Genomic DNA, 40,873 nt, shown 5'->3' on the forward strand with positions numbered 1-40,873 from the left:
TACATGATACAAAACCCTTAACTATACCATAAAATAATTTTGCAAGAGGTCTATTCGCCTCCAAATCTACCAGCCATTGAACAAAGCAAAAATCAAAATCATGTACAAGAATGTTTGCATACTCTGACTGGATATTCAACTGGTTTGAGTAGTGTAAATTCTGTTGCGATGAATGCTGATGGTCAAATATTAGCCAGTGGTCATGATGATAAAACTATTAAATTATGGGATTTAAACACCTACAAATTCATATCTACTTTAACCGGACATTCTCAAGCTGTGAAATCACTTGCTTTCAGTCCCCAGGGAAATATTTTGGCAACAGCAAGCGATGATAAAACTATTAAATTATGGAATCTGACGACATTGGAAGAAATTTGTACCCTTTTGGGACACTCCAGCGCTGTCAAATCAGTTGCGTTTAGTCTTGAGGGGATTTTAGCTAGTGGTAGTTGGGATAAAACAATTAAACTTTGGAATGTCACAACAGGTGCAGAAATTTTCACTCTAGCTGGACATCAGTTACAGGTAAGTGCTGTTGCATTTAGTCCTCAAAATCAACTACTTGCTAGTACTAGTTTTGACAGAACAATTCGTCTGTGGGATTTGTCTTCGCTTCACACCCAAACCCAGAAAAAATTTGAAAACTGCCCATACTACAGCCTTTGTGGTCATGCATGGGCAGTTTTGACAGTCGCCTTCAGTCCCGACGGTAAAATCTTGCCAACTGGTAGCGATGATCACACTATCAAATTGTGGGATGTAAATACTGGTCAGGTAATTCACACACTATTAGGCCATTAAAGCTCTGTTCTAGCAGTACTAGGCGCTACCTGTGAAAGCAACATCGGGAAATTTCCCTTGTGCTTCTGACATCGGGCGGTTTCTACCTTCCTCTTGCCAGTAGTTGATAACTTCGGTAGCTTTATTGAGTAACTCTACCCGATCTACCTCAGTAATCCAGTGTTTTGACTCTAGCTCTTTTTTTAGTTCTTCCCAAGCGTCATTTCTGGGCCAGAAAAAGTACTTTGTCAAAGGACTAGTACCTTTACCTACCACCTGATCCACCGCTAGGGCGACGTTTTCGTCTAACCACAAAATTTTTAAAATGAACTTTGACAATCGCACCTCCGCGAAATTTCTGGGCAATACTGATTAACAACAGCGATCGCTTATTTTATCGCAATCCCTGCCAGGTGGACAAATTGATTGAGGGGATCAGGGACAACTAATCAGTTAACAGTTACCAGTTTAATTTGATAACTGATTCATCCCCAACTACTAACAACTAACCACTAACAACTAACTATGAACATAATTGTGATTTTTGATATTGATGGTGTTGTGCGCGATGTGAGTGGTTCCTATCGTCGTGCGATCGCGGATACTGTTGAAAATTTCACTCAAGGTAAGTATCGCCCTACACCAATAGACATTGACAAATTAAAGTCTGAAGGAATTTGGAATAATGATTGGGAAGCATCCCAAGAGTTAATATACCGATATTTTGAAGCCCAAGGACAGCTCCGCGCACAATTGGAATTGGACTACAAAAATATCGTTACTTTTTTTCAATCTCGTTACCGAGGTACTGAACCTGAAAATTTCACTGGCTATATTTGTGATGAACCTTTATTGTTAAGTTCTAGCTATCTTGAACAACTGACTTTAGCTGGTATTGCTTGGGGATTTTTCAGTGGTGCGACTCGTGGTTCTGCTAACTATGTTTTGCAAGGTCGCCTGGGTTTGCGATCTCCGGTATTAATTGCTATGGAAGATGCACCAGGAAAACCAGATCCAACGGGACTTTTCGCTACTGTTCGCTTATTGGAAGAGAAGATTGACAATTCGTCTTTAATAGTGTACGTCGGAGATACAGTCGCTGACATGTATACAGTAGAGAAAGCGCGTAGACAGGACGCAGGTTCTCGTCAGACATCACTTCAACCCGAAAAAACTTGGATTGGTGTGGGTGTACTACCACCACATGTCCAGGAAACAACAGCACGGCGTGACGCTTATGCTGACACTCTGCGGCAAGCAGGAGCAGCTATAGTTTTGAATAATGTGCAAGAACTCACGCCAGCAAAGATTTTAGAATTAACTGATGTGGGGTCTGGGGAACAATAAGTTCCTCGCCTTGACACTCTCCGGTCTGAAGACTCGGAGATTCTTGGTTCAGCGAGACCACTTAGACTAGGTTCCTTGCGATGAGGCGGGTTTTTTGAACATTTGGGATGCTCTCCCTCCTCTCATTCTACTTAATTGCTGGTGTTGGGTTGCACAAAACGCTTAATGTCACCACAGGCAATATAAGACTTGCCATCAGGAGCTATTTTGATTTCATCAACGACGTAAAGCATTCCTTCCTCACGAATTGAGCGAGGAAAACGCATATTCCAATCAGGTTCATATCCGTCAGACACTACTCTAGCGCGCAGCTTGCTGCCATCTTTAACACACTGAACTAGAATGCCATTATTTACACTGTCAGTGGTAAGTAGGTCGGCAGCGCTGGCGGGGCCTTTGGCAGCTTTGCCAGTATTAGTAGGCTTTGATTGTCGGCGAGCAACAAAGATATCTGCTTCACCAGGTTTAGCAAAACGGTTAATTTTGCCACATACGCGATAGAAAGAGCCATCTGTTGAAAGTTCCACTTCTTCAACGACATAATGCGCTCCCTCAGCACGAATTGCTCTAGGAAACTGAACATTTTTAGTTGCATCGTAACCATCGGACATGACTTTGACTCGCAATTTACCCCCTTCACGAACACAGTATAATTCAACACCTGAGCCAACATTATTTACTGTTGGCATCGCGTATATTTCATCGCCCGCAGTCACACCACGACCCACCAGATCACTGCGAGTGCGAGTCATTGCCTGATAAGTTTGATCTCGCAGTTCTTTACGTCCAGCATTGCCTAAAGCTTTTTGGGCAATCCGTCCTGCAAAATATTCCAGCTGATCTATCTCTTCAGCAATTTCAAAATTCTCGTTCAAGCCTTTGTTTCGCAGATCTTGGACTAGTGCGCGTAGGGTTTGTTCGGCTTCTTGGTGTTTCCCATGCTCTGCTAGATCGAGGGCAATTTCTTTGGCCTTAGCAATAGTCAGACGGCTCAAATCAATGATGATATGGCTGGAAGAAGCAAAAGCTGATTCTTCAACTGTGCCAACTTTGGCGACAATATCTGTTGTACCAGACATGCTTTGAATGATGTCATTTTGTACTACATCAGCACTGTAATGCAGTTTCATCACAGGTAATTGACCTATTTGAGCAGCAGGAATCTCCAGACTTAAACCCAAAAGTTTGTCTTCACCCTCGTAAAGTTCCCCTAAACTAATCACAGGTTGACCAATGTTATTTTGGTCAAATTTAGCAAGACTTAAGACATCAACGAGATTAACTCCATCAGCCAACTCAAGCGTTACTTTCAAGTTTTGACCTACGACTGCTCTGAGACTATCTAGCTCAATACTGAAGACTTCGGCTGCTTCATCAATGCTTTGAATAAAGTAGAAGTTGCCACTAGCGGCTCTGGCCATACCAATCAGCAGATCCTCATTGAAACCCTGAGCAAAACCTAATGTAGTTGTGATAATACCTTCCTCAGCTTTTTGCCCTGCTGTTGCTGTGAGTATTTTAGGATCTTGAATACCCATGTTAGCGTGACCATCGGTCAGCAGCAGCACACGGTTGATTTTTTGCGGATTAAGTTGCTGTTTCACATATTCGCAACCTTTGAGCCATCCCCCAGATAAATTGGTAATACCTCCTGCTTTCACCTTATTTATAGAATTTTTCAATGCAGATTTGTTGGCTACAGGCTGGGGTGGGACAACGGTATCTACTGTATCATCGTAAACAACTACTGAAAGAATATCGTTTGCCTCAAGTTGCTCTACTACAGATTCAGCAGCTTTGAGCGCATGAAACAAGGGAGCGCCTGCCATAGAGCCAGAACGATCTATTACAAGAGATAGGTTAAGATCACGTCGCCCAGACTCAGGTATGTCAGCACGAAAACGGAGTAACACATTAGTCTTTAATGAAGAGCCAGCGGGTAATATCGCTTGGTCAAATGCGTAACTTGTTTTGATCATTTGCAGACCCTCAAAATTATTTTTAATCACTGGTGAGTTTTTTTATACGCTCACCATCAGTGTTGCTTTTAGTTTGCCCAGTGGTCATAAAGATCTAATTCTTTATCCTTTGTCATTGACGAGATTTTCAAAGATTTTGATATTTCTTAACGTACGTATTACTCCACGACTTAGCTGTGTCCTTAAAGAAGTCGGGAATCTGATGTATTTGGAGTTGCAGAATTGTTTTATTGATGAGCGATCGCCCAGTCGAAAAGCGACTATAGCACTTCTGACTCGATTGCAATACAGTCGGAACCCCACCCCTTAATCCCCTAAGCGCAAGCGCTTAGGGGATTAAGGGGTGGGGTACTGGGGTACGTATTGGACACAACCGAGAACTGCTATACACGTCTACGCACTCTTCAAATTCGCATCGCTCACAAAAATTGTTTGTTTTCATCCATAGAGAACATCAAAGCGTTTGTTCAAAACGTTTCAACGTTGCTTATTGACGTTCTCTCATCCATAGAGAACATCAAAGCGTTTGTTCAAAACGTTTCAACGTTGTTTATTAACGTTCTTTCATCCATAGAGAACATTAAAGCGTTTGTTCAAAACGTTTCAACGTTGTTTATTAACGAGAACCCATTCACAACAAACAAGAAAGAGCGCATCTGTACCGCCTCGGAATAAATTCCAAGTCTCATAGCGCAAGTCCTCTTCAGAGGACTCAAAGAAAAGAAAAGTTTGTTCCAGTCCACTTGAGTGGACTTTCGCTATGAGCCTGGAACTTTAGTTCTAGGCGGGATACAGTTTCAACATGAAAAATTTTGACTTGTGTGTACACCGTAGCCGTAAACGGAGAGGGTTAGGGTGGGGTAAAAATATTTTTGCAAGAGGTCTAATGGAAAACCACTAAATATAGTCAACTGCGGGCGATTTGCGTTATACAAATAATAATGAGGACTCTTCGTAAAAGACGTAACGCCCTGCGCCAATCCCTGGCGGTATTTCGCTATAGTGGACGAGCGATCGCTTTGGTATGGAATACTAATCACTCTCTGACAATTATTCTGGCAACTTTAACTCTGGTGGCTGGTTTGTTACCAGCAGCTGTAGCTTACATCGGTAAGTTAATTGTTGATGCGGTAGTTTTTGCGTCTCAAAATAATACACAAACTAATGATATTGTCAATCACTCTCATCCTCTGATTTATGTGGGAATAGAAGCGATCGCTGTAGCTTTACTTGCTTTTAGCCAGAGGGGATTAACAATTTGTCAATCGTTGTTGCGGGTGTTACTCGGTCAACGGGTGAATGAATTAATCTTGGAAAAAGCCCTCACTCTGGAACTGACACAATTTGAAGACTCGGAATTTTATGATAAACTCACAAACGCTCGCCGAGAAGCTTCCATTCGTCCACTTTCGCTAGTCAACCGTACCTTTGGCTTGGTACAAAGCGCCCTTTCACTGTTAACTTATGGCGTTCTGTTAATCAAATTTTCAATTTGGGCAGTGGTTGTACTAATCTTAGCAGCCATGCCTGCATTCGTTGCCGAAACTAGATTTGCGGGGGAAGCCTTTCGCTTGTTTCGTTGGCGCGCACCGGAAACTCGCCAGCAGCATTATTTAGAAACCTTGGCTGCTAGAGAAGATTTCGCCAAGGAAGTCAAACTCTACCAATTGGGAGAGATGTTGCTGGAACGTTACCGCAATATCTTCTATCAACTCTACGATGAAGACCGCAACTTAACAATCCGGCGAGGAATGTGGGGATACTTGCTAAGTTTGCTAAGTACCGCCGCTTTTTATGTCGCCTACGCTTGGATTGTACTGGAAACCGTTGCGGGGAGAATTTCTCTAGGTGATATGACGATGTATCTCACCGTATTTCGCCAAGGACAGATGACTTTTTCTGGTGCTTTAACTTCCATCGGGGGAATGTACGAAGACAATTTATATCTTTCTAATCTTTATGAATTTCTAGAGGAGGAAGTACCACAACCAAGAGGGAAAGCAACCAGAGGTGTAAAACCTGGAGATGGTATCCGCTTTGAAAATGTTACGTTTACCTATCCAGAAAGTACCCAACCTGCATTGACAAATATTTCTTTTCACCTGAAACCAGGAAATAAATTAGCGATTGTCGGTGAAAACGGTTCTGGTAAAACTACTTTAATTAAACTACTGACTCGACTCTACAACCCCAGTTCCGGCAGGATTTTACTAGATGGCTTAGACTTGCAACAGTGGGATGTGGAGGTGTTGCGACAACGCATCGGTGTAATTTTCCAGAACTTTGTCCGCTACCAATTTACGGTAGGAGAGAACATCGGTGTGGGTGACGTGGAACGGATGGAAGATAGGGAATTGTGGGAAATTGCTGCTGAAAAAGGTATGGCGCTACCTTTTATTGAAAAATTACCTACAGGTTTCACTACGCAATTGGGTAAGTGGTTCAAAGGCGGACAGGAACTTTCTGGAGGACAATGGCAGAAAATTGCCCTCGCCCGTGCTTTTATGCGAACTAACGCAGATATAGTAGTCTTGGATGAGCCGACATCAGCGATGGATGCTCAAGCTGAGTATGAGATTTTCAATCATTTTCGCGCTTTAACTAAAAATCAGATGGTGTTTTTAATCTCTCACCGTTTTTCGACAGTGCGGATGGCTGACAAAATTTTGGTAATAGAAGCTGGGGAAGTGGTAGAAGAGGGAAATCATGATGAGTTATTGCAGAATGGGGGGAGGTACGCGAGGCTGTTTTATTTGCAAGCAGCAGGGTATCAGTAGGGACGCAAAGACACCGAAGGGAAGGGGGACACGTCACACTTTATAAACCCTTCCTTTCCAAGCGCCGCCTCTTCCTTGCCAATAACGCAGTGCTGAGTCTATAGTCATTAAATTATAGAGAAAGGCAATGATCGGTAAACAAAAAGTTAACCAAACAGGACATCTATAAAAACGAATCATTGGTAAATAAGCCAAACTCATTAGCAACCATGCTGATAAACCTGTGAGTGCAACTAACCAATTTCCTGTCAAAGCACCGATAATGAAACCCAAAGGTGGAATTATGTAAACCAAGATCATTGCAAATAGGGTTCCAATTAACAACAATGGCGAGTAGTTGAGTTGAGTAAAGGCTGTACGAGCAACCATATCCCAAATTGGAGACAGTGATAAATAGGGACGTAGACTGTGAGTTGAAGAACTTAGTCCTAGCCAGATTTTTGAGGAGGAGTGTGAGGAAGAAATTGTGTTTTGTTGTGATTTTGTGCGATCGCCACTATCCTGAGATTGGGTAAAGCCTGATTTGACGGCATGAGCAAGAGCGCAATCGTCAATTAATGCTTGGCGAATTACTTGCATACCACCGATGCGTTTGAGTGTTGCTTTGCGTACGAGGATACAACCTCCCGCAGCAGCAGCTGTTGTTTTTTTAGGATTATTTACCCAGCTAAAGGGGTAAAGTTTTTGAAAGAAAAACACAAAAGCCGGAATCATAAGTTTTTCCCAAAAGTTTTCACATCTGAGTTGTACCATCAGGGAAACAAGTTCTAAATCTTCCTGTTCAGCTTTGGTAATTAGTTGGTGAAGATTGGCTACGTCATGTTCAATATCTGCATCAGTTAGCAGCAAGTAATCTGGTTCGAGTGTTGCGATCGCTTTGTTAATACCTTGTTCCATTGCCCAAAGTTTACCACTCCAACCAGGAGATAATGGTTCGGCAGTAATAACGTGTAATTGTTGATTTTTGTTTAAAGCTTGGGCAGTTTGTTGAGCAACTTCAGCAGTTCCGTCTGTACTTTGGTCATCTACCAAAAAGATATTAAATGAGCCAGGGTAGTTTTGACAAAGGAGCGATCGCAATGTTTTTGGCAACAAATCAGCCTCGTTACGCGCTGGGATAACTGCACAAACCGATGGTAATTTTTCTAACTGAGTTTCTGTGACATTTAATTGCTGATCTGTACGCCAAAATTGCCCCCACAAGGTTAACAATCCGATCCAAATTAATAAAGATAGAAGTACTAAAGGTAATAGGATTTCTGTCATAAATAAGTCGGTACAAATTTAGGTAATTAGTTGAGGTCGTGATTTGTAAAAAGTAAAAAGTAAAAAGAGAATCCCCATATCTAAAGAAAGGGTATTTAACAAGGACGCATTGTTTCTTGCGCTATGCGTCTCGTAGGCGAAGCCTTCTCGTTAGCTCCTAGCGTTCCCGAAGGGTAGAGTAACAAATTTTTATCTTCTTTTCCATGAACAAATTCGCTTTCTTGAGACCGATTTAATTCTTTTACTTTTGCCTTTTAACTTTTTACTTTTGCCTTGTTTGGTCATTGATGATTACTTATTTTCCCCCTTCCCTAGTCCCCAATCCCTGATCCCTAATTCCCGCTCCCCTTTTCTTAATAATGTGAGTGATTTTTATCAAATTCTATTTGACCGTATTCAAGTTTGATGATTCGATCTGCTAAATGAAAATAGCGATCATCGTGGCTAATTACTAGAACTGTTTTGCCTTGTTCTCTGAGTTTTGGTAGCAGTTCTGTGTAAAATATTTCTTTGAATGCTGGGTCTTGGTCGGCTGCCCATTCGTCAAATAAATAAATTGGTCTGTTTTCTATATATGCTGTCAGCAAGGCTAATCTTTTACGCTGTCCTTGTGAGAGAGAAGTGGTGGAAAGTTTTCCATTTTTAACTTTAACTTTATGCTCTAACTGTAAAAGCTTGAGGTAATCTTGAACTTTATAATCTAAATCGGAATTTTCTAATCCCCACAGTTCATCAAATAAATAAAAATCAGCGAACACTACAGAAAAAAACTGACGATACCATTCGCGATTTTGTTCACTAATTAACTCTCCATCGAGTCTGATTTCTCCAGTTTCAGGTATATAAAGTCCAGTAATGAGTTTAGCTAAAGTCGATTTACCGCTACCGTTTCCCCCGACTATAAATACAAGTTCTTTAGGATAAAGTGTCAAATCGATTGGGCCTAAAATAAAGCTATTATCTTCTTCTGCTGTGTGGTAAGTATGAGTTACATGCTTGAGTTGTAAGCTGTGCCAGGAAGTCTTGACAATGGCTGGTGCTGTTGAAGTTTCGGCTCGACTAGCAAGAGATAACCCTAAAGATTCTATTTTTTGTAATGCAATGCTGGCTTTGCTTAATTCAGGCAATTTACTAATAATATTGTCCATTGGCAGCATCAAATAGGTGAGGGTCAAGATGTAGCCAGAAAGAGTTTGGGGGTTAAGAGTAAGTATATTAGGCAAGGCAAAGATCACAAAACCCATAGCAAAAAAGAAGACAAGTTGACCCCAGCTAGTAGTGATGGCAAAAAATGTCAGACCACCAACATTGTGAAGACGGTAAGTAGTTGCAGTGGATTTGAGTTTTTTATCTAGGAAGACTTGCCGCCGCTTATAGTGTAGTTTTAGTTCCTTAATTCCTTCAGTGATAGTACGGAAATCTTTAAACAGTACATCTTGATCATCACGCGCGAGGGCTAGCAGTTTTTCTCCCCTATTTAGTAGCCACTGACAACTGGCAATTGCCACTACTGCAAGTCCTGCAACCATTACAAGTACTATCCAGGATAACCAGGTGATGTAAACTACACAACCTAAGATGATCGCCAGATTCATAAATAGGAAAGGCATTTGATAGACGCCATCAGCAACCGCCTGCACGTCCTCAGTCAGGGTTGCTAGTAGTCGGGGGCTTCCTAGCCGTTCTAAATGACTCAACTCAGAAGAGAGAATTTGACGACTCAAGCGCATCCGTAACTGCAAAACTGCATTTTGAGATAGGCGAATCAACATCACTTGAGAGACGATGCTGGTAACAAGTGCAACTACAGCCAGTCCGATAAAAGCCCAGATTATACTTATAAAAGACGAACTGAGGTTACGACTCGCAGTATGACTAATTAAGGCAATAAGACCAGCACTGCTACCACCACTGAGGAATCCAGTCGCGATCGCGATCGCCACCATACCCCAAGAAGAACGCAGCAGAAAATAAATTAAATTCATGATAAATTTTACACGCTTATTCAATTAGCGCTTCTAGGGGAATTTTTTTATTTTGTTTTTTGATTTTATACCATTTCACTTTGCTACCGACAAGAGGACTTTTCAAACATCCTCTAAATGAATTGTAAAAATTGATAGATAAAATCCCCAACAACTCATGCGAAGTCGGGGATCTTAATTGTTTATGAATGATTTGGGAATGCTATATGAATTTGCTTTTTAGCTGCTTATAAACCTTATAAAATTTTAATTGCTGCCAATGGCATATTGTTGAGCAAAATCTCGATGAATTTGATATTGTATAATTTTTTGTTGAGCAATCCCATAATTAGAACTGGTGTATGGTACCGTCTTCAAAATAGCGATCGCTTCGTTCCAATTTTCCACAACTATCCGCCACTCGTCTTCAGATTGTGCTAATTTTGCCAGCTTCGCTGTACGTTTAGCTTGGTTAACTGCTTTGAGATAATTATCTTTCGGTTGGGCTTCATTAGCAGTGAGTTTTGATGGATTTTGAACAGATATATTTGCGTTTACGCTTTGTCTAAATTCTGGCAATTTAGCAAATGAGTATAACCATAAACCCACCAAGGGTATCAAAACAAATGTGAATATTTGTCTTGATGTTTTACTATATTTTTTATTAAGACTGAAGAAACCCGATTTCTTTTTTACAACTTCTTCAGTTTTGGGTATTTCAGTAACATCAACTTGTGATTGCGGACTATTACTTGGAACTGTATCCGCAACCGAGACATTTAAGTTTTCAGTTTCCACACTAACACTGTTACCAAAAACCAAACGACACTTAAATAAATACTCGACCTGATAAAAAGCAGCAGCACTAATCATCCAAATAATCGCGAAAACAGCTTTGATTTTGCTGTAATGCTGACCGGATTCAGCAATAACTTGACTATAGTTCAACTGAAATAAAGGCAAAAGAGGAGTACAAATTACAATAGCTGTCAGTGTCGATAAAATAAGTACCAACCAGCTATATAAACTTTCTCTCCAACTGACTAATCCAGGGAAAAATCCTTGAATTATATTGGCTTTTTCTCCTGGGATGCTGGGAAGAAAGCGACTGAAAAAAAAGTGATGTAGAAAAGCGATCGCTGGGATGGGTAATATCAGTGTAAAGATCGTCAACAGTGTTGCTGACTCAGGTCTTTGTGACCATTTAGCTAAGTTGAACCATAAGTCCTGATCGCGCTTGATCATAGTGACAAACCCAGTCATCACTACCGATAATATCAAGGCGTTCAGCCATGCATTTGGGTGAGGGAACCATTTGAGCGATTTAAATTTTTTCATATTTGGAACAAAAGTTTAGGGAAGGAAAAATAATTTTTCGGAGCAGTTAAAGATATATAGACGTTATATAGGGTGTTACTTTAACATCTTTATTGTCAAAATGTTCACCTGTGTGGTAGAGAATAATGTATTTTTCTTAGTGAAGTTGCTCCCGAATTTACCCCTCTGACGGGTGTAGGTTTTTTACACTTTGCCCAGAAAATACTGGTTTTAGGGTGTAGGGGTATAAGGGTGTAGGGGTGTAAGAATTTATGAAACGATGATTATTCCGTTAGTTTTACAGTCACCACTCATTGCTTTATTAAAAACCTACGTTTGTCAGAATTTACCCCTCCCTTTCGCACTACGGTGTACACACAAATCTTGGTGCAGTGTATTTATCCCGCCTCGGAATAAATTCCGAGTCTAATAGCGAAAGTCCTCTTCATAGGACTCATAGAGAAATTCGATTTAGTCCACTTGAGTGGACTTAAGCTATTAGCCTGGAACTTTAGTTCCAGGCGGGATATTGGTTCAGCTTGAAGATTTTCGACTCGTAGCCTTCGCCAAAATGTCCAGCTTCCCGAAGCGATCGCGAATTTGTTGATCTGCGGTTGTGATGCTTGCAGAGTTGCTAACATCAAGCTTGATAAACTCAACATCAAGTCCTTCTGATTGTAGTTTATCCGCAGCTTCGGTTCCCTTTTGGGGATCGCGGGCTGCTAGCAAAACCAGAATTCCTTTTTGGGCAAGTTGACGACTGATTTCAAACCCTAATCCTTTGTTTGCACCAGTTACTAAGGCGATCGTCAGATCATGGATATTGTCAGTATTCATTAGATATCAGTACATTCAGGGAACAACCGTCAGTTTACCTGGTTTTGGCTTTCACTGAACCGTCTTGATCGTTACCAAAACTCACATAAGCAGTCTATTGTTTATGGTGAGGAAAAATGTCAACCTGAATAGAAATAGCATTATGACAATAGAATCTGCTGTCGGTGGAGTCGGTATAGAACACAATTTAAAGCAATTTCTTTTAGTACTGTCGGTTTCTTTAACTGTGGCGACTTTACCGCAAGTTTTTAGCTGGTTTCGCCATATTCCCTACACATTACTTTTGGTAATTGCTGGATTGGGATTAGCACTGGTGGATGTGAGATTAGTCAATCTGTCTCCAGACTTAATTTTGGCAATTTTTCTGCCACCTTTATTATTTGAAGCCGCTTGGAACTTGAAATGGTCTAACTTAAAGCGAGACTTCATTCCTATCTGTCTCTATGCAGTCATAGGAGTACTGATTTCTATTGCAGGTGTAACGCTGGGTTTGAATCTCTTAGCAGGAATCCCGTTAACAACAGCATTGTTAGTGGGAGCAAGTTTATCTGCTACCGATCCTGTTTCGGTTACAGCTTTGTTTAGAGAATTAGGAGTAGATAAACGCCTGACAACGTTGATGGAAGGCGAAAGCTTATTTAATGATGGTATGGCAGTTGTTGCCTTTAGCTTTTTAGTTGCATTACCTTTGGGAACAGTAGAACTGAGAATTCAGCCTTTGGTGGTGCAACTATTAAGTGTTGTTGGGATTGGTTTAGCTGTGGGTGGTTTGATTGGTTTTGGGATTTCCTATCTCACCCAAAGATTTGATTTACCACTCGTAGAACAGTCTTTAACTCTTGTCTCTGCTTACGGAACTTACATTATTGCCGAAGAATTAGGCGGATCGGGTGTAATTGCAGTTGTCACCATTGGCTTAATTTTGGGTAACTTTGGTTCCCGCATTGGTATGAACCCACGAACACGGGTGATTGTCAGTGAATTTTGGGATTTTTTAGCTTTTTTTGTCAATTCTATTGTGTTTCTGTTGATTGGAGATCAAGTCCAATTTGCCGACTTAGCAGAAAATCTGACAATGATTGGTGTGACGATCGCCGGAATGGTTTTAGCAAGAGCGATCGCAGTTTACGGTTTAGGTTTCGTTAGTAATCGTCTTGCTAATTCCAATATTCCCTTACCAGAACAAACTGTACTCTGGTGGGGAGGTCTACGCGGTTCTGTCTCGATTGCTTTGGCGTTGAGTGTACCGAATATGCTGGCGGAACGAGAAGACTTGATTAACACCGTATTTGGAGTAGTTTTATTTACTTTGTTAGTCCAGGGATTAACTACTAAGCCTTTGCTAGAAAAACTCAAACTCCTGGGCGATCAGCCTTTGCGACAGGAATATTTAGAATTCATTGCTCGTCAGAGTGCGATCAAACGTGTATTAGAATACTTGAGACAAGTAGAAGAACGTCCAGGACTTGAGCCGGAATTTTACCGCTATCAGGAAACTTTAATCAAAGGCGAACTTCAGCGTTTAGAGGAAAAAATTGATAAATTACACAATGAGTATCCCAATCTGCGAGACTTCACTGCTGAACAATTCCGAATGGAGTTACTAGCTGTAGAAGCAGATACCTACGCGGAGTTTGTGCGATCGGGTAGATTAAATCAAGAATTAGCCTCTTTGCTTGAGGATGTTCTAGAAGAAGGACATTAGAAGAAGTGGGAAAATAGAAGGGAAGTATAAAAATACTTCCCGTGGGTGGATAAAAGTTGAGCTAGTTTTATCTACGGTAATTAAATTGTGATTAACGTCGATAATTACCTCGTCCGCATCTACAGCTAATAAATATGCCAGAATTTGCCGGAGAATTACCCACCCGTGAACCTGCATGGAATGCGATCGCATCTGTTGAAAATATCCAACATCAGCAGCAAAGTATAGATTTTGACTGTGGTATTGGTCGCCTGTCTCTCTATATAGTTGCTTCTAACCTCATTCGTGTACGCTTTTCACCCACAGGAGAATTTAGACCGAGGCGTTCTTGGGCTGTAGTACCCAAAGATGAGGAATGGGCTGTTGTATCTTTTGATATCCAAGAAACAGCCGAAGAGGTAATTATAGAAACTGAAAAAATTCGCTTATCCGTCCAGCGTCATCCTTGTCGAGTCCAGTTTTTTGACAAAGCAGGTCGTCCTTTTGGCCAAGATATAGGCTTAGGGATCGGTTGGCGACAAATGGGAACAGGTAAGTCTCAAGTTGCTTGCTGGAAAAAGATTGAAGCAGAAGAAAATTATTATGGTTTTGGGGAACGTACAGGATTATTCAATCAAAAAGGTAAGCGTCTCACCAATTGGGCAACCGATAGCTTAGATTATAATGTCCAAACCGATGCAATGTACCAAGCCATTCCGTTTTTTATGGCGTTGCGTCCGGAGATAGGCTATGGTTTGTTTTTTAACACGACTTTTTGGAGTCGCTTTGATGTTGGTGTTGACCAACCGGATATTTTGCGCTTAGAAACCCTGGGTGGAGAACTGGACTATTACATTATTTACAGTCCCGATCCCGCAGAAATCGTTGATACTTACACTCAATTAACAGGGCGAATGCAACTACCGCCACAATGGGCGCTCGGTTATCATCAATGTCGTTGGAGTTACGACTCAGAAACAGAAGTTCGCCAATTAGTACAGCAATTGCGTCAGCGTCGGATTCCTTGCGATGTTATTCATTTAGATATTGACTACATGTTTGGCTACCGAGTATTTACGTGGAATCCCAGACGATTTCCAGACCCGAAGAAATTACTCAGTGAGTTAGCTGAAGATGGCGTCAAAGTAGTTACTATTATTGATCCGGGAGTGAAATTTGAGCCACAAGCAGATTACGCCGTCTATGATCAAGGGCTAGAAAAGGATTACTTTATTCGCAGGGCTGACGGTAAAGTCTTTCACGGTTACGTTTGGCCGGGTCGGGCTGTTTTCCCAGACTTTTTGCGTCCAGAGGTGCGTCAGTGGTGGGGAGATTTGCACCGTAACTTAACTGATATTGGCGTGGCTGGAATTTGGAATGATATGAATGAACCAGCTATGAACGATCGCCCCTTTGGAGATGAGGGGGGACAAAAAATATTTTTCCCGATGGATGCACCGAGTGGTTCACCAAGCGATGCTCCAAAGGAGCCGCTACGCGAACGCGCCACTTACACAGAAACTCATAACTTGTACGGCTTAATGATGGCTCGTGCGTGTCGAGAAGCAGTGGAAAAATTGAGAGAGCGATCGCGTACTTTTGTCTTAACCCGTTCTGGTTACGCAGGTGTACAAAAATGGTCGGCGGTATGGACAGGAGATAATCACTCACTCTGGGAATATTTGGAAATGTCCCTACCGATGCTCTGTAATTTGGGCTTATCTGGTGTAGCATTTGTCGGGGCTGACATTGGGGGATTTGCGGGCGATGCCACGCCAGAATTGTTTTTGCGATGGATGCAAGCAGGAATCTTGTATCCGTTTATGCGCGCTCACTCAATGATTAACACTAAGCGCCATGAACCCTGGGAATTTGGCGCGCAAGTAGAAGAAATCTGTCGTCAATATATTGAATTGCGTTACAGATTACTACCTTATATATACACTTTGTTCTGGGAAGCAGCGACCACAGGTGCGCCTGTTCTGCGACCTCTGCTATATCATTATTTTGACGATCCGAAAACCTACGAATTATACGACCAAGTACTTTTAGGTTCATCCCTGATGGCAGCACCCGTCTACCGACCAGGGGTAGAAAAACGCCTGGTTTACCTACCAGCAGGAACTTGGTACGACTGGTGGACAGGGGAAGCTTACGCAGGCTCAACCTATATTCTTGCTGATGCACCAATCGAAAAAATGCCTATGTACATCCGTGCTGGCTCAATAATTCCCCTTGGCCCGGTAATGCAATATGTAGGCGAGTCACCCCTCAATCAACTCCGGTTGCGAGTTACCCCAGGTACAGGCGAGTGGACGCTGTATGAAGACGACGGACATTCTTTCGCATATCGTGATGGTGCTTGTTCAACTACAACCTATCAGGTGTATGTCGAAGACACACAAACAGTAGTAGAAATTCAAGCTAGACAAGGACAATGGACTCCTCACCCACGTAATGTCATTGTTGAAGTTGTAGGTAAAGCAGAGCAAGAATTTGCAGATGATGGTTCTGCACGTCGTCTAACTTTTTCTTAACGTTGTCCATTTATACACGAAATCTTAATGTCAAACGTAAACGGAAAAATCATTGTTATTACGGGAGCCAGCAGTGGGATTGGTGAAGCTACAGCCCGTATGCTTGCGAATCAAGGCGCACGAGTGGTTTTGGGATCACGCCGCACTGATCGCCTTGAAGCAATTGTCAACGACATTCGCACTACAGGTGGGACAGCCGAATACCAGGCTGTTGATGTGACACAACGGAGTCATCTCGAAGCGCTCATTCAATTTGCCCAGAGCAAGTTTGGTCGCGTAGATGTGCTTATTAACAATGCTGGTATCATGCCGCTATCAGCACTCGAACAACTGAAAGTTGAAGAGTGGGAGCAAATGATCGATGTCAATATCAAAGGTGTCCTCTATGGCATCGCAGCAGCACTCCCCATCATGAAAGCACAAAAAACAGGTCAAATTATTAATATTTCCTCGATTGGTGGACACACGGTGTCTCCAACTGCGGCGGTTTACTGTGCCACCAAATTCGCTGTTAGAGCGATCTCAGAAGGCTTGAGACAAGAGGTTGGAGGTGACATTCGAGTGACTGTGATTTCTCCGGGAGTCACGGAATCTGAGTTGGCTGAAAGCATCAGTGATGAAAACGCTAAACAAGGAATGCAAGAGTTCAGAAAGATAGCTATTCCTGCTGAAGCGATCGCTCGATCAATTGCATTTGCGATCGAGCAACCTGACGATGTAGATGTTAGCGAAATTATCGTCAGACCCACAGCCAGCCCTTACTAATGCAACGGAATAGGTAGGTTATGGGCGTGTTGATCATTGACAGAATAAGACCTTTTTATTATTGTGTAGCAATGTTAGCCTCTTTTATGGTAATTGGCTTTAAAAAGTAAAAAGATAAAAGTAAAAAGTAAATCCCCATAAATAAATTAAGGGGATTTAAAACGGACGCGTTTTTTATCGCGCTGCGCGTCTCTCAAAAAGTATTTTTACTTTTTTTTCATAAATAAATTTAGGGGCTTTAAACCCTTTTTTATTTCTTCTTTATGAGTGCCTTTTAACTTTTAACTTTTAACTTGTTCGGTAATTGTTCAACGTTTTGTAATGGCGATCGCCCTGGTGTGAAGTAATTACTCAGCCACACTAAACTACCTAAAAACACAGCAATTAACCCAATTAAAGTCCGGGTTAACAATTTGACCTGAGAACGCAAAAATTTAACTTCTCGACTCTGCTCATCCAATTCTGAAACAGAACTAACTGGAGGGAGTTTTTGCTCAATAATTGTTGCGGTGTTTTGTACAAATTGATTTCTAAAAGTAACCTGTTGGTGTAGCCAATTAGTAATCAATTGCGGACAATTTTTTTTCACCCAATGCCAAGCAAATATTCTAAATGCTGGCTTGGACATCCTAGCGATAAATTTTAATACTTTCTTGACAGGTCGAGAGCGAAACTTTTTATTTATCAGGTGAAAAGAACCTACATCATAAAGACGATCAAATATCAGCTTTACGGTAGCTTCTTCTTTAGTAGTTAAATATTCCAGAATCAGAAAAACTTCTTGCATAAGTTCTTCTTCTTTGGTACTCTCTGCCAAAACATTTGTAAAATTATTTGATATTTTTACTTGATTAGTCATTAGTCATTAATCATTAGTAATTAGTAAGGGTTTAAATTGTGTTTATGTTTCGTGACTTGTATCAATAAGCTATTTTTTTACTGATTGTACTGATTGTAAAGATAAAATCATCTTAAAGGTTATCGTTTGCAAAAAGAATTATCTCTAGAGAGATTTACAGCAGATTGCTTAGTCAATGGGCATTGAGCATGAATCAGTTAACAGTCTAATTTGATAACTGATAACTGATTTTTCCCCAATCCTCACCAGGGTAAACGACTACCATCCCACGAAAAAAACTGGCCGCTATCCTCAGTTTGTAGCTTTTCTATCACAGCAAGCAATTGGTTAACAGTATGTTCTACCGAAAATAGTTTTTCTGGTGGTACATTCTTTTGAAAAGGTTTAGAAAGACGGGTATTAGTTGTACCGGGGTGCAATGTTACAACTATGGTTTTTGGGCTAGTTCTGCCATATTCTATTGCGACGTTTCGCATCAACATATTCAGCGCAGCTTTAGAAGCGCGATAGCCGTACCACCCGCCGAGTTGATTGTCTCCAATACTTCCAACTTTGGCAGAAATACTAGCAAAAATACTGCGATCGCTATGACGAAACAAAGGTAACAAATGCTTGGCAAGCAACACCGCACCAATACTGTTAACTTGAAAATAGTGCAGCAAATTTTCTGAGTTAATTTGCTTCAAGCTTTTTTCTGGTTGCAGTGTTCCTTGATGCAGAATCCCAACACAGTTAACAACCAAATGTAGTTTATCTATCTCCCCACGCAGGAATTGTACACCTTCGGCAATTTGCGCCTCATCTGTAATATCCATCGCCAAACAAGTTAATCTCTGAGGATATACATCTGATAACGTGATTAATTCAGCAGCCGATTCTTTTTGCCGATAAGTTGCATAAACCTTATTAATACCCTGCAATTGCAGTAATTTTTTCACAAATCCTAAACCGATTCCTTGACCAGCACCTACAATCAAGGCATTACATGAGTCGGTATGAGTAAACATAAGTTTTAGCTTAATCAAAAAGTAGAGCGCATCTGTACCGCCTCGGAATAAATTCCGAGTCTCATAGCGCAAGTCCTCTTCAGAGGACTTGCGCTATGAGCCTGGAACTTTAGTTCTAGGCGGGATACAGTTTCAACTTATCTATTATTCGGGCAATTTGTAGCGTCCCACAATGCGCTTGGCGAACTCTGGAACGTGTGCTGCTAATTTTCCTGGGTGATTCCGTTTTACATAAAGATAATTGCGGGTAAAGTGGGAATCTATCGAGAAACGGGCATATTCTAAACCTTTGGGGCCGATTTTTTCAATTACTACTCCCATAAGTTTTGCTGCCCACATTGGTAAAGTTACAGCTTTATCATAAGCTGGTATACTTTGTTGCACCGCAGCTGTGCGATCGCCCTGGGACATAACAGGCTGAGTTTCTAGTTGATCTTTTACCAATTCCAGCATTTCCTTACCGCGTTCATTTCTGACTACAATCCATTGCCAACCAAATGGTGCGCCCATATACCCAACTACTAAATCAGCGAGGGAATTTACGTAGTCAAAGCAACTCATACAGGAAGAGGCAAACACATCCTTGAGTTGATTTGTTTTTAAGCCAAAGAAGGGTACAGTTTCAGTTGATCCATCTTCGTGCTTAAAGTGAACTCGAAAATCTTGCATAAACTCGTAATGCACTACTGTATCGGGCGATCTACTTGTGGTTTCTAAGAATTTTTGTAGTCCGGCACGAGTCACATTATCTACACACGGTGTACCCAATACGTACAATTTTTCTAGACCCAATTTCTTTTCAACCGCCCGCAAAGCTTGGATTTGGCAACCAACACCAATCACCAACAGCCGCTTCATCCCTGATTTTTCTACTTGTTCCAACACCGAGAGATTTGGTGAAAGAGTAGGTTTATTTACCCGCGCTGCTAGTATTTCTTCTGGAGTTCGGGCAATTACAGGCATTGGTCCAAAGCGGTCTTCTTTGGTATTCTGCACACAGACCACGCCTTCGACCATGCCCCGATTCAGCATTTCAATGGCGATCGTACTTACAATTCCTGTCCATTGAGCGCCAGGAATAGGCTGTTGTTTCCGCGCTGCCATCATGTCTTGATGAACACCAAAATAGAGTTCATCAGAGTTGTCTAAATTGCGAGAACGCTTGTGTGTCTGTGCTTCGAGTTCATCTATTTGCTGATTAATAAAAGCACAAGCTTCCTTGACATAGTGAACATAGTATGTGTCGCACAGTCCACATTCACTGCACAGTTCCTTGGCGGGGCGACGGCTACCGGGTTTAAGGGCTTTGGCTTTTTTGTGTTTGGGAAAATCTACTGACGTCATTAAAATTTCGTCTTTAAAACTCAGATTATTTATTTCACAGTAACAGAAGCAGAAAGCCTATCGGTTTTTAGCGTTAACTTCCCCAATCCTTTAATGAAGAAAAAATAAATAAACCTTGAGCAATTTCTTGGTAGTCCTGATGACGCGCTATCATCGGTAATTGGCATGTTAAAAATGTGTACCCTAAACATCCATGACCGCTTCTTACTCTGCATCCCAGCCAAACGCCAGCAACAATGCGAACACATTTATTACTGACCATCGACTTGTGGATCGCAGCAAGCTGACTCAAATGTTTCAGCATTATGTCGAAACGAAGGAGAAGTATCCCCATGCGGTGTTGCTGTATCGAGTGGGAGACTTTTTTGAGTGCTATTTTGAAGATGCTGTGATTCTGGCGCAGGAATTAGAACTTTATCTCACCAGTAAACCAGTAGGAGAAGTGGGGAGGGTATCAATGAGTGGTGTCCCGCACCACGCTTGGGAACGCCACGCTACTCTGTTGGTAGAAAAAGGGTATGCAGTCGTAATTTGTGACCAAGTCGAAGATGCTTCAGAAGCTGTTGGTAGATTGGTACGGCGAGAAGTAACGCGGATTCTCACTCCTGGGACTTTGTTAGAAGAAGGAATGCTCAAAGCCAGTCGCAATAATTACCTGGCAGCTGTGGTAATTGCTGGAGAACATTGGGGTTTGGCTTATGCAGATATTTCTACAGGGGAATTCTTAACTACCCAAGGTAGCATTAGTGAACATTTGACCCAAGAATTAATGCGCTTGCAGCCTGCGGAAGTATTAGTTCCTACGAATGCACCTGATTTAGGAAGTTTACTCCGACCGGGAGAAAAGTCTGACCATTTACCAGAATGTTTACCACCGACGTTTTGTTATGCACTGCGATCGCAACGACCTTTTTCAGCAGGCGAAGCGAGATCTAGATTATTGCAGAAATTTAAAGTGCGATCGCTCGAAGGTTTGGGTTGTGAACATCTCCCCCTCGCAGTCCGGGCGGCTGGTGGTCTTTTAGAATACTTGGAAGATACACAAAAAGAAAGTTCTGTACCCCTGCAAACACTAAGAACTTACACACTTACTGATTTTTTGATTGTAGACCATCAAACTCGGCGTAACCTGGAAATTACGCAAACTGTCCGCGATGGCAGTTTTCACGGTTCTTTACTTTGGTCTTTGGATAGAACTTCTACGGCGATGGGTAGTAGGGCTTTACGACGTTGGCTATTACAACCGCTAGTTGATATCAAAGGTATCCAAGCGCGGCAAGATACAATTCAAGAATTGGTAGAAAATACACCCCTACGCCAAGATTTACGGCAGTTGTTACGGCAAATTTATGATTTGGAACGTTTGACAGGAAGGGCTGGTTCTGGTACTGCAAATGCCAAAGATTTGGTGGCTTTGGCTGATTCTGTGTCAAAGTTGCCGGAATTAGCGCTGTTAGTGATGGATGCTTCGTCTCTGTTTTTGAAAGCCTTGCAGAAACTTCCCCCTGGTTTGGAGGAGTTAGGGCAAAAAATCCGTAGTTATATTGTGGAGTCACCACCGATACATATTAAAGAAGGTGGATTGATTCGTCAGGGAGTTAATCCCCACTTGGATGAAAGACGAGGTTTGGTAGAAGAAGACCAAAAATGGATTGCAAATTTAGAAGTTGATGAACGAGCGAGGACGGGTATTCAGACACTGAAGGTTGGATTTAATAAAACTTTTGGTTATTACATCAGTATTTCCCGTGCTAAGGCTGACCAAGTACCGTCAAATTATATACGTAAGCAGACTTTGACAAATGAAGAACGCTACATTACCCCAGAGTTGAAGGAACGGGAAGCGCGGATTTTGACGGCGCGGGATGATTTGAACCAGACGGAGTATGAAATTTTTGTGGCGTTACGGGAGGAAGTTGCAGCGCAAGCGGAGGTGATTCGTAATCTTTCGCGGGCTGTGGCGGCGGTGGATGTATTATGCGGTTTGGCGGAGTTGTCTGTATATCAAGGTTACTGTCGTCCTCAGATGGTGGAGGGACGAGAAATTTATGTTGTCGATGGGCGTCATCCGGTGGTGGAACAGTCTTTACCGGCGGGGTTTTTTGTGCCGAATTCGACGAGCTTGGGAGGAGAGTCATTAGTCACTAGTTATTTGTCATTAGCAACTGACCAAGAACCAATAACAAATGACCAAGAACAAAGGACAAAGGACAATCCAGATTTGATTATTCTTACCGGACCAAATGCAAGTGGTAAGAGTTGTTACTTAAGACAGGTGGGGTTAATTCAGTTGATGGCACAAATTGGCAGTTTTGTCCCTGCTAGGTATGCGAAGTTGAGTGTGTGCGATCGCATTTTTACTCGTGTGGGTGCGGTGGATGATTTGGCGACGGGTCAATCTACATTTATGGTGGAGATGAATGAGACGGCAAATATTCTCAATCATGCTACGTCGCGATCGCTGGTGTTGCTAGATGAGATAGGGCGAGGGACGGCTACTTTTGACGGGCTTTCGATTGCTTGGGCTGTAGCGGAATATTTAGCGGCTGAGATTGAGGCGCGGACGATTTTTGCGACGCACTATCATGAGTTGAATGAATTATCAAGTATTTTACCAAATGTAGCTAATTATCAAGTGACAGTGAAGGAGTTACCAGACCAAATTATCTTTTTGCATCAGGTTCAACCGGGGGGTGCGGATAAGTCCTACGGTATTGAAGCGGGAAGATTGGCGGGTTTACCTGGGGTGGTAATTCAACGTGCAAAACAAGTAATGAGTCAAATTGAGAAGCACAGTAAGATTGCGATCGGATTGCAGAGTTTGGAGTAAAGCTATCAAGGTAAAAAGATAATCCCCATAAATAAATTTAGGGGATTTAATAAGGACATATAATTTCTCGTGGCACTTTCCGCTTGAAATAAATAATGGTGCTTTAACCATTTTTTCTTGTTCTTCTTTTGCCTTTTAACTTTTTACTTTTGCCTTGTTTGGTCAAAGCAGGAGAAAACAACCTTTCTTTGCCTTCCCTGTAGCAGCTTATGTCTTCCCTGTAACAACTTCCGCCTTCCTTGCAGCAACTTCTGCTTTCCCTGTAGCAACTTCCGCCTTCACGTTTGCGTGTTTCGCGCAGCCTGTAGCAGCTTCTGCCTTCCCTGTAGCAACTTCCGCCTTCACGTTTGCGTGTTTCGCGCAGTCTGTAGCAGTTTCTGCCTTCACGTTATTAGAAACAGATTTAAATTTTAAACATTTAGGATGCTCCCTTGGATTTTTCGTCATTATAGAAATCTTGCTATTGCTGGAGTTTTTTTAGTTTGTTCAACATTTCTTGGTAAGACTTGTTCTTACCTTGTTTCTGATAAAGTTCAGCAGCTTTATGATAATTCTCAATAGTTTCCTGCTTGCTTCCTAACTTAGAGTAAGCATAACCTCGCCATCTATAATGACTGGGTTCGTCAGGTTCGAGCCGAATCGCTTGAGTGAAATCCTCAACTGCTTCGTGGTAATATCCAAGATCAGAATAGGCATATCCCCTTTGTTTATAAGTACAAGCACAGTTTGGACTTATGGGATTGATACGAATTGCTTCAGTATAATCAGCTATGGCCGCCTTGTTATCCCCAAGGTCAGAATAGGCATTACCTCTTTTGTAGTAAGCATCTGCGTATTTTGGATTAATATTGATCGCCGCAGTAAAATCTGCAACTGCTTCCTTATACTGTTTATTATTAGACTTTTCTCGTCCCATATTGTAAAAATCCTGAGCGCTCAATTGGGCTGTAGGATACATAGTGGAACTAACAGTTGTTGTAGATGATTTTGCTGGATTAAGTTGTGAAGGAACCGAAGGATGATTGAACTTCCCCAAAAAAGGTGAAGCCAGAACGACAGCAAGAAGAGTTGCTCCAATAAGAAATATGGGTTTTCTTAAAATTGGGATAAAGTTAGGATAGATGCGAGGTTCATTAACTGTTGGCTTATCAACCTCACATAAATTAATATTATTTTTGATCACAGAATTATTTTTGATCACAGGAATAGAATCGCCGGATACCCCTGCAAGCTGAATGGCATTACGAGCAATATTAAAAGCAAAATCAACAGGTGTTCCAGAATCATATTGCGGATCGTAAGCTGCTAGCGCGTCATAAAATCCCACAGCAAATTCAACTGCTGCTTGATCGCCAATCGGAGCATTCATACCAATTACATAATTTATATGTTTAGCGATCGCCTCAGCTTGATTTTCGCTATAGCAAGCATTTAGTAGTACACATTCCACTTGTTTAGGAAATTGTCCGAATAGTCCAGCCAGTGCTTCTCCTGTAACTAGCTGTATTTGGCCAGTTTCATTTTCAAATGCTAATCCCACCTCTTTTAAACCATGTCCAGAAAAATGGATAATATGAGGTCGAAAATCTAAAATTGCTCGACGAATATCTCGTGGACGTACTGCCCACTCCTGTTGCAAAATAAATTTGTCACGTTTGTGCGATCGCTGTAATCCTTCTTTAATATCGCGTACTTCCTCATCCAAACGTAGGCGTGATGTTTGTTTCGGGTTCGCTGCTAGAACTAAGATCCTTTTAACCAGAGTGTTGCTACTCATTTTCTGGTTCGTGCATTGTTAGTGGGTGGAATTACGCACTAACTACAAATAATCTATCAATTTTTCCGGAATTTCTCCTGTGGCTAAGTGAATTGAGAGTGCGATCGCCTATCATCTAAATTATGAACAAAAAGAAACTTTTTAGTTTCAAAAGTCAAGAGCTAATTACTACAAACAATTTAATTTTCTTTAGTTTGCTGCGGACGAATTATCCGGTATTGTGTCACCAGCAGGCAAACCCCGAATTCGATTCATCTGTATAAGAGCATACCGGGCTGTTGCTTGGACTTCGGGATCACAATCTTGTACTGCATGACATAAAATTTGACTAATTTGAGCCATCATGTCATAAACACGAGTGAGGTCACGAATAGCATTTTGCCGTACTTGGGGGCTTTGATCTTGTAGAGAGATTGCCAAAGCGCTATTCATCGGTTTAAGTGTGCTGATGCCAATTTCTGCTAACGCAGCCAAAATGAGACTACGCTGTTGTGAATCTGCATCAATCATTAAATCTACCAACGGTTGAATAGCACGAGAGTCTCCTTGTTGACCTAAACTCCAAATCGCTTGGCGTCGCTTGATGGGATCGGGACTGCTTAAATCTTGAATTAATTCTTCAACAATATTTACTTTGGCTAGACGAGAAGTACTTTCTGTCGGTGATGGTGGTAGTAATTTTGTTGATTGTGAGGTAGTAGATACTTGTACAGTGGTATTTAATTCTTGTGAAGATGGTGTCTGTTGTTGGAAATCTGTCTGAGTCGAGCTTTCCAACAATAGGGTATCTTTTTTATTAGGCGTAACTTTTTTGCTCTCACCCAAGGATTTGATTAAAAATAATAATGCACCAGTACTTCCCAAAATAGCGATCGCCACTACTAACCACCAGACAAAATCGCGCTCTTTTGATTGCTTGTTGTTTGTGGTAGATTTTGGATTGAGACTGACAAAAATATTTTTATAAGTTGTGGTCAAATCTGACACTTTGAGCGATGGAGAAGTGGACAGGTACTTCCCGGTAAAAATGGGGGGATTTCTTAATGCAGTCCCTCCATCACAAAATACCCCATCTCCGCATCGCTCAAGGTTTTGTGTCGCTGTGCTTGGGGAAGCATAACCCAAACTCAGGTAAGTAAAACAGATAGTCAGCGTAATTGAATAACGGCATAGCCTCATATACTAAGTTTCAGTCAGAATATACGTGGAATTTATCGATACCACGATAACTTCAGACAGAACCAAATGTTAAGTGTTACCAATGAATTTAATTTTGTCCAACTGACCTGAAAAAGGGGTGTAGGGGTGTAAGAATAATCATATTTTTTTCACTCTGATGTACGCAGTTCAGTCAGGGCTATTTATCCTTTTGTTTGTCGTTCTAAATACTGGCGTACCCCTTCGCTCATTTGCAATAGATTTGGCTGAATTTTTTTGCCAAGAAAATCTTCAACAATATCTGCAACTTTGCTAGCAATAAACCAAGGTACACCTGTGATTTGCTTGGAATCAATCGTGAGTTCGCCACGACTTTTAATAATTGTGCGATCGCCATCTGCAAGAAAGTGGTTTATTCCTGCACAGTGAACTGCTTCGGTATAAACGTGAGTTTTAATCCGCCACTCCAGTAAAAACTCAGCTTCGTTCCAAGTATTGTATTCTGTCCAAGAGAGCATATCTTCACTGAGTATAGCCCTTGCTGCCAGTGGAATTTCTCCTCCTCCATGCCATTCGTTGATACTGTAAACTCGTCTATCCTCCTCACGACGGGATTTCACCTCAATTTGACGTATGTTTGGCATATAGGGAATCAGTTCAACTAGCTTATCTCGGTAGGTAGCGTAGACTAGGGGACGAGGGAAAGAAATCCGCGTATCAGCAGAGATCAGCATTGTGCAATTTCTTTGGGATTTGAGGTTATTGATCTGAAAACGCAGTTTTTGAAATTAACTGGAACTTTAATCTTACAGATTTTTTCTCTGTTACGAATTAGCAATTATATTTTTATCTAATCACCAATATATAGCGTACATATTCAACCTAATAACTCTTGTCGTAAGCGAGTCAGTCGTTCTGAGTAATTTCTGATCACTTCGATCGCAAATACCGGAGTTTCCTGAACAGCGAACAGAAACCTTGCTTGGTCTAAATAAGCTAGTTTGCACTCTGTTTTGGCGATCGCTGTGTAAGTTCTGTTTTTGATACCAATCAGTACTCCTGTACCAAACACATTTCCTGCTTCTATAGTCTCTACAATCCGACCGTTGACTCTTAACTCCACTTCTCCTTCCACCACACCATACATGCAATCTCCTAATTGTCCTTCCTCGAAGATTACTTGACCAGGTGAAAAGATTACTGGACCCGGTTGTTTTTGAAAAATAGTAATAGTTTGTATAGGTTCTAACATAGCTTCTTCACCCCACTTCAAAACAAATTGAAATTATAGTGTGCTTTATTTTATAGATTTTCGGAACAAAATCTCACACTCTAATAATAAGTTTGATACATTGTCTACCATGCATTAGGTAGACATTAACAATCAAAAATGCTAAACATTAAAACCATCTCAGGGATGATTTTTTCTCTCTGTTTTTAGTAGTGATGCTTTATACTTAGCAACTTTAACTCTGATATCTGATTGATAAAAACTAAATTATATGACACCAATTTGAAAAAAAGAATGCGACAGATAGACTTACAGAACTCTCATGCACAAAGAGTTTCCCAATCCAAAATCTAAAATCTAAAATCCAAAATCCAAAATCTAAAATGGTATGACCTTATTTTCTATTGAACATTTGCGAGTTGCCTATCCTCACCGTAGTCATGAAAATACTCATTGGGCGGTTGATGATGTATCTTTCAGGCTGCAACCGGGTGAAAAAATGGGATTGGTAGGAGAGTCTGGATGTGGTAAATCAACTTTAGGAAGAGCTGCAATGCGGTTGTTACCACCATCTACTCAGATTGAGGGACAGGTGACATTTCAAGGTCAATCAGTGTTTGATTTAACACCACTGCAAATGCGGAAGTTTCGAGGTGAGGCGGTAGGATTGATCTTTCAAGACCCAATGACGCGCCTTGACCCATTGATGACCATTGGCAATCATTGTATAGAAACACTAAAAGCGCACTCACCCAAATTGTCAGCAAAAGTAGCGAAAGAAAAAGCGATCGCCACTTTAGAAAAGGTCAATATACCCGCTACTCGCTGGAATCAGTATCCCCATGAGTTTAGTGGTGGAATGCGACAACGGGTTGCAATTGCTTTAGCTTTGTTGTTGCAACCAAAGCTAATAGTTGCTGATGAACCCACCACCAGCTTAGATGTCACAGTCTCTGCCCAGATTTTACAAGAACTAACTCGGCTGTGTGCAGAAGAAAATATGGCATTACTCTTAATTTCCCATGATTTAGCAATAGTGGCAGAGTATTGCGATCGCATTGGCGTTATGTATAACGGTAAAATGGTAGAAATGGGTGCAACTGAATCTGTATTTCGACATCCAGAACACGAATATACGCGATCGCTCCTCCAAGCGGCTTTGCATATTCAAAGTGTAGAAGAGACTGATTGGGGACAAGGGGGAATTTCTCTTTTATCTTTTCCTGATTCCCAATCCCCAATTACCGATTCCCAATCCCCTATTTTGCGTGTCCAAGACCTCAAACAGCATTACACTATCGAGCCTAATTTTGTTGAGCGCATATTTAAAGGGCAAGGTCAAACCATCAAAGCTGTTGATGGCATTAACTTAGAATTATATCCAGGGGAGATTTTAGGATTAGTCGGGGAGTCTGGTTGTGGTAAAAGTACATTATCGCGGACAATTTTGCAACTAGTTCGTCCCAGTGCGGGTAAAGTCGAGTTTCTTGGTAAAGATATCACTAACTTATCTCGACGAGAAATCCGCCAGCAACGACGACAAATGCAAATGGTATTTCAAGATCCCCATGCTTGTCTCAATCCGGCGATGACTGTAGGACAAAGTATAGCTGATCCACTATTAATTCATCAGATCGCAACTCCTGAAGAAGCAAAACAGCTGGTTTTGGGGATGCTGGAAAAAGTCGGGTTACAACCACCAGAGGTTTATTATCAGCGTTATCCCTCAGATTTATCAGGAGGACAGCAGCAACGAGTCGCAATTGCTCGCGCTTTGATCACTCATCCGAAACTTTTGATTTGTGATGAACCCGTGAGCATGTTAGATGCTAGTGTACAGTCACAAGTATTAGATTTGATGCTGGAGTTGAAAGAAGAATTTGATTTAACGTATTTGTTTATTACTCATGATTTGTGGTTAGCGAGATTCTTGTGCGATCGCATTGCTGTCATGAACGGTGGCAAAATAGTTGAAATCGGCCCCACTAAAGAAATTTTTGCCAACCCCCAACATCCCTATACACAAACTCTCCTTGCTGCTGCACCTTTATTAGCAAGAGCATGAGGAGTTTAAAAAGTAAAAAGATAAAAGTAAAAAGGCAAAAGAAAAAAATAAAATATTGGGTTTGTACGCCTAGCATTACCACAGGCTAGCCTCTAAATTGACTAACTTCCAAGCCGGAACACTCAAACAAATGTAAACCCAGATGCTGAGACAATTCCTCACACACCTTAACTCCCCGGACGCTGTTACCGCGTGTATCTAAACGCGGGGAAAAAACTGCAATTCCCATCTTATTAGGTACTACGGCGATAATCCCACCAGAGATCCCACTTTTGGCGGGAATACCAACTTTGTATGCCCACTCCCCAGCAAAGTTATACATTCCACAGGTGTACATCACACTGAGAATATCTTTGATATAACGGCTACTAACAGCTTGTTGCTTTGTCATTGGGTTGATACCTTTATTTGCCAGTGTCGCCGCCATCACTGCTAAATCATGGCAATTCACCATCACAGCACACTGCTGAAAGTATAAATCCAAAGCTTCATCAATAGGTTTGTCAATCATGCCAAAGTTGAGCATGAGATACGCCATCGCCCGGTTACGGTGTCCGGTGGTGCGTTCTGAGGTAAACGCTGAGATATCAACGAAGACATCACGCCCGATGTACTTTTGGAACATCTCTAACATCCGGTTTAAACGTTCGGTTGGATCTAACCCTTTGATCAAACTAGTGGTAGCGATCGCACCAGCATTTACCATTGGATTGTAAGGTCGCTTGGATTGTTCATCTAGCACAATGGCGTTGAATGCGTCTCCTGTCGGCTCCACACCTACTCTGGTCAAGATATAATCTCGTCCGTGATCTTCAAGGGCGAGTCCGTATGCAAATACCTTCGATATGGATTGAATCGTAAATAGTTGCTGATAATTCCCAACTTCGTAAACTTCACCGTTGACACTGACAATACTGATGGCAAACAAATCCGAGTCTACCTTAGCCAATTCTGGGATATATTTGGCTACTACACCATCGTGCAATGGTTTGTATTTGAAATACAAATCATCAATGAAAGTTTGTAGTGATGATGAATTTTTTGCTAAATCTTCTTGGTTTGTCATGAAGCTGAGTGAAAAAGCCTGAAGTATGAATGATGAAGGATACTCAGTTTAAAAAATCACGCGTTCTCAACTACCTAAAGTCAGATATTATGTCTGTTTGCCGTAGTTACAAATGATTCGCATAGCACCAGCAATTCTGATTAATTTTTTAGATAATTGTTTTTTATTTTTTTGTAAAAAATTTTTCTTGTAAGTAGAATTATCTTTTTAGTCCTTGTTTAAGACGTTTGTAAATTATCTTACTATATATCTGCTGCGCTTGATGAATTCAGTGTATCTAAACACTTGTTACAACAAAAACATTCACAAAAAGATAATAAATATCAAGTCATTGCAATGCTAATTCCACATCTTAACTCTATCATCAGCTATCCCCTCGTTGCTGTCTTTGATTTGCTATTGGCGATCGCTACTAAAAAGATGTTATAAAGATAACTTCAGATTATGATTAATTTTAAATTTTAAATCATAGGTATAATTACTTGTTATAAGTATATTCATGGAAAAAAAGAATTTTTGAAAAACTCAATAACATTAATGAGCTTTTTAGGCAATACCATATGCAATTAGAATGATTTAAATACCAAATCGTGTTAAGTTTTCCTAATAAAATTTCTAAACAATAAAAAAACTGTTACATCGCCAAAATCCGCTTTTTAGAAAGGTTTGGAGCTTGAAACACCAATTTAATTTCGATAAAGTTACCACGACTTTCGATAAAACCCTGATCCCCAAGATCAGAAGTTCGTGTTAGTCTGTTGCAGTTAATAGCAAAAAGTGAAAGCGGAACGAGTTCGGTTGTTGGGTAAAGCTGTTCTTAGTTGAATGCTTAACCCACGAACTATCAAAGCTCCGTTCTACAGTCGCTTTAATATTCGGACGCATGAATCAAAAACATTTGTGGACTGTTGTCACTGTGTGTAGCACAGTTTTGGGAATGCCCTTAGTTGGACGTACTGAGACAGCTAAGAAAATCGCTCCAACCTCACCACTTTTGCCTTCTGGTGATGTGGAAAAAGTAGGAGAATACCAATCCCCAACAGCAAATCCTGCTTCAGATGCTGTGATCGCCAAGATTCACACGCACCAAGCAGCAGATCGCTCAGTGGCAACGCTCTATATCCGCGATATTCCCGTGATCAGCTTTCTAGGACAAAAATCAGTTGTCAGTGAAGAAACAAAAGTTGGTGAAGTTGGTGAAATCGCTAACGTCAACGGGGTATCTCAAGCTCTTAATACCAGCAGTCCTACTCAAATAGCAGCAACCAACGGGACAGGTACAAGTTTGGCAACTCAGACTAGCTCGGCAAAAGATGACCCAATCCAGAGGGCAAGTGTAGTAGCAGCAAAAATTAACCAGCTAGTCCTAGATAAAGTAGACGCCAGCAAGATTATCGTAAGTTGGAAAGCACCAGAAGCATCTACAAACTCCAATAAAGACCAGAATAAAGGTCTAACTGGTCAACAAAAAGCTGGCGATCGCTTCGTCATTAAAGCCAATAATCAAGAACTGGTAGAGATCGACCAAAACACCAAACTCGCGGGTACAACCAACGACCCTGTTCAAGATGCATTACAAGTAACCAACCGCTTACGTAGACTCATCGGTAATGCATCGCCTTTAGGTCAGATTGCTAACTTACCTGCGCGTTCCTCGTTGCCAACCAAATTACCACATCAGATTGCTGTCAAAGTCCAAGATACTTTCAAAGGCATAGCTTCCTACTACGGCTATGATTTTTCTGGCAATAAAACCGCCACTGGTGAGAGGTTCAATCCAAATGGAATGACAGCAGCCCACCGCAGCTTGCCTTTTGGTACACGAGTACGTGTCACGAATACCCACAATGGTCGGTCTGTGGTTGTGCGAATTAACGACAGAGGCCCATATATTCGTGGTCGAGTTATTGACCTCTCTTTAGGCGCAGCGCGCATTTTAGGTATGATGAGCAGTGGTGTAGCACCTGTGCGGATTGAAATTCTGGGAAGGTAGTTTTTTAGTGTTAGTTGTTGTTTGTTGTTTGTTGTTTGTTGGTGACAGGTTCCAAACAACAAACAACTACCAACTACCAACAACCAACGAACAACCACCATTTCCTTTGTTCCCCTAGACTAGCCTCTTGCCTCCAAAATCGGATATAAACTAACGGGGAAGAGCTAGATCAAGACTAGGGGTATTTTTGTGCGCCTGTTGACAACCACTGTAGCTTTACGCTGCTATTTAGATCAGCGCCGTTCGGAAAACCAGCTTACAGAGCAAGAACGGCCATCAGAATTTGAGGTGACTGGCAGACCTTTCACGGCTGTTGGTCTAGTTCCCACTATGGGAGCCTTACACCAAGGTCATTTAAGTTTAATTCAACGGGCGCGGCAAGAAAATGCTACGGTTATTGTCAGTATTTTCGTCAATCCTCTGCAATTTGGTCCCAATGAGGATTTTCACCGCTATCCCCGCACCTTAAACCAAGACCTACAACTGTGCGAACAAGCAGGGGTAGACGTAGTTTTTGCACCAACTCCCGAAGAAATGGGAGTTGACCTGAAAAATATACAAGAATCAAAAGTTACACAAGTTAACCCGCCATCTGCTATGATATCAGGCTTGTGTGGTGACAATCGCCCAGGCCACTTTCAGGGTGTGGCAACGATTGTTACCAAGCTGTTCAATTTGGTACAGCCTGACCGAGCCTATTTTGGTCAAAAAGATGGTCAACAGCTAGCTATTGTCAAACAGCTAGTAGTTGATTTAAATTTTTTGATCGAAATTGTTGCTTGTGCAACGGTGCGGGAAACATCTGGTTTAGCCATTAGTTCTCGTAACCAATATTTGACTGCCACAGAAAAACAGCAAGTAGCTGTGTTGTATAGTGGGTTACAAAAAGCCGAAGCAGCTTTTCGTGCTGGAGAACGCAATGCTCACAAGCTTATTGCAGTGGTGCAGCAAGAAATAGCAATGGTCAGTTCTGTATCTGTGGAATATATTGAATTGGTTGAACCGAATACTTTAATGTCAATAGAAAAAGTTCAGGAGGAAGGAATGCTCGCGATCGCCGCTCGTCTTGGTTCTACACGTTTGATTGATAACACAATTTTACGCGATCGCCAGCCAATAATTGCTATTGACGGGCCAGCAGGAGCTGGCAAATCTACCGTTGCACGTCAGGTAGCAGCCAAATTAGGTCTAGTATATCTAGATACAGGAGCCATGTACCGTGCCGTCACCTGGCTAGTACTGCATGAAGAAATTGCCCTAAATGATGAGTGTGCGATCGCAGAATTAGCCAATAGGTGTGTGATTGAACTGTCTCCAGGACAGAACTTACAATCTCCAGTCCAAGTGTGGATTAACCATCATGATGTTACCCAAGCAATTCGCTCACCTCAAGTAACATCTAATGTTTCCGCGATCGCAGCACAAAGCGCAGTGCGTCAAGCATTAGTGAAACAACAACAAAGGTGGGGTAAAAAAGGTGGTTTAGTTGCAGAAGGACGGGATATCGGTTCTCATGTTTTCCCCGATGCAGAAGTGAAAATCTTTTTAACCGCCTCTGTACAAGAACGCGCCCGTCGCCGTCTCCAGGACTTTAAAAAACAAAATCAGCCTGAAATATCTTTAGAACAACTAGAAAAAGATATTGCTGAACGCGACTGGAAAGATAGCACTCGCAAAGTTTCTCCCTTGAAGAAAGCGCCAAATGCTGTTGAAGTTATTACAGATGGTTTATCAGTAACCGAAGTCATAGAAAAAATTGTGGACTATTACCAGCAACGCTTATCTCAGTTTTAAGAGTCATTGCTGATTGGTCAATTGTCAATTATTAATAGCAGCAATTGACAATTGACTCTGGACAATTGACTCCACAAAGCATGAAAATAGTACTCCTCCTACACCCCTACACCCCCACACCCCCACACCCATTTTCAAGCTAAAGTTAATTTACATTAAGTCAAAGAATCTTAGAAGAAAGTCGCTATCCTAGAGGAAGAGCAGGACGATACTTTAACAAATGACCTTTAAAAACTTTCAGTTAAGTCTGTATCAACTCCGCCCCTGGCTCACTTTCATAGTAATTGCTTGGTTGCTAGGATCATTGGGCTTAGGCTGGTTGGTAAATTCATTGCTAATTATCGTTGGGCTACTTTTGCTCACACCTATTCTGGCATTTTTTGGATTTCGTTGGTGGTTGCAACGTAACCTAGTTACTGATCAATGTCCCGTTTGTAGATACGAATTTACGGGTTTGAATCAAACTCAGTTACAATGTCCTAATTGTGGAGAACTGTTGTTAGTACAACAGGGCCATTTTCAGCGCACTACACCCGACGGTACAATCGATGTGACAGCTGTTGAAGTACCAGCACAATCACTTGAAGATTAGTCATTAGTCATTGGGCATTGAGCATTGGGTATTGATTAATAATTACTATTTATTACAAATGACTAATGACTAATGACTAATGACTAATTCCGAAAAAGCTTGTGTGTGTTTACATACTATATCTATTACCTTGTCAGATGATACAGGTTTGGCGAGTAAATCTGTAGAGCCTGCCACTTTAGCTCGAATTTGATCTAAAGGACTATCACTATCTCTTAAAATAACTATGGGCGTATTAGCAAATAGGGAAATACGCCTGAGTTGAGCGCAGATTTCGTAACCATTGGTAACTGGTTGTACTAAATTCAAAAAGATTAAGTTTGGTCTGTACTCAATTAGAATCGGTAGAGCATGAACAGTATCTTGAATATTAATAAATCTAAACCCATTAGGAATGAGAATATTCTCTAGTGTTTGACTCACCGAAAGATTGTTATTTACACAAGCAATGCGTGGACTATTGGAAGTTGTGATTTTTTTAATCAAGGAATTGTTATTAACTTCAATAATTTGTAAGGGTAAGTCAAAAACTTCTACTAATTCAATGATTCCTTTGGATATATAAGGAAGCAAAGAATGGGTAACTAAAACTACACTTTGCTTCATTTTTACGGCTAAATCCCATAGAGTGTATTTGCCGTTAATTAAAGTTACAAAATTATTGTATACTGCTGAACTTACCTGTTTATGCAGTTGTTCTGGTTTTCGCAATATTGGCGCTAAATTAGGTGATATATTCTTCAGACCAGCTGCTAACCAATGTTGCCAAGACTCTTGCATGAGTTTTAAAGACATATCTGCATCGATGATCTTGACTGGTGCTTCTAAGATGATTTCTTGGTCGCGATCGCAACTTATAGAATAAAAATCGGCTTGTTGAGTAAGATCAAATAATAACTCTGCGGTAGTGTTTTCTATAACAGCCCTCATTTGTTCAGGCTTAATTTTTTGTTGATTATACAAAAATACTAGTAGACAATAATCCCAGTAATCAAGGGATAATTCTTGAGGGTGTAAATGTATCTTATCAATATCAATATTAGGGCAGTATTGAGCAATTTGTCGTCTTAACCGTCGGAAAGGATGAGTACCTGCTGTTGCCCAAATTATTTTACCACCGTGGTAATAGAAAATCCATTTTTGTCCATTAACACTTTTAATATTTAATTTACCACTATATTTTAATTGGGTACAACTTTTAAATTCATTAATTAATTTATTTACTACCACCATTTGCGAATGGTTCATATTTTCTCCTTCTATTAATATGATGAATAAATTATTTTTAAAATAGCTGTATTTCGATGTGTTGGTATATAAATTCCCTCAGTTCACAATGAAACTGAACTGGAAAATATATATTATGTCCGCTTGAACACTTGTATTATCTGCCCGTATCGGTAATGAGAAAAACCAATGACTAAGCTTTATCTCGTAACCAATTAGCTGGAATTAATATCATCCTATACATTGACCAAGAAGATTAAAACAGTATAAATTCTGAATTTATTTTTGTGTTAACTGTGTGGAAATTGTTGTCTATCTCTAACAATTTGATAGATAAATAGCTTCAGATTAGGCGTTTTGCTTTTTTGAGCAAACGTTATCCTAACTACAAAATCGATCCAATAAAGATGATATTTTAAAGTTTATTTTTATAATTAATCAAATAATTAATACCAGTATACTTAGGAAATTCCTATTCCTATAACTTTACGCTTCTATTTCTCAGGTTTGGTGTAATTTTTACAGTTAGCGATCGCTGCTCTAAGATTACCTTGATTTTCAGAAAGTAGTTTTAGACCTTGTTCTTTGTCTAAGCCTGTCCAGTGCATAAACAGCGCCAACTTTACCCATTTTCCACTGCGTTCTAATAGCAAATCTGATGCTTCACGACCTAAACCTGTTAAGTCTTGCAAGATTCGTAAAGCGCGATCGCGTAATTTGTTATTAGTCACGGCGACATCAACCATGCGATTTCCGTAGACTTTGCCCAAACGCACCATCACACCCGTAGACAGGATATTCAAAGCAAGCTTAGTTGCGGTTCCTGCTTTGAGGCGAGTAGAGCCAGCAAGCACCTCTGGGCCTGTTAACAGGCGAATATCAATATCTGCTTCTATACTCACTTGTTCAGCAGGTACACAAGCCATAAAAACTGTAGTAGCTCCCCGTTGACGAGCAGCATTGATTGCACCCTGAACATAAGGTGTTGTCCCACCAGCAGTAATACCAACGACTACATCTAGTTGGGTTATATGACGTTGGGCGATCGCCGCTTCTCCATCTTGAAAGCGATCTTCTAAATCTTCAGAACTGCGTAATAGCGCCCCAGCACCACCAGCAATAATTCCTTGTACAAGTTCTGGAGGCGTACAAAAAGTTGGTGGACACTCAGCAGCATCTAATACTCCTAATCGACCACTTGTCCCTGCACCAACATAAAACAGCCGTCCTCCCCGTTGCAAACACTCGGCGGTTCGTTCAATAGCTTGAGCCAATTGCATCTTCGCACCAGCAACCGCAGCTACTGCATTCTCGTCTTCGCGATTAAAAATTTCTACCAACTCTAAACAACTGAGTTGATCTAGATTCTGAGTATTAGGATTAACCTGCTCTGTGAGAAGATGCCCACGTTGCTGTAAATCAGTCATTTGTTTTTTGTCCTTAGTCATTGGTCATTAGTCATTGGTCTACGTAATCGTTGAAGTCCTAAGTCGCTAGAGGTGTGATGTTCCTCGTGTCTATTAGTCTAAAATAATTAACTTTGACAATTGACTAAGTAAGTGGGTCAAATTAAATATAAAACCTCACCCTCAATCCCTCTCCTTAGTAAGGAGAGGGAAGCCGGAGGCAGGGTGAGGTTTTATTTTATCTTTAATTACACCTACCTACTTAATGACTAATGACTCTTTATAGTAACCCTTCTAATCGGCGACGAATACTATCTAGTTCAGAATCAGACAATTGTGATTCTGGTGATGGTGATTCTTGGTTACTAGACTGGGTGTTAGTCTGTTTTTGCTCGATTTCAGAGTCTGGTTTCCAATCGGTTTCTTCTACGTTTACTTCTGGGGGAACCATTAAAGCACTATTTTCTGTCACCATTTGCCAATCATAGTCAGCACTTTGACAAAACTCTTTAATTTGTTCAGCATCAATTGCCTCAACTGCGGGTATCGGAAAATCTTGGGCTTCTAGCATCAAGGCAAAGCGCGTGGCGTCGTCTTCTGACTCAAACATCAGAATAGTATTGCGATCGCCTACTCGAATCGTGTGAATTCCTTCGTTATCTGTGCCAGCGTTAAAGATCAACACAAAAACACGCATGGGTGTAATCATCTTTCCTTTTTTTGGGGTCTACTATTAATTAAAGTTCTAGCTGGTCACTCGGGAAAAGGTTATGAGCTAATAGGGTTCAGTTAAGATTTTAAGTCTTTGGAAAAAAGGGTCTGCCTTTGCTGGTAATTGCGGTTTCGCTTTGAACTGAATCTGTGCGTCTTGTGGAGGAGGATGTCTTGGTGGTAGATTGCAACTATCCGTAACTCTTGGCAACTCACAAAACTTTAGAGTATATCTTAGCGAAACTTGGTGCTTACGAATAAAATTTTCTCCACAAAAATTTGGGTGCGATCGCACTCTCAATTCTTTCATGCAGCCCCCCTGAAGCTTTACGGAAATTCCACACAAATAAATCAATATGCTTTATGTTAGGTATAGGCTTAATATAAATTTAATAAAATTTGATTTGAGCTTGATTGAAACTTTATTCAGGCTTTGTGCGTCTAACTAAATGGGTCAAACTCATTATTTATAGAGCATTATACGATACTGTGTTTCTACCAACACAATGTATCGTCCTCACTATTTACATAAAAAGCGCTCTAATTATTGATTTTAGTGAGTTTTTTGACCAGCATCAATAGCACTTATTAAATCCAAGGTGTAAAAAATGACTTTTTTGTTCATTTGGTTGAAAAAAGCCTGGCCAACTTAATAGTGGAAAAGTATTCAAGATACTGCATATCTAATTTGAGTAAGCCGAATAAGTTAAGTGTGGTCGTTTGAGGATTCAAGCATGATTCGGATTAAAGATGTTGTGCAAAAGGCTTTATCAACGGGATACCTGACTGTAGAAGCAGAAAATCAGCTACGGCAATTACTGAGTACACAGTACGACCTTGAAGATTTTAATGCTTTTATGAGTTTGCAAGAAGCCGCCATGACAGGTAAAGTCAAGCAGGAGTCTCGCGAGCGTTGTGGGATCAAGTAGAGATTTGACTTGTGATGTCTCTATTTATTAACGTTCACGCTGATCATCCTCAATATCGTCTAAAAACCCCCAATCTTCTTCATTTACTTGATTTTTTTTATCGGTTGGATTATCTTTATCGGTGAAATCATCGCTTGATGATTGATATGGGGGAATAATTACTCGATAGTCTGCATCATAAATTGATTCAGTTTTGCCCACTCCAGAGTTTTTAGGTTCGCGGTAGCTGTAAGAATATGAAGAACCTGCTCGGAAACTGTCTGTAGGTTCTTGTCGGCGTTCATAGGTTTTCGAGTCTCTGACTTCCGTATTTTCAGATCTTGTGGACTGTGGCTTTTCCTCAAAATCCCAATCTTCGTTGTCGTTTGTTTCCCAATCATCATCTGGATTAGATTGAGATGAAGTTTTAGCCGCTGATGGTTGGGGACTAGTATAACTACTATTACTATAACTGTCGGTTGATTTTTCTCGCGTTGAGCGATCGCTCCTTGCTGTAGTTCTCCGAGATTTTGATGCAGCAGAAGTTGAGCGTTGTGGTACTGTCAAATAACTCGACAATTGAAATAAACCAGAGATCACTAAAGAGGTAGCACCACCAGCAGCAGTGCTGAACAAAATCCACATTGCTAAAGGTAATGATTTAGTCTGCACACCTAAAAAGACTAATGGGAGGATTGGGGACCAATTTTGCGCTAACAACAGCGCCAGTCCTCCCATAATCGCTACTAACAAAATTAATCGCAAAAGAGCCATAAGGAATACAAAGGATGAAGGATGTAGACGCGCCTACGGTGCAGGGTAGGATGAAGTATCAAAGATTAAGGTAGAAGATAAAAAGCAGAAAATAAAAGGTAAAAGCAAAATCACTCATACTTGAGACTTCATACTTCATACTTTATCCTTCATCCTTTAAAGACGACCTTGCCAACGTTGAATGGGAATACAATCAATATCTAATTGATCTAAAGCACGGGCAACTACAAAATCAACTAAATCCTCAATGCTTTGAGGATTGTGATACCAAGCAGGAATAGCAGGTACAATTCTAACTCCGCTTTCGGCAAGGGTGGTTAAGTTGCGTAAATGAATCAAGCTAAAAGGAGTTTCACGGGGAACAAGGACTAGTTTTCGTCCTTCTTTTAGCTGCACATCTGCGGCTCGTTCTAATAAGTCGGAACTTAACCCTGCTGCTAGCTTGGCTACCGTACTCATACTACAGGGAATTATAATCATTCCTAAAGTACGAAAGGAACCACTAGCGATATTCGCTCCCACATCTCCCCAAGGATGACAGCGCAATTTTCCTCCTGTTTCAACTCCTGCTTGTTGTCGCCAAAATTGCTCTTGTTGAACAGGTTCTACAGGCATACGAATATCCTGCTCAGATTGCCAAACCATGTAGGTTGATTTAGAAGCAACTAATTGAATTTCATAATCGGCTGCAAGCAAATATTTTAAAGCACGAACTGCGTAGATTAAACCAGATGCACCTGTAATTCCTAAGATGAGTGGCTTGTTATTGTTGGACACGTTTCTCAAATATGGGGAAAGGGGATTGGGGATTGGGGAAGGTGGGGTCCCCTCTGGGGAACTCGGGGCCCCCACTCCCCCCAAGGGAGTGGGGATTA

The 40,873-nt window shown here is 41.1% G+C and carries 31 protein-coding genes and 1 pseudogene; 12 read left to right on the top strand and 20 right to left on the bottom strand.

Annotation, left to right across the window (positions count from 1 at the left end; all coding sequences use genetic code 11):
* Window positions 1–108: 108 nt before the first annotated feature.
* Window positions 109–801 (top strand): annotated as a pseudogene (locus AC5JMK_RS21800) (WD40 repeat domain-containing protein); the annotation flags it as partial.
* Window positions 802–822: 21 nt separating this feature from the next.
* Here AC5JMK_RS21800 and AC5JMK_RS21805 read toward each other — a convergent pair.
* Complete coding sequence (locus AC5JMK_RS21805) at window positions 823–1,122, bottom strand: 30S ribosomal protein PSRP-3 (protein WP_026081840.1); 300 nt, start codon at window positions 1,120–1,122, stop codon at window positions 823–825.
* 186 nt (window positions 1,123–1,308) lie between these two features.
* On the opposite strand from AC5JMK_RS21805, the gene AC5JMK_RS21810 reads away from it, so the two are divergent.
* Window positions 1,309–2,130, top strand: a complete 822-nt coding sequence (locus AC5JMK_RS21810; protein WP_096677504.1) for a TIGR01548 family HAD-type hydrolase — start codon at window positions 1,309–1,311, stop codon at window positions 2,128–2,130.
* A 131-nt stretch (window positions 2,131–2,261) separates the two neighbouring features.
* On the opposite strand, the gene AC5JMK_RS21815 is transcribed toward AC5JMK_RS21810, so the two are convergent.
* Entirely contained in the window at window positions 2,262–4,109 is a 1,848-nt protein-coding gene (locus AC5JMK_RS21815) for a vWA domain-containing protein (RefSeq protein WP_495911009.1), read from the bottom strand.
* A 941-nt stretch (window positions 4,110–5,050) separates the two neighbouring features.
* Here AC5JMK_RS21815 and AC5JMK_RS21820 point away from each other — a divergent pair.
* Window positions 5,051–6,886: an ABC transporter ATP-binding protein gene (locus tag AC5JMK_RS21820; protein WP_096677503.1), complete on the top strand. Its 1,836-nt coding sequence runs from the start codon at window positions 5,051–5,053 to the stop codon at window positions 6,884–6,886.
* A 33-nt stretch (window positions 6,887–6,919) separates the two neighbouring features.
* Here AC5JMK_RS21820 and AC5JMK_RS21825 read toward each other — a convergent pair whose 3' ends face one another.
* The 4 genes from AC5JMK_RS21825 to AC5JMK_RS21840 form a co-directional block, all read right to left on the bottom strand.
* Window positions 6,920–8,152 carry a glycosyltransferase gene (locus tag AC5JMK_RS21825; RefSeq protein ID WP_096677502.1) on the bottom strand — a complete coding sequence of 411 codons (1,233 nt, stop codon included), beginning with the start codon at window positions 8,150–8,152 and terminating at the stop codon, window positions 6,920–6,922.
* A gap of 353 nt (window positions 8,153–8,505) precedes the next feature.
* The gene (locus AC5JMK_RS21830; protein WP_096677501.1) at window positions 8,506–10,137 is read right to left on the bottom strand and encodes a cyclic peptide export ABC transporter; all 1,632 of its coding nucleotides are present in this window, start codon (window positions 10,135–10,137) and stop codon (window positions 8,506–8,508) included.
* 246 nt (window positions 10,138–10,383) lie between these two features.
* The gene (locus AC5JMK_RS21835) at window positions 10,384–11,454 is read right to left on the bottom strand and encodes a hypothetical protein (protein ID WP_096677500.1); all 1,071 of its coding nucleotides are present in this window, start codon (window positions 11,452–11,454) and stop codon (window positions 10,384–10,386) included.
* A gap of 513 nt (window positions 11,455–11,967) precedes the next feature.
* Window positions 11,968–12,270: an SDR family NAD(P)-dependent oxidoreductase gene (locus tag AC5JMK_RS21840; protein WP_495911010.1), complete on the bottom strand. Its 303-nt coding sequence runs from the start codon at window positions 12,268–12,270 to the stop codon at window positions 11,968–11,970.
* A gap of 142 nt (window positions 12,271–12,412) precedes the next feature.
* Between AC5JMK_RS21840 and AC5JMK_RS21845 the strand changes: the two genes are divergently transcribed.
* The 3 genes from AC5JMK_RS21845 (at window position 12,413) to AC5JMK_RS21855 (ending at window position 17,256) form a co-directional block, all read left to right on the top strand.
* Window positions 12,413–13,975 carry a Na+/H+ antiporter gene (locus AC5JMK_RS21845; RefSeq protein WP_096677499.1) on the top strand — a complete coding sequence of 521 codons (1,563 nt, stop codon included), beginning with the start codon at window positions 12,413–12,415 and terminating at the stop codon, window positions 13,973–13,975.
* Window positions 13,976–14,109: 134 nt separating this feature from the next.
* The gene (locus AC5JMK_RS21850; RefSeq protein ID WP_495911011.1) at window positions 14,110–16,491 is read left to right on the top strand and encodes a glycoside hydrolase family 31 protein; all 2,382 of its coding nucleotides are present in this window, start codon (window positions 14,110–14,112) and stop codon (window positions 16,489–16,491) included.
* A gap of 27 nt (window positions 16,492–16,518) precedes the next feature.
* On the top strand, window positions 16,519–17,256 hold the full coding sequence (locus AC5JMK_RS21855) for an SDR family oxidoreductase (protein ID WP_495911012.1): 738 nt from the start codon (window positions 16,519–16,521) through the stop codon (window positions 17,254–17,256).
* A 274-nt stretch (window positions 17,257–17,530) separates the two neighbouring features.
* On the opposite strand, the gene AC5JMK_RS21860 is transcribed toward AC5JMK_RS21855, so the two are convergent.
* The 3 genes from AC5JMK_RS21860 to AC5JMK_RS21870 form a co-directional block, all read right to left on the bottom strand.
* Complete coding sequence (locus AC5JMK_RS21860; RefSeq protein ID WP_096677496.1) at window positions 17,531–18,115, bottom strand: hypothetical protein; 585 nt, start codon at window positions 18,113–18,115, stop codon at window positions 17,531–17,533.
* Between the two features lie 242 nt (window positions 18,116–18,357).
* Window positions 18,358–19,122 (bottom strand): SDR family NAD(P)-dependent oxidoreductase, encoded by a 765-nt coding sequence (locus AC5JMK_RS21865; protein WP_495911013.1) that lies wholly within the window; start codon window positions 19,120–19,122, stop codon window positions 18,358–18,360.
* A 144-nt stretch (window positions 19,123–19,266) separates the two neighbouring features.
* Window positions 19,267–20,466, bottom strand: a complete 1,200-nt coding sequence (locus AC5JMK_RS21870) for a Coenzyme F420 hydrogenase/dehydrogenase, beta subunit C-terminal domain (protein ID WP_096677495.1) — start codon at window positions 20,464–20,466, stop codon at window positions 19,267–19,269.
* Window positions 20,467–20,659: 193 nt separating this feature from the next.
* On the opposite strand from AC5JMK_RS21870, the gene mutS reads away from it, so the two are divergent.
* Window positions 20,660–23,296: a DNA mismatch repair protein MutS gene (gene mutS / locus AC5JMK_RS21875; protein WP_096677494.1), complete on the top strand. Its 2,637-nt coding sequence runs from the start codon at window positions 20,660–20,662 to the stop codon at window positions 23,294–23,296.
* 207 nt (window positions 23,297–23,503) lie between these two features.
* On the opposite strand, the gene AC5JMK_RS21880 is transcribed toward mutS, so the two are convergent.
* From AC5JMK_RS21880 to AC5JMK_RS21900, 5 genes are all read right to left on the bottom strand, one after another.
* Window positions 23,504–23,743, bottom strand: a complete 240-nt coding sequence (locus AC5JMK_RS21880) for a hypothetical protein (protein WP_495911014.1) — start codon at window positions 23,741–23,743, stop codon at window positions 23,504–23,506.
* Between the two features lie 13 nt (window positions 23,744–23,756).
* The gene (locus AC5JMK_RS21885) at window positions 23,757–25,073 is read right to left on the bottom strand and encodes a CHAT domain-containing tetratricopeptide repeat protein (RefSeq protein WP_495911015.1); all 1,317 of its coding nucleotides are present in this window, start codon (window positions 25,071–25,073) and stop codon (window positions 23,757–23,759) included.
* A gap of 189 nt (window positions 25,074–25,262) precedes the next feature.
* A complete protein-coding gene (locus tag AC5JMK_RS21890) occupies window positions 25,263–26,060 on the bottom strand; it encodes a HEAT repeat domain-containing protein (RefSeq protein ID WP_495911016.1) in 798 nt (265 codons plus the stop codon).
* Between the two features lie 374 nt (window positions 26,061–26,434).
* Window positions 26,435–26,965 (bottom strand): hypothetical protein, encoded by a 531-nt coding sequence (locus AC5JMK_RS21895; protein ID WP_096677489.1) that lies wholly within the window; start codon window positions 26,963–26,965, stop codon window positions 26,435–26,437.
* A gap of 143 nt (window positions 26,966–27,108) precedes the next feature.
* Complete coding sequence (locus tag AC5JMK_RS21900) at window positions 27,109–27,483, bottom strand: cyclic nucleotide-binding domain-containing protein (RefSeq protein ID WP_096677488.1); 375 nt, start codon at window positions 27,481–27,483, stop codon at window positions 27,109–27,111.
* Between the two features lie 367 nt (window positions 27,484–27,850).
* Between AC5JMK_RS21900 and AC5JMK_RS21905 the strand changes: the two genes are divergently transcribed.
* Entirely contained in the window at window positions 27,851–29,527 is a 1,677-nt protein-coding gene (locus AC5JMK_RS21905; protein ID WP_495911017.1) for a dipeptide ABC transporter ATP-binding protein, read from the top strand.
* An 85-nt stretch (window positions 29,528–29,612) separates the two neighbouring features.
* Here AC5JMK_RS21905 and glsA read toward each other — a convergent pair whose 3' ends face one another.
* A complete protein-coding gene (glsA, locus tag AC5JMK_RS21910) occupies window positions 29,613–30,593 on the bottom strand; it encodes a glutaminase A (RefSeq protein WP_495911018.1) in 981 nt (326 codons plus the stop codon).
* Between the two features lie 883 nt (window positions 30,594–31,476).
* Between glsA and AC5JMK_RS21915 the strand changes: the two genes are divergently transcribed.
* The 3 genes from AC5JMK_RS21915 to AC5JMK_RS21925 all read left to right on the top strand — a co-directional run bounded on the left by AC5JMK_RS21915 (window position 31,477) and on the right by AC5JMK_RS21925 (window position 34,972).
* Window positions 31,477–32,586 carry a septal ring lytic transglycosylase RlpA family protein gene (locus tag AC5JMK_RS21915; protein WP_495911019.1) on the top strand — a complete coding sequence of 370 codons (1,110 nt, stop codon included), beginning with the start codon at window positions 31,477–31,479 and terminating at the stop codon, window positions 32,584–32,586.
* A 189-nt stretch (window positions 32,587–32,775) separates the two neighbouring features.
* Window positions 32,776–34,380 (top strand): bifunctional pantoate--beta-alanine ligase/(d)CMP kinase, encoded by a 1,605-nt coding sequence (locus tag AC5JMK_RS21920; RefSeq protein ID WP_495911020.1) that lies wholly within the window; start codon window positions 32,776–32,778, stop codon window positions 34,378–34,380.
* A 220-nt stretch (window positions 34,381–34,600) separates the two neighbouring features.
* Window positions 34,601–34,972, top strand: coding sequence for a hypothetical protein (locus AC5JMK_RS21925; protein ID WP_096677483.1), 372 nt, complete (start codon window positions 34,601–34,603; stop codon window positions 34,970–34,972).
* A 69-nt stretch (window positions 34,973–35,041) separates the two neighbouring features.
* Here the strand turns inward: AC5JMK_RS21925 and AC5JMK_RS21930 are convergent, their stop codons facing one another.
* The 3 genes from AC5JMK_RS21930 to AC5JMK_RS21940 form a co-directional block, all read right to left on the bottom strand.
* Window positions 35,042–36,220 carry a response regulator gene (locus tag AC5JMK_RS21930; protein ID WP_495911021.1) on the bottom strand — a complete coding sequence of 393 codons (1,179 nt, stop codon included), beginning with the start codon at window positions 36,218–36,220 and terminating at the stop codon, window positions 35,042–35,044.
* 473 nt (window positions 36,221–36,693) lie between these two features.
* Window positions 36,694–37,626: an N-acetylmuramic acid 6-phosphate etherase gene (gene murQ / locus AC5JMK_RS21935; protein WP_096679179.1), complete on the bottom strand. Its 933-nt coding sequence runs from the start codon at window positions 37,624–37,626 to the stop codon at window positions 36,694–36,696.
* Window positions 37,627–37,885: 259 nt separating this feature from the next.
* Entirely contained in the window at window positions 37,886–38,314 is a 429-nt protein-coding gene (locus AC5JMK_RS21940; RefSeq protein WP_096677481.1) for a DUF3110 domain-containing protein, read from the bottom strand.
* A gap of 736 nt (window positions 38,315–39,050) precedes the next feature.
* Between AC5JMK_RS21940 and AC5JMK_RS21945 the strand changes: the two genes are divergently transcribed.
* Complete coding sequence (locus AC5JMK_RS21945) at window positions 39,051–39,245, top strand: hypothetical protein (RefSeq protein WP_016859680.1); 195 nt, start codon at window positions 39,051–39,053, stop codon at window positions 39,243–39,245.
* A gap of 27 nt (window positions 39,246–39,272) precedes the next feature.
* Here the strand turns inward: AC5JMK_RS21945 and AC5JMK_RS21950 are convergent, their stop codons facing one another.
* Both AC5JMK_RS21950 and AC5JMK_RS21955 read right to left on the bottom strand, forming a co-directional pair.
* Window positions 39,273–39,998, bottom strand: coding sequence for a hypothetical protein (locus AC5JMK_RS21950; protein ID WP_096677479.1), 726 nt, complete (start codon window positions 39,996–39,998; stop codon window positions 39,273–39,275).
* A gap of 156 nt (window positions 39,999–40,154) precedes the next feature.
* Complete coding sequence (locus AC5JMK_RS21955) at window positions 40,155–40,775, bottom strand: flavin prenyltransferase UbiX (RefSeq protein WP_096677478.1); 621 nt, start codon at window positions 40,773–40,775, stop codon at window positions 40,155–40,157.
* Window positions 40,776–40,873: the final 98 nt, after the last annotated feature.

It is taken from the genome of Pelatocladus sp. (assembly GCF_059505505.1).

Coding starts and splice junctions, on each gene's coding strand:
- AC5JMK_RS21845 (WP_096677499.1), top strand. CDS start 12,413: ATGACAATAGAATCTGCTGTCGGTGGAGTCGGTATAGAACACAATTTA.
- AC5JMK_RS21860 (WP_096677496.1), bottom strand. CDS start 18,115: ATGACTAATCAAGTAAAAATATCAAATAATTTTACAAATGTTTTGGCA.
- AC5JMK_RS21850 (WP_495911011.1), top strand. CDS start 14,110: ATGCCAGAATTTGCCGGAGAATTACCCACCCGTGAACCTGCATGGAAT.
- AC5JMK_RS21945 (WP_016859680.1), top strand. CDS start 39,051: ATGATTCGGATTAAAGATGTTGTGCAAAAGGCTTTATCAACGGGATAC.
- AC5JMK_RS21870 (WP_096677495.1), bottom strand. CDS start 20,466: ATGACGTCAGTAGATTTTCCCAAACACAAAAAAGCCAAAGCCCTTAAA.
- AC5JMK_RS21840 (WP_495911010.1), bottom strand. CDS start 12,270: ATGAATACTGACAATATCCATGATCTGACGATCGCCTTAGTAACTGGT.
- AC5JMK_RS21895 (WP_096677489.1), bottom strand. CDS start 26,965: ATGCTGATCTCTGCTGATACGCGGATTTCTTTCCCTCGTCCCCTAGTC.
- AC5JMK_RS21865 (WP_495911013.1), bottom strand. CDS start 19,122: ATGTTTACTCATACCGACTCATGTAATGCCTTGATTGTAGGTGCTGGT.
- AC5JMK_RS21940 (WP_096677481.1), bottom strand. CDS start 38,314: ATGATTACACCCATGCGTGTTTTTGTGTTGATCTTTAACGCTGGCACA.
- AC5JMK_RS21900 (WP_096677488.1), bottom strand. CDS start 27,483: ATGTTAGAACCTATACAAACTATTACTATTTTTCAAAAACAACCGGGT.
- AC5JMK_RS21880 (WP_495911014.1), bottom strand. CDS start 23,743: ATGACGAAAAATCCAAGGGAGCATCCTAAATGTTTAAAATTTAAATCT.
- AC5JMK_RS21930 (WP_495911021.1), bottom strand. CDS start 36,220: ATGAACCATTCGCAAATGGTGGTAGTAAATAAATTAATTAATGAATTT.
- AC5JMK_RS21885 (WP_495911015.1), bottom strand. CDS start 25,073: ATGAGTAGCAACACTCTGGTTAAAAGGATCTTAGTTCTAGCAGCGAAC.
- AC5JMK_RS21820 (WP_096677503.1), top strand. CDS start 5,051: ATGAGGACTCTTCGTAAAAGACGTAACGCCCTGCGCCAATCCCTGGCG.
- AC5JMK_RS21825 (WP_096677502.1), bottom strand. CDS start 8,152: ATGACAGAAATCCTATTACCTTTAGTACTTCTATCTTTATTAATTTGG.
- glsA (WP_495911018.1), bottom strand. CDS start 30,593: ATGACAAACCAAGAAGATTTAGCAAAAAATTCATCATCACTACAAACT.
- AC5JMK_RS21915 (WP_495911019.1), top strand. CDS start 31,477: ATGAATCAAAAACATTTGTGGACTGTTGTCACTGTGTGTAGCACAGTT.
- AC5JMK_RS21925 (WP_096677483.1), top strand. CDS start 34,601: ATGACCTTTAAAAACTTTCAGTTAAGTCTGTATCAACTCCGCCCCTGG.
- AC5JMK_RS21830 (WP_096677501.1), bottom strand. CDS start 10,137: ATGAATTTAATTTATTTTCTGCTGCGTTCTTCTTGGGGTATGGTGGCG.
- AC5JMK_RS21905 (WP_495911017.1), top strand. CDS start 27,851: ATGACCTTATTTTCTATTGAACATTTGCGAGTTGCCTATCCTCACCGT.
- AC5JMK_RS21950 (WP_096677479.1), bottom strand. CDS start 39,998: ATGGCTCTTTTGCGATTAATTTTGTTAGTAGCGATTATGGGAGGACTG.
- mutS (WP_096677494.1), top strand. CDS start 20,660: ATGACCGCTTCTTACTCTGCATCCCAGCCAAACGCCAGCAACAATGCG.
- murQ (WP_096679179.1), bottom strand. CDS start 37,626: ATGACTGATTTACAGCAACGTGGGCATCTTCTCACAGAGCAGGTTAAT.
- AC5JMK_RS21855 (WP_495911012.1), top strand. CDS start 16,519: ATGTCAAACGTAAACGGAAAAATCATTGTTATTACGGGAGCCAGCAGT.
- AC5JMK_RS21810 (WP_096677504.1), top strand. CDS start 1,309: ATGAACATAATTGTGATTTTTGATATTGATGGTGTTGTGCGCGATGTG.
- AC5JMK_RS21815 (WP_495911009.1), bottom strand. CDS start 4,109: ATGATCAAAACAAGTTACGCATTTGACCAAGCGATATTACCCGCTGGC.
- AC5JMK_RS21835 (WP_096677500.1), bottom strand. CDS start 11,454: ATGAAAAAATTTAAATCGCTCAAATGGTTCCCTCACCCAAATGCATGG.